Raw genomic sequence first — 57,077 nt, forward strand, 5'->3', positions numbered from 1 at the left:
CAATCTCATGCATCGACGCCGTATCGACAAACTCATCACAGGTCCGCCGCCACCGCCTCCTCCGTCACCTCAGATGGCGCTGCAATGGAACTGAAACTTAACCGGACAGCCGTGGGTCAAGCCCGGCTATGACAATGGTCGCGTGAGTTCAAGCCCGCTTGCGCCGGCCGAAGCCTCAATTGCACTTCACGTCATAGTCCGACACCGAGGGGTAGTCGTTGTCACCCGCCGTGGTGACCGACAGGGTGCCCGCCTCGCCGCGATAATTGTAGCTGCAATAGCCGAGGCCGGTGCCCGAGCAGGCTTCCGCCTCGATCACGCCGAGCTTGACGAGTTCGGCGACGCGGCTGTCGGTGCGATCCTGCTCGCTCGAAGGCACCGGCTCCCAGCCATTCGCCTTCAGCGCGGCGCGCGCCTTGTCGATCGGCATGTTGTTGATGTTGGGCACCTTGGCACGGCCGCCGCAAACGCCGTCACTGGCCGCCACGGGGTTGAACTCGAACTTGTAGTCGTCGATCGAGCGGATATCGCCGATCGGTGTGGCGAGATAATCGCCGTCGATGACACGCACCCCGCCCCCTTCGAGAGCCTGAACGCGGCCCAGCGACTGCTTGGAGCCTTTTTCGGCATAGAGCAGGGCAACCAGCTTGCCGCCGTCGAAGACACCGACATTGCCGTCATTGACCAAGCAGGTACCGCTGGTGCCCGGCTCGAACCCACCGGCGAAGCTGACGGCGCGCAGGGAGGTCCCCAGCTTGGCCTCGCCCGTCACGGCCCAGCCGCGCTCCGCCACGACACGGCCGGCTTCAGAGGCAGGCTTGACAACCAGCTGGCTGCACTCGTCTGCTCCTTCCACCGCCCGGGGGGCACGCGGCAGGGTGGTCAGAAGGCGGAATGCCACGCCCTTGACCTCGCTGCTGGTGGAGGGCGGCTCGTCCCCCATGCCCATCGCCGCAGCCATGGCCGCCGGGGCGCCCAGCATCAACGCGCTCGCCAAAGATGCCGCAAGGAAAGTCCGGCCTTTCCCGGTATTCGCCACAGCCCGCCGTCCATCCGTCATTGTCGTCTCCACTGCTGCCGATTCATGGGATCGGCGCAGGCGCCAAGATATCGGCGCGCGGCGACAAGACAATCGCCATGGAGCGAAGTTTCAAGCTCGGCTGGGGATAGAGGTTTCCGGGGGAACAAGGCGATGTTCATTCGGGCACGGTAAGGCGAGCATCTGCCTGTCCCCTACCCAATCGTCATCAGGCTGGCATTGCCGCCGGCGGCCGTGGTGTTGATCGAGGTGGAAACTTCCTCCAGGAGCCAGTTGAGGCAATAGGCGTCCGCCTTCGCCGCAAGTTCCTGCGAGGAGGCCGCTTGCACCAGGACGAGCGGCCCCGGCAAGGCGGCGATGGCCTTGCTCGCTTCCTGGATCTGCTCCGCGCTGCCCTCGACCAGGGCACCGGCGAACGGTCCCGATTTCTTCCAGTCCTTGCTCCAGCTCACCCGCGCCGCCACGCTGGCCGGCAGGGTCTTGAGCACGGGCTGCAGGCCGGAGGTGGCGTCGATGACCACGCTGTTGCCGGTGGCGAGCGCCGCGGTGAGCTGCCGGTGCAGGCCGATCTCGGTTTGCGGCACCAGCAGGATCTGGCCCCGGGGATGCAGGGCATAGAGGTTGCGCTCGCCGACGGGGCCGGTCAGCTCGATCTCCAGGCCGAGGGCGGAGTCGCCGCCGATTTCGCGCGCATCTTGGGCCAGATTGTTCATGCCGCGCTGTCCCAGCCATTTGGCGAAGTCGGTCAGCACCGGATCGGTATGGACCGAGCTGTGCCGCGGGGGGATTGGCGGGGTGTCGACCAGACGCCCGAGATAGAGGGGCCCGCCCGCCTTGGGACCGGTGCCCGACAGGCCGCGCCCGCCGAAGGGCTGCACGCCGACGACCGCGCCGATGGTGTTGCGGTTGATGTAGACATTGCCTGTTTTCACCAGGCTGGTGACATGGGCAATGGTCTCGTCGAGGCGGGTGTGCAGGCCGAAGGTCAGGCCGTAGCCGGTCGCGTTGATCGCATCGATCAGGCGTTCCAGATCGTCGCGCTTGTAGCGCACCACATGCAGTACCGGCCCGAAGACCTCGCGCGAGAGATCGGCCAGCTCGTTGATCTCGATGATGGTGGGCGCCACGAAGGTGCCGGCCTGCGTCGCTTCGCCCAGCGCCACCTGCTCCACCTTGCGGCCGCGGCCGCGCATGGCCTCGACATGGCCCTCGATGGTGGCCTTGGCCTCGGCGGTGATGACGGGGCCGATATCGACCTTCAGGCTGTCGGTTGAACCGATGCTGAGCTCCTTCAGCGCGCCCTTGAGCATGGTGAGGGTGCGGTCGGCGACATCCTCCTGCAGGCAGAGCACGCGCAGGGCCGAACAGCGCTGCCCGGCGCTGTCGAAGGCAGAGGCGATCACATCCGCGACCACCTGCTCGGCCAGGGCCGATGAATCGACGATCATGGCGTTCTGGCCGCCGGTCTCGGCGATCAGCGGGATCGGCTTGCCATGGGAGCCGAGGCGCGTGGCGAGCTGGGCCTGGATCAGGCGCGCCACCTCGGTCGAGCCGGTGAACATCACGCCAGAGGTCTCCGGCGCGGCGACGAGTGCCGCGCCGACCCGGCCGTCGCCCGGCAGGAGCTGCAGGGCATCGGCCGGGACACCGGCCTCGTGCAGGATGCGCACGGCCTGGGCGGCGATCAATGGCGTTTCCTCCGCCGGCTTGGCGAGCACGGCATTGCCCGCCACCAAAGCGGCGGCAACCTGGCCGGAGAAGATCGCCAGCGGGAAATTCCACGGGCTGATGCAGACGACCGGCCCGAGCGGCTTATGGGCGACGCCCAGCGTAAGGCGGGCCTGGTCGGCGTAATAGCGCAGGAAGTCGATGGCCTCGCGCACCTCGGCGATGGCGTTCGGCATCGACTTGCCCGCCTCGCGCATGATCAGGCCGAGCAGCACCGGCATCTCGCTCTGCATGATGTCGGCGGCGCGCTCCAATGCGGTCGCGCGCTCGCCCGGTGTCCAGCGGGACCAGCCCTGCATCGCCTTTTGCGCGTTCGCCATCGCCGTGGCGACATCGGCCTCGGTGGCCTCGGTCACCTCACCGACGACATCCTCATGGTCGCCGGGATTGAGCACGGGCCGGCTTTCTCCGGCACTGCGAGCGCCAGCAACCTGCGGCACGGACGTCCAGGCCCGGCCGGCGCTCTCCTTGAGGATTGCGCCGATCTCGGCAAGCGTCGTCTCGTTGGAAAGGTCGAGCCCGGCGGAATTGGCACGCTCGTCATAGAGCTGGGCGGGCAGGGAAATCTGGTCGTGGCGCGCCCCAACCACCGCCATCGCGCTGATCACCTCGGCCGGATCGGCGATCAGTTCGTCGACCGAAACATTGGGGTCGCCGATGCGATTGACGAAAGAGGAATTCGCCCCGTTCTCCAGGAGACGGCGCACGAGATAGGCAAGCAGCGTCTCATGCGTGCCGACAGGCGCATAAATGCGGGCCGGCCGGCGCAGCTTGTGCGCCCCGACCACCTCGTCATAGAGCGGCTCGCCCATGCCGTGCAGGCACTGGAACTCGTATTGGCCGGTTTTGAAGTCGGAACCGGCCAGATGATAGATGGTGGCGAGCGACTGGGCATTGTGCGTGGCAAATTGCGGGAAGACGGCGTCGGTGGCCTCCAGCAGCTTGCGCGCGCAGGCGATATAGGAAACGTCGGTGTGCACCTTGCGGGTGAAGACCGGAAAGTCGGGCAGGCCGTCGACCTGCGCCCGCTTGATCTCGGCATCCCAATAGGCGCCCTTGACCAGGCGCACCATGATGCGGTGCCCGGTGCGGCGCGCCAGGTCGATGATGAAATCGAGCACGAACGGGCAACGCTTGCCATAGGCCTGGACCACGAAGCCGATGCCGTCCCAGCCCTTGAGATCGGGGTCCTCGCACAGGCTCTCCAGGAGGTCGAGCGAGAGTTCGAGCCGGTCGGCCTCCTCGGCGTCGATGTTGAGGCCGATGTCGTATTGCTTAGCGATGGCGGCCAGCGCCTTCACCTTGGGCAGCAATTCCGCCATCACCCGCTCGGCCTGGGCGCGCACATAGCGCGGATGCAGCGCCGAGAGCTTGATGGAGATGCCGGGCCCGTCATAGATGCCGCGGCCGGCCGAAGCGCGGCCGATGGCGTGGATGGCGGTCTCGTAGTCCTTGTAGTAGCGCGTCGCATCGGCAGCGGTGGTCGCCGCCTCGCCCAGCATGTCGTAAGAATAGCGAAAGCCTCTCTCCTCCAGCGGCCGGGCGCGTTTCAGCGCTTCCGCGATGGTCTCGCCGGTGACGAACTGCTCGCCCATCATGCGCATCGCCATGTCGACGCCGCGGCGGATCACCGGCTCGCCGCAACGGGCGATCAGCCGGGTCAGCGCCGCCGACAGGCCGCGGTCATTGACGGTGTTCGAGAGTTTGCCTGTAACCACCAGGCCCCAGGTCGCGGCGTTGACGAAGAGCGAGCGCCCGCCGCCGACATGGGAGCGCCAATCGCCATCGGCGATCTTGTCACGGATCAGGGCGTCTCGCGTGGCCATGTCGGGGATGCGCAGCAGGGCCTCGGCGAGGCACATCAGCGCCACGCCTTCCTGGCTGGAGAGCGAATATTCATGCACCAGCGCCTCGACACCGCCGCCCCGGCGCTTGGAACGCAGCGCCTCGATCAGCTTGCGGCCGGTGGCGCTGATCGCCTCCCTGACACCCGCCGGCAGGCTGGCCTGCTCCAGGAGCGCCGCCACGCATTCCTCCTCGGAACGGCGATAGGCCGCCGTGATGGCCTGGCGCAGCGGCGTCTGCGGCCGGATCGGCGGCGCAAAATCGGCGAAGGGCCTGGCGGCAGGCTGGGGATTTTGGCTGAGTGCGGCAGATGTCGTCATGGCGGTCTCGCTCTTGAAAACGTCAGGTGCCATTGGCCCGGATTGGCGATGATACCTCAGGCAAAACGCTTTGACGTTTCGACGATCAGATAGCACGGCGCGATGTTGCTTTTTTACCAACGATATGTGCATTTATAGGTATTAAATCTTTTGTTTTTGATTTTCGTAGGATTTTCGGATGGCAAAAAATACAGAAACAGGAAATCTGGATGGGTACGACCGCAAGATCATCGATGCGCTGGTCGAAAACGGCCGCATCTCCATCACCGAACTGTCTGAAAAGATTGGGCTTTCCAAGACACCGTGCCATCAGCGGCTGAAGCGCCTTGTCGACGAGGGTTACATCCGCGGCTTCCGCGCCATTCTCGACTCCAGCAAGATGGGCCTCGACCATATCGCCTATACGGAAGTGAAGCTTTCGGACACGCGCGAGGCCGCGCTGAAGGCCTTCAACGCGGCGGTGTTCAAGATCCCGGAAGTCGAGGAATGCCATATGATCGCAAGCTCCTACGACTATCTCCTCAAGGTGCGCACCGCCAATATCCGCCGCTATCGCCAAGTGCTGGGCGAACGCATCTCGAGCCTGCCCCATGTCGCCAACACCTCGACCTTCGTGGTGATGGAATCGGTCAAGGACACTGACCTGGTGCCATGAGCGAGGAGATTAATTCAGGGACAGTTTACTAATTTCAACGGTGAGTCCACGTACGGATCAAGCGAAGCTACGTCATTAGTAAACTGTCCCCGATTTTCCGTTCATTTCACCGCGATGTCGACCGGTCCCCTTCGTCCAGCTTGCTCTTCCTGCCCCGCTTCTGCGGCCTGAGGACACGGCCGGTCACGGCCTCCAGCTGTTCGATCCAGGCGCCGCCGCCGAGCGGCCGGCCCGACGTCTCCGCCAGACGCAGGACGTTCGCCGCCCTCTCGTCCTCCCTGGCCTGCAGGAGGCCGGCGATATCGGGGAAACGTTCGCGCACGGGGCCGAGATCGGTCAGCCCGTCGTCGCGGCCGTCGAGATGGACCCGCGCGCTCGACCACGGCCAGTCCCGCGCCCGCTCGACCAGGCGCGCGCGGACGGGGTTGAGGCAGACATAGCGGACCGCATGGGCCAGATGCGTCTCGTCCATGACCACGGAACCGAAGCGTCCCTGCCACAGATGCCCGGTCCATTGCTGGCGCGTGTTGATGCGCGCGGTGTAGCGCCGATGCGTCTCGCCCAGCATGGCCCTGAGCCCGTCCGGTTCGGTGGGAATGGCGAGCAGATGAACGTGATTGGGCATCAGGCACCAGGCGATCAGCCGCGTGCCCGATTTCGGGGCATAGATCTTCAGGAGATCGAGATAGGCCCGGTAATCCTCGTTGCAGAAGAACACGCGCTCGCGGCGATTGCCCCGCTGCGTGACATGATGGGCGAAACCGGGAACGACCAGGCGGGCGATACGAGCCATGCGCCGATCATGACCGGTCGCGTTAAATTAGTAAACTGTCCCCGAATTAATTTGCCATTCCTGGCGGAATTCGCTCGGCGTCGTCGTGAAGCGCTGACGGAACCGCCGGCTGAAATGGGCGGAATCCGAGAAGCCGCACTCCATGGCGATCTTGGCGAAGGATTTGTTGGAGGTCTCGACCATATGCCGGGCGAGCGACAGCCGCATCTCCATGAAGGCCGCGCGCGGCGAGGTGGCGAGCGCGCTCTCGAAATGGCGCTCGAGCCGGCGCTTGGTGATGCCCAGATGCCGGGCGATCTGGCCGACGGAGAGCGGCGCATCCAGGCTTTGCTGCACCAGGAGCAGCGCCTTCCTGACGAAGGGATCGGAGGTGTTGAAATCGAGCGTCGGGCTCGGCTGCGGCGCCTCGCCGACCTCCGCCCCGTTGATCATCATGATGTGCAGGCTCTTGGTCGCGGCAGCCTTGCCCAGATGCCGCTCGACCAGAAAGGCCGCCAGATGGGCCGCGCTGGCACCACCCGGACAGGTGAGGCGGTCGCGATCGACGATGAAGATCTGGTCGGACACCGGCTGGAGACCGTCGAACTGCTCCAGGAAATCGGTGTGGTGGAACCAGCTCACGCAGCAGCGATAGCCCTCCATCAGCCCGGCATGGTGCAGGATGAAGGCGCCGGTGCACACGCCGACGAGCGGCACCCTGGCCGCCGCCGCCCGCTGGAGATAGCGCGAATAGGCGGGGCTGAGTTTCGGGACCTCGTCGATCAACCCGCCCACCACCACGATATAGTCGAACTTGCCGGGGTCCCCCAGCCGCTCGGTGGGGGCGACCACCACGCCGCTGCTGGAGGCGATCGGGCTCATGGTGTCGGACAGCACGCTCCATTCGAAGCGGATCGGCCGGCTGCGGTCGCCTTCGTCAGCCGCCAGGCGCAGCACGTCGACGAAATTGGCAAAGGCGTTCAGGGTGAAGTGACGCGCCAGGATGAAGCCGACGGACAACCGCGGCGCCTGCTTTTCGGATCGGGCCGGCTTCCTTGTCCCCGCTTCGCTCACGCCGCGCCTCCCTGTGCCGGGACGTCGCACATGTAACATCCGATCGACGCATCCATCCTATTCATGTCGACGACACCCGGCAAGATGCCGGGACCGGGCAGTCGTCCCGCCTCCGGCATCAATTTGTTGCATCGGTCGTACAAATCATGGCGAGGACAGCGTTCATGCTCTAAGAAGTGAGCGGGGATATCCGATTGGGATGGAGGGGACAGTCCATCGACAGCAGGTATTTCCATGAATACGGCAGAAATATACCAACGATTCTTGCATCATAGGCGGCGGCCCGCGCATCTTTTTCCGATTGCATTCCTTTGTCTGGCTGCGACGCCGGCCCTGGCACAGTATCAGCCTCGGGAAACCTTTGCGCCGCGCCCGCCGGCGCAGGCCGTCAACGCCTATCGCTCGGCCGATGGCCTGCCCGGTCCTCAATATTGGCAGAACAAGGCCGATTATCAGATCCATGCCACGCTCCAGCCTGATCAGCCTGCCATCAGCGGCGATGAGGTCATCACCTATACCAACAACAGCCCCGACCGGCTGACCGAGCTCTGGCTGCAACTCGACCAGAACATCTACAAGACCGACAGCCGCAGCGGTTACGCCAACGGCAAGGCGCGCGAGGGCACCACGGACGGCTTCGTGCTCGACAGCGTCGCGATCGGCGGCGGCAAGGCAGCACCCGTTTCCTATACCGTCAGCGACACACGCCTGCGCATCGCCCTGCCGATGCCGCTGGCCGCCAAGGGCGGGCAGGTCAAGCTCCACATCCGCTATCACTTCGCCATTCCCGGCGAATGGGGCGGGCGCATGGGCTGGGGCAAGGCCAAGGCCGGGCCCGTCTACGAGATCGCGCAATGGTATCCGCGCATGGCCGTCTATGACGACATCCGCGGCTGGGACACGCTGCCCTACCTAGCCCAGGAGTTTTATCTCGACTATGGCAATTTCGACTATTGGGTAACGGCACCGAGCACCATGCTGGTGGCGGGCTCGGGTGAATTGGCAAACCCGCAGGAGGTGCTGACATCCGAGCAGCAAAGTCGGCTCAAGAAGGCCCGCGCCAGCGACAAGACCGTGACCATCCGCAGCGTCCCGGAAATCGATGATCCCAAGTCACGCCCGAAGAAGGACGGCACGCTGACCTGGCACTATCGCATGCAGAACAGCCGCGACGTGGTTTTCGCAGCCTCGGTCGCCTTTGCCTGGGACGCGGCGCGCATCAACCTACCGGGCGGCAAGTCGGCGCTCGCCATGTCCTTCTACCCGGCTGAAAGCCAGGGCAGCGAGCGCTGGGGCCGTTCGACCGAATATCTCAAGGACGCGGTCGAACGCTTTTCGGCCCGCTGGTATCCCTATCCCTGGCCGGTCGCTGTCAATATCGCCGGCCCCGACGATCTCGCCGGCATGGAATATCCCGGCCTGCTTTTCGACGGCATTGGCGACAAGACCAAGGACCTGTTCTGGGTTACCGCCCATGAGATCGGCCACACCTGGTTTCCGATGGTCGTCGGTTTCGACGAGCGGCGCGACGCCTGGATGGACGAAGGCTTCAACACCTTCATCGACGTCTATGAGTCGGACGATTTCAACCATGGCGAATATGCGCCCAAACGCGATGTCGAATATGCGCCGAGCGGTGGCAATCCCGTCGACGAGATCATCGAGGTATTGAAGGACCGCGACGCGCCGCCGATCCTCTCGCGGGCCGACACCGTGATCGAGAAATACCGCCACCCGGTGACCTATTTCAAATCCGCGCTCGGCCTCGTGCTGCTGCGCGAGCAGATCCTCGGGCCGGAGCGCTTCGACGCGGCCTTCCGCCAGTTCACCGCGGCCTGGGCCTTCAAGCATCCCAAGCCGGACGATTTCTTCCGGGCGATGGAAAGCAGCACCGGCGAGGACCTCTCCTGGTGGTGGCGCGGCTGGTACGACCACAATTGGACGCTCGACCTCGCCATCGACAAGATCGGGCCGGCGACCGACGACAAGGACAAGGACAACAAGGACAAGGCGCCCAAGGGCACGGCCATCACCGTCGGCAGCCACGACAAGCTGGTCATGCCGGTGACCTTGCGGGTCGACTTCGCCGACGGCAGCCATCGCGACTATCGTCTGCCCGCCGAAAGCTGGATCAGGCAAGCCTCGACCACCGTCATCGTGGAGCCCGGCAAGAAGGTGGTGCAGGCCACCCTCGATCCCGACCACAAGATCCCCGACGGGAACCGCGGCAACGACAAGCTGCGCGCCGACGCAAAATAGCCGACCAGTAACGCCGTGCCCGTGAAAGGGCACGGCAAACCAGAACGAACGAGCATCCGGTCCGAGTACTCGTTGATCTGACCAGAATTGGAAAACAAGTGCTCCCGTCATCCCCGGCGCGGCCGAAGGCCGTGGGAAGGGGATCCAGGGGCTATGAGTTTCGTCCTGTAACTCCTGGATCCCCTTCCCGGGGTCTTCGACCCCGCCCGGGATGACATGTCTTTTAGGCAACAGTGGATGCTGCCCATCAGCATCGATAACGTGCCGGCATCACTCCGCCAGCTGGAAGGCCTCGAACCGTCCCAGCGCTTCCTCGATCGCGGGCTTGTGGGCGGCGGCATCGCCCTCGCCCACCCAGTTCCATTGCTGGATCAGCACCTTGCCGGCGGCGCGGTCCGTCTTGAGATCGATGGCCGCTACCACCTCTTCGCCCACCAGCACCGGCAGAGCGAAATAGCCGAAAACCCGTTTTTCCTTCGGCACATAGGCCTCGAAGCGGTGATCATAGTCGAAGAAGAGTTTCAACCGCTTGCGCTGGATCACCAGGGGGTCGAAGGGCGAGAGGATATGCACGAGCTCGGCCGGCGGCGCCGCGGCGACGGCGTCGAGCGTTTCGGGGCTGGCCCAATGCTCGGTCTTGCCGGCCCCCTCGACCTCCACGGCCACCAGGTCTTTGCGCCGCACCCGGCTTTCGAGGCGCTCGCGCACCGCACCCTTGCGGCCGGCATCGAGATGGCAGATGGAATCGAGGCTGATCAGCCCCTGCGCGCGCAGCGCCCGGTCGATGATGTAGTCGAGCCGCTGGCGCTCGGTGGCCGGCTTGGGCTTGAGGTCCCGCTGCTCAGCCCAGCCGAAATGGCGCTCCATCAGCTCATAGGTCTTGAGCATGCCCACGCGGGCGCTGATGGTCAGCACGCCGGTATAGAAGGCCAGCTGCAGCGCCTTCTTCGAAGGCTTGCGGCTGGCCCAGGGATGGGTCTTCTCCACCAGCACGTCGTCGTCGATGTCGCGGATGGAGAGAGCCCCACCCTTGCGGATCAGGCTGAGGACCTTGCGCAGATCGGCCTTCGACACGCTCTCGAACCAGCCATTGGGCCGGTCGAGATAGGCCTTCATGTCGGGCAGGAAGTAGCGCAGGTCCTGGGTGGGAATATAGGACAGCGCATGCGTCCAATATTCGAACACCGACTTGTCGGCGCTTTGCGCCTGGACGAGATGGTCGCGGCGATAGTCGGGAATGCGCGTCCACAAGATGTGATGGTGGCTGCGCTCGATCACGTTGATGGTGTCGATCTGCACATAGCCCAGATGCGCGGTCGCCGCAGGAGTCGCCTGCGGCCCGTCGCCGAAGGGAGCCAGGCTGTCGAGGCGCTGGGCCCTCAGCCAGATGCGCCGGGCCTGCGTCTTGTCGAGGGAAGGCGGTTTACGGGGCATGCAATCTCGCCAGAATACGGGGCGGCTGGGAGCACGCTCCCAGCCTTCATGCCCTGCAAGATAGGTCTTCCCGGCCGAGTCGCCAGCCCCGCGCCAGCTTTTTGTTCACGAAACGTTTACGGTCCGGCGGCTTGTCAGGGCACGAAGAGGATCTTGACCTCGCCCGGCCCGGCCGGCCTGGCAATGATGGCGGGCACCTCCTCCAGCCTGACCTCGCGCGAGATCAGCTCGTCGAGCTTGAGGGCTCCGCTGGCCACCAGCTCGGCCGCCCGCCGATGGGTGAAGGGGTTGATGAAGGAGCCGAACACCTTCAGCTCCCGGAACAGGATATCGAAGGGCTCGACCGCCACCTTCTCGCCCTGCGCCATCACGCCGAGGATCACCACGGTGCCGCCGGGACGGGCGAGCCGGAAGGATTGCTCCACCGTTTCGGCCACGCCGGCGCATTCGATCACCACGTCGGCTCCGCCGGGTAGCAGGCCGTCGGGGCCGGTCACGTTGGCGATGAAATCGCCCCGGGTGGGATCGATGCTGGCGGTGGCGCCCACGCGCTCGGCCAGCTCGCGCTTCACCGCCTGGCGCGTGGACAGCACCACGCGTGACGCGCCGGCAAGCCTGGCCAGTTGCACCGTGATCAGCCCGATCACCCCGCCGCCGAGCACGATCACCGAGGAGCCCGGCTGGATGTCGGCGATGTCGATGCCGTGCAGGCAGCAGGCAATCGGCTCGCAGAAGGCGCCATGGCTGGCCTTCAGGGACAGCGGCAGTTCATAGGCCTGCTGCTGCGGCACGATCACATAGTCGGCCAGGCCGCCGTCGCGGTGAATGCCGATGGCGGTGAGATTGCGGCACAGATTGATCCGCCCGTTCTGGCAGTGCACGCAGCGCCCGCACACGATGTTGGGATCGCCGGTCACCCGCTTGCCGGTGCGAAAACCCTGCACGCCGGGGCCGACTTCCTCGATGATGCCGCAGAATTCGTGGCCCAGGGTCACCGGCGGCTTGGAGGGAAACTCGCCCTTGAGCAGATGGCGGTCCGTGCCGCAAATGCCGGAGGCCTCGACCCGCACCAGCAGGTCGCCCGGCCCAGGCTTCGGCCTTTCCACCTCCTTCAGAAAAAGCTCTCCCACCGCATCGAGCCGCACCGCCTTCATCGTTGCCTCCGCCTGTTGTTTTGATTGTTCATACAATTCTAGGCCGGATTCGGGGCCGCGGGATAGTACCCGCCGGCATTTCCTTGGAGCGCGGACATCCCAGCGACATGCTTATGTCGCGATGTCCGCTCTTGAACCGCCAGCGTTCAGAGTGAAGAGCGGACAAGATGTCCGCACTCCATGTAAGATGGCCGCCATGCCCGACAATTCTCCTGATTCTCAGCCCTCCAACGCCCCTCAATGGTCCGTCTCCGAGCTCTCCGGCGCCCTCAAGCGCACCGTGGAGGATGCCTTCGGCTATGTGCGCGTGCGGGGCGAGATCTCCGGCTATCGCGGCCCGGTGGCGTCGGGACACGCCTATTTCGCCCTCAAGGACGAAGGCGCCAAGATCGATGCGGTGATCTGGAAGGGCAATCTCGCCCGGCTGCGCCAGCGCCCCGAGGAGGGCATGGAGGTGATCGCCCATGGCCGGCTGACCACCTTCCCCGGCAAGTCCTCCTACCAGATCATCATCGACCGGCTCGAACCGGCCGGCCTCGGTGCGCTGATGGCGCTCCTGGAGGAGCGCCGCCGCAAGCTCGCGGCCGAAGGCCTGTTCGACGAGGGCCGCAAGCGTCCCCTGCCCTTCCTGCCGCGGGTAATCGGCGTGGTCACCTCGCCGACCGGCGCCGTGATCCGCGACATCCTGCATCGCATCATCGACCGCTTTCCGCGCCGGGTCATCGTCTGGCCGGTGCGGGTGCAGGGCGAGACATCGGCCGCCGAGATCGCCAATGCCATCGCCGGTTTCGATGCCCTGCCGGCCGGCGGCCCGATCCCGCGCCCGGACGTGCTGATCGTGGCGCGCGGCGGCGGCAGCCTGGAGGATCTGTGGTCGTTCAACGAGGAAGTCGTGGTGCGCGCCGCCGCGGCGTGCTCGATCCCGCTGATCTCGGCGGTCGGCCATGAGACCGACTGGACGCTGATCGACCATGTCGCCGACCGCCGGGCCCCGACGCCGACCGGTGCCGCCGAAATGGCCGTCCCGGTCAGGGCCGACCTCTTCGCCAATCTGCACGATCTCGGCGCCCGCCTCACCGGCCATGCGCTACGCATGATCGAGCGCCGGCGCCAGGACCTGCGCAATCTCGGCCGGGCCCTGCCCAGTGGCGAGGCCCTGCTCGCGACTCCGCGCCAGAAACTCGACCTTGCCGCCGGCCGCCTGGTGCACGCGCTCACGCTCAACACCCGCCGCCACCACCAGCGCTACGATGCCCTCACCCGCCGGCTGCTGACGCAGAGCCCCGCCAACCGGCTCGACCGCAGCCGCGACCGCTTCCACGCCATCGCCGAACGCCTGGAGGCTTCGGCGCGCATCGCCCTCGCCCGCAAGCGCGAGGCCTTTGCCGGCCGAGCCGGCCAGCTCACCCCGCTCTTGCTGTCCCGCCGCAGCGAGGCCGGGCGCGAGCGCCTGTCGAGCCTCGCCGGCCGCCTGCTGCAGGCCGCGGCCGCGCGCACATCGGCCCAGCGCGAAAGGCTCGACCGCTTCGCCGTGCTCTTGGAAGCCTATTCCTACCAGGGCGTGCTGCAGCGCGGCTTTGCCCTGGTGCGCGACGAGCAAGGCAGCCCCATACGCAATGTCGCGGCAGCCCAGGCCGCAGCGAGCCTCGACCTGCAATTCGTCGATGGCCATTTCATCGTGGGCAAGGGTGCGCCCCCGCCGGCCCCAGGCGTGGCGAAAGCCAAGCCGAAGAGCGGACAGGCCGGTCCGCAACCGAGCCTGTTCGACGATTAGAATTGGCTCTGTTATAGTTTCGACAAGATCAGCAACACATAGGCCAGCGCCTCCATGAACCGTCACGAAAGCCGCATGACTTTGCCCGGCGAAGCACAGGTCCAGTACCTCGATTCCGATTTCCGCATCCTCAAGCCGGGCAATTACGTGCGCTGCGCCGTGACCGGCACGCATATCCCGATCGATGAGTTGCGCTATTGGAACGTCGACCGCCAGGAAGCCTATGCCAGCCGCGAGGCCGTGCTGGAGCGGCTGAAAGGGCTCGGCGAGATCTGACAATCCGGGTGCGCGGACGTCTCGTCCGCTCTTGGAAACAGCGCGCTTGCAGTCAAGCAAGAGCGGACAGGATGTCCGTGCTCCAAGGCGTCTTCACCCCGCCAGGCGGAAGCGCTTCACTAGGAAATCGTGCATCGCTTCCTCGTCGTCGAAGGAAAGCTGGATCGGCACGGTCTGGCTGATCGAGGCGAGGCCGATGCGCGCAGGGCCTCCTGTGAGGCGGGTCATATCCTTGGTCGTCGTCACCGGAACGAGCTTGGCGGCCTGTGCCCGCGCCGCGATCCTGGCCGCCTCCTCCTCACTGAAGGCATGGTGGTCGGCGAAGACCTCCGTCGCGGCGATGATGGCCCCCATATCGGCCAGGGTCTTGAAGAACTTCTCGGGACGACCGATGCCGGCAAAGGCCAGCACCCGCTTGCCGCGCAGAGACGGGGCTTGCGGATCGAGGCCGATGCGGGCCCGGAAGACGGCGACACTCGAGCCGCGGGCGAAATCATAGACGGCCGTTCCCGCATCGCCGGGCCCGATCACCACTACCGCCGAAGCAAAGCCGATCTGGTCATGGATATCGGCCCGCAAGGGGCCGGCCGGAAAGGCCAGGCCGTTGCCGATGCCCGTCTCGCCATCGACGGCGATGATCGAGCAATCCTTGGTGAGAGAGGGGTTCTGGAAGCCATCATCCATGATGATGATGCTGGCCCCCTGCTCGATGGCCAGCGCCGCACCGGCCGGCCGGTCGATCGACTTCACCGTCAGGGCCTTGCGCGCCAGCAGCAGAGCCTCGTCGCCAACCTTGTCGGCGGCAGCGTCGGGCTTGACCACCAGCGGCCCCTTCTCGCTGCCGCCATAGCCACGGGTGAGGAAGGCCGGGCGCTGGCCCGCCGCGATCAGGATATCGGCAACCGCCAGCGCCAGCGGCGTCTTGCCGGCGCCGCCAAGCGTGAAATTGCCGATGCAGACCACGGGAACGCCGGCCCGGCTGCCTGGCTGGCGCATGCGCGCCGCGACCTTTCCGCCATAGAAACGGGACAGCGGCATGAGCAGGCGGGCCAGCCAGCCCCGCGGCCGGTACCAGAAGGCCGGCGCCTTCAGGCTCATGCGCATGCTCATGGCCGCCCCGCCCCGAGCGGTAGCAGGGCAATGAGCGTCCGCTCCAGCGCCCCGGTCAGCGTCGCGATTGCCTTGGCGCCGCCGGCTGCGACGCGCTCGACCTCAGCCGGCTCGGCCAGCAGCCGCGCAACGGCACCGGACAGCTCAGCCGAGCCGTGCACGACCACGGCCCCCCCCATGCCATCGAGCGCGCCATAAGCCTCGACGAAGTTCTGGACATGGGGCCCATGCAGCACGGCTGCGCCGAGCTTGACCGGTTCGATCGGATTCTGCCCGCCCTTGCCGAGCAGCGACTTGCCCATGAAGACGATGCGGGCTAGGCGATAGAACACGCCCATTTCCCCGACCGTGTCTGCGACATAGACATCGTGCCGCACTTCCAGGGCAGGGCCCCGCGAGCGAAGGGCGACGTTCAATCCCTTTTCCCGCAAGGCTGCGGCGATCGCCTCGCCACGTTCGGGATGGCGCGGCACGATCAACGTCAACAGGCCGGGGAAACGGCCCTTCTGTGCGGCATGCACCTCGCCCGCCAGAGCCTCCTCCCCCTCATGCGTCACCGCCGCGAGCCAGAGCGGGCGACCCGCCACCGCCTGCCGCAAACCTTCGAGCACGCCGGGATCGGCGGGCGGCAGCGGTGCGTCGAATTTCAGATTGCCTGTGACGACGACGCGCGGCGCCCCCAGCGAGGCAAAGCGCCGTCCGTCATCCTCGCTCTGTGCGGCAATGAGGTCGAAGCGCCCCAGCAGCGCGGCGCTGGTGCGCGGCACGCGGCACCAGCGCGCGAAGGAACGCGGCGACATCCGCCCATTGACCAGCGCCAGGGGAATGCCCGCCGCCTTGATCTCGGCGATCATCCCCGGCCAGAGTTCCGATTCCAGGAAACAGACGAGATCAGGCCGCCAGTGCTCGAGGAAACGCCTGACATAGGCGGGAATATCGAGCGGCACGAACTGATGGATCGCCCCGGGCGGCAGGCGCTCCGCCATCAGGGCCGCCGAGGTGACGGTGCCGGTCGTCATCAGGATACGATAGCCCTCCGCCGCCAGGCGCGCAGCCAGCGGCAACAGGGTAATGGCTTCCCCGACACTGGCACCATGCAGCCAGGCCAGCCGCCCCTCGGGCCGAGGCCGGCCGGCAATGCCAAGGCGTTCGGACCGGCGCGAGGCATCTTCCTTGCCGCGGCGCTGGCGCTTGTCCAGCAACAGGCCGGCGAAAGGACGAAAGCAGCTGGTCGCCAGCCGGTAGGCCCTGAGGCTGAGGGGAAGCGCTGTGCTCACGTACCTGCCTTCACGAAGGTTCGCCCGACCATGGCATAGGCGGTGCGATGCGCCGCATCGAGGGCGTTCTCGACCTCCAGGCGCTTCGCCTCCATCAGCGCCTTGTCGGCATCCTCGGGCACATGCACGAGATCACCGACCACGAAGGCGCCGCGCGAAAACGGCATGTTGATCACGGCCTTGTCCCAGGTCGAGAGCTGGATCATGTTCGAGGTCGCCACGGCGACCGGCACGATCGGCCGTCCCGACAGGCGCGCAAGCGTGACGATGCCGAGCCCGGCCACGCCGCCGGTGCGCGGCACGTCCGCCGTCACGCCCACCGACTGGCCGTCCTTCAGGGTGGCCACCAGCTCGCGCAGGGCCGCGGGACCGCCCTTGTGGTGCTGGCGCTGGGGCCTGCCACCCGAGCCGCGCACCAGGCCGAGCCCCAGACGCGTCACCGCAACCGCGTTGATCTCGCCGTCGCCATGGCGCGAGATCAGGATGCGGAACTCATGCCCCTCGCGGCGCATGAAGGGCACCAGGAAATGCTGCCCGTGCCACATCGCCACGATATAGGGATATTGGTCGCGAATGGGCCCGTAGAGATCGGCCGGACTGTCGGCAAAGCGGCTGGTGCCGTGCACGAGCTTCAGCCATGCGGCGAGGCCCTCGCCGATGGCCTTCTGCACGAAGCGGGATCGGCCGATATTCTTGATCATTCCAGGGGCCTATCATCGACCATGGTTATCAGCGCTTGGTCGTGTCGGTCGTCGGATCGAGCAGGCGATGCAGATGCACGATGAAATAGCGCATCTGGGCATTGTCGACGCTCGCCTGGGCCTTGGCCTTCCAGGCCGCCTGGGCGCTGGCATAGTTGGGGTAGATGCCGACGATGTCGAGGCCCTGAAGGTCCTTGAACTCCACGCCTTCGATCGAGCTCAGCTCGCCGCCGAAGACCAGATGCAGCAATTGTTTCTGAGGTTCGCTCATCCCATGCTCCTATAGCGTTTTCCGGAAAATCTGACAGACTCTTAGATCAAGAAAACGCGTTAAAACAAATAGTTAGATCAAAATGACAATTCAGGGAAAAGTCATTTTTCTCTAAAACTCAGTTCATCCCCTCGAACAGGGCAACCAGGGCGCCCTGACGCTCCCGCCCAGCCATCACGAGCGGCCGGTGCACGGGGTCGGGGCGGTTATAGACGATGTCCCTGCCGGCCACGGTAGTGAGAAGCCCGCCGGCCTCGCTGAGAATGATATCGGCTGCGGCAATGTCCCAATCATGCGAGGATCCCGAAGCGAAAGCGCCGTCGACGCTACCCTCCGCCACCATGGCGATGCGCAGAGCCAAGGACGACATCGACGAGGCCCGCTCGACCCGCGGCAAGGCGCGCTGGGCCAGATCGAACATCGGCTTGGGGCCCGCCAGTGTGCGAATGGCAGCGAGAGCCCCTTGGCTGGCGTTGAGCGCAACGCCGTTCTTGAAGGCGCCCAGGCCGCGACCGCCCGTATAGAGATCGCCATTGCTGGGACGCAAGAGCACGCCCGCCAGCGGACGCCCGGCCTCGACCAGGGCGGCGGAGATCACCCATTCACCATTGCCGGCAATGAAGCCGCGCGTGCCGTCGATGGGATCGACCACCCAGACCTGTTGCCTGTCCAGGCGCTCGGCGGTGTCGGCAGTTTCCTCCGACAGCCAGCCGACCGCGCTGGAGACGTGGCGCAGCTGCTTGGCCAGATGGGCATCGATGGCAAGATCTGCCTCGGTGACCGGCGATTTGTCGGCCTTGTCGAAGACACGGGCCCCTTCGCGAGCAAAGCCGAGCCCGATCTCACCCGCTTCCCTCACAGCCTCGATCAGCAGAGGCAACGCCTCGCCCGCACTCAACCCCCGGGCCATACGCCCTGCCCCATCCTTCTCGATCATGGCTCGGATTTAGGCGAGCCGGCCAGTACGTGCAAGCGAGAACCATGGGTTCTGAGCGGTTGGCCACGCAAGGCGTGTCAGCTGCGTCGCCGCGGCACGTGATAAATCACGGCGGTATATTTCCTGTCACGCCGCTCGGCCGCCGGGATTCCACCCAGGCCCTCGGCAATCCGGCGGCTTGCCAGATTCGCCTCTGCGACGGGATATTCGAAATATCGCACGGCCGGGTCCTCGGACGCCCAGTCGGCAATCGCAGCGACAGCCTCACGGCCATAGCCGCGCCCATGTTCGTCTTCCCGGATCCAGATACCGAGTTCCGGCGTCTTGCTCGCGGCCCGATGCAGCCCTGCCAGGCCGAGAAACAGTCCATCCCGCCGGCGGACGACGAAAATGTGATCACTGCCCACCTCGGCCAAGGTCTCCCAATTGCGCCAGATAGAGGCAAAGGCCTCGCGTGACGGCAAAGGCTCCCATGCCATGAAACGCGTCAGGCTCGGCGTGATGCAGGCAAAGATCTCGTCGGCGTCATCGGGTGTGAAGGACCTGAGCAGAAGACGTTCGCTGACAAGGCCGGCGGGCGGTGGATCGAGGGACACAGTGTTCTCCGCTCACGAAATTGCGGCCTGCAGACCGAAACATCCCTGTCGCCGCTTGCGGTTTTCATGAAAGCGGATTTGGAGTGTCAGCCTCCGGCTGACATCTTGAAGAAAGGAAGCAAGATGTCAGCCGGAGGCTGACACTCCGTGTTTCCTGTAACCTTGTAAACAGGCGCGACCGGAAGGCCAGGACATGTCGACAACGACGATAATGTGCCTTCGGAAAGATTCGTCCAGGAAGACCGCCTTGATTACCTGGCGCGTAATTGAGACGCCCCCTTCTCCCGGCCATGCTGAGCGGGCCTGAAGCAATCAGGCCTGCCAATAGGAACATGTCGATGACCGATCCCGCCACCATTGCCCGTATCTATATCGCCACCTGGAACGAGACCGATCCCGCTCGGCGGCGCGCCCTGCTGGATGCCTCCTGGACGCATGACGCCCTCTATGTCGACCCGCTGATGCGCGGCCAGGGTCATGACGAGATCGATGGCCTGATCGCAGCCGTGCAGCAGCGCTTCCCCGATTTTCGCTTCTCCCTGATCGGCGAGGCGGACGGCCATGGCGATCAGATCCGCTTCTCCTGGCAGCTCGGTCCGGAAGGCGCCGATGGGCCGATCAAAGGCACCGACTTCGCCCGGCTCGACCAGGGGCGGCTGCGCGAAGTGAATGGCTTCCTCGACCAGGTCCCGGCAGCGGCATGAGCTCCCGTGGCAGCATCCAGGCCGCCCGCCGACCGGGCGGCTCGCCGCAGGCGAGGGCCCCCCGGGGAGTCGGCGACCATCTGCGCGCCTGGCGCCAGCATCGCCGCATGAGCCAGCTCGATTTCGCGCTGGAAGCGGAAATCTCCCAGCGCCACCTCAGCTTCATGGAAAGCGGCCGTTCCAAGCCAAGCCGCGAGATGGTGCTGCATCTGGCCGAGAGGCTGGAAGTGCCGCTGCGCGAGCGCAATGCCCTGCTGCTCGCGGCCGGTTACGCACCGGTCTATCAAGAGCGCGGGCTGGATGATCCGGCCCTCGCCCCGGCCCGCGAGGCGATCGACCTGGTGATCGGCGGGCATGAGCCCTACCCCGCCCTTGCGGTCGACCGCCATTGGACGCTGGTCGCCGCCAACAAGGCGATCGCACCCCTGTTGGTCGGAGTTGCCGACAAGAGCCTGCTGGAGCCGCCGGTCAATGTGCTGCGCCTCGGCCTGCATCCCGGCGGTCTCGCGCCCCACACCGCCAATCTGCCCGAATGGCGCGATCATCTGCTCGAGCGCCTGCGCCAGCAGATCGCCGTCAGCGGCGACGAGATCCTCGCTCGTCTCCTCGAGGAACTTTCCGCCTATCCGGTTCCGGCTTCGCGCAGCAAGCCCCGCGCCGATCTCGGCGGCATCGTCGTGCCCTTCGAGCTCAGGACACCGCAGGGCCTGATGTGCTTCTTCTCCACCACCACCGTGTTCGGCACGCCCGTCGACATCACCCTGTCGGAGCTGGCGCTGGAATGTTTCTACCCCGCCAACGCCGAGACGGCGGAGATCCTCAAGCGGACGGTGCTGTGAGAGGAATCGCGTGGGATTGGAGGGTCGATCTCCCGATCGACCATCTTGGAAACGTCGTGCGTGAGAGAGGGCGAAGATGGTCGATCGGGAGATCGACCCTCCAATCCCCGGTCCGCCCCGAGAGGTGAGCATCTATTCGCAAGGACGCCAGCCCCAACGTCTCTATCTTTGCATAGAAAACGGGCGGGTCCCTGCCATGGTCCACCCGGAAGCTGGAGGTCGCCTTCTCCCGGGAGGACGAGGCCGAAACCCGCCCGTCATTCCCCTCACGACGAGGGGAAATGCTGAATGTTTAGGCTGCCTTGCTCTCGGTCGGCGCATCCAGCGTCTGCAGGACTTCGAAGCCCTCGAAGACGGGGTGGCCGAGCGTCAGCGCCGGGCCCTTGCCGGCATTGCGATGCGACAGGCGGAAAGCCTCCGACTGGGTCCAGGCCTCGAAATCGGCCTTGGACCGCCAGACCACATGCGAGGAATACAGGACATGGTCCTCCCGCTCTGGACCGCGCAGCAGGTGGAAGGAGACGAAGCCGGGCAGCTTGTCGATATGCACTTCACGATCGCGCCAGACGGTCTCGAAATCCGCGGTGGATTCCTTCTTCACCTGGAAGCGGTTCATGGCGATGAACATGGGTGGTTCCTTTCGTTGTTAGGATCTTGGACATTGAACGGGGACGATGCGCGAAACGGCGCCTCCCGGTGGAGGCGGCGGCGATATTCCGCGGACGGCCGCCAGCGCGGCTCTGTCCAGTGCAGAGTCCCCCGACGGGCTGCTGAGACGTACGCTGCCAACGCTACCCGATGCGGAGACATTGAAGCCAACATTGGCACGCCTGCCACCTTGGCACGCGATTCCGCCCATGGCCCTCACGCGACTATTCACGGCCGCGACAAGAATGGCATTGTATTTTTTCACCGCAGCACCACTGGTTCGGGCACTGTCGGCGACACCGATGTCCGACATCGCCCCCTCTCCGCCTTTCTGCGCATGACGAGTCTGCGTGGTCGTATCGAGCTTGGCCAATCGCTTGACCTCCGGCTTATCCTTGACCGGCGTTTCGACCGCCTTCGTCTTCAAGGGTTGCTCTTTAGGCTTCTCAACCTTTTTCTTGGGCTTTTCCGGAATGGGCTTCTCGATCATCGGCTTTTTCGGCTCCGTCACCGTCTCGCTCCGCACAGTGTCGGGAACAGTTGCAACGGTCGCGCTGGGCTGCGTCGACGTTGTGGTGACGACGTCAGGCACCAGCGCTGCCATCCTGTCAGGCTCGACAGGCGTCGGGAGAGCCTCTTCGGCCACCTGTACGGGCGGGGATTCCGCGCTTTGCTCGTGAGGCGCCGCGGGCTCGGCGGCGACCGCATCGGGCGATATCTCGGTGACGGTATCCTCGGTCAGCGCCTCGCTCTCGGCTACCGGCGAGACGACCTCCTGCGACAGCGGCGAACTTACCTCGTTTACGGCATCATTCGAAGGCGCTGGCATCAGCGATGCCTCGATCGGGCGATTCAAGCGCGTTTCCACGCCGTCATGCGGCACCATCACCCAGGCACCGGCGAACGCCGTCAGATGCAGGAGCGCCGCTCCCGCGATCATGCCGACCCGCCAATCCCTGAAGATGTCGGCCGACGTCATGGCTGGGCAGCCGCCTTGTCGGCCTTGCCGATGAAGGCAAGTTGGCTCACGCCGTTGCGGCTGAGATCGGCCATCAGATCCAGCACCTTTTCATAAGGCACGCTGGCGTCGGCGCGGATATGGGCCATCACCTTGGGATCGGCGGCGAGACGGGCGCGGATATCGGCGTCGAAAGCCTCGCCGCTGCGGGCGTCCTGGCCGATATAGAGCGAGCCATCCGCCTTGATGGAAACCACCAGCGGCTCCTTGGTGGGCGACATCGCCGCCACGCCGCTCGCCTTGGGCAGATCGACCTTGACGCCGGCCGCCAGCATGGGCGCCGTCACCATGAAGACGATGAGCAGCACCAGCATCACGTCGACGAAGGGCGTCACATTGATGTCTGAAACGGCCTTGGGCGCCCAAGACCCATAGCCAGACGCTTCGCCGCCTTCGGGCTCGTGGAGGGAGAAGCTCATTCTGCCGCCTCCCTGAAGCCAATGGCCTTGGCGGACGTTCCGCGGCGGGCCGCCATGGTTTCCGCTTCGCGGCGCAGGACCTGCTCGAACAAGCGGCCGAGGCCGGCCATGCCCTGCGACAATCGATTATAGGCGATCAGAGCGGGAATGGCCGCAACCAGGCCGAGCGCCGTGGTGAACAGCGCTTCGGCAATGCCCGGAGCAACGGTGGCCAGCGAGGTGTCGTTGGCGCCGGCAATGGCGGAGAAGGAGTTCATCACGCCCCACACCGTGCCGAACAGCCCGATGAAGGGCGTCACGGCGGCAATGGTGGCGAGGATCGACAGACCGGCATCGCTGGCGCCGACCAGCCCGCCGGCAGCCTCGCGCATGGCCCGCTCGATCCGGGCCCGATATTCGCCGCCGGTTTCGCCGGGCACGGCGAGCCCGGCCGATTGCTCGCCCTGCGCATGCAAGGCCTGCCCCACGGCCGGCGCCGCGCCGAGGCCCTTGACCGTTGCGGCTTTCAGCAGCCGACGCAGCTTCGCCTGCCGCCTCACCGTCTCGAAGCTCAGGCCCCAGGACAAGACCGAGGAGATCACAAGGATCAGCATGACGGCCTTCACCACCGGATCGGCGTTGAGCAGCATATTCACGAAGGAAAAATGCGTGGCGGTTTCGGTCATGGCACTCTCGCTCTCACTCTTTGTTTCGACGCCTGTTTGAACCAAGCCTCAATTGAAGAATTCGGCCTCACTTGAAAAATTTGGGTCCGGCCTTCGAACTGACACTGACCGCCTCGAGGCAGGAAGGAGCCCCTGCCTTGCCATTGGCGAACTGGCAGCTCGGCACGTCGTTGAGCAGGATGCTGCCGATGCCCTCGCAGGCGAGCCCGGCGACGTCGAAAGCCTTGACGATGGTCTTGTTGGCCGGGATTGGGGCGAGATCGACGGCCAGCCGCTTGGCGACCACGCCGTCCGCTCCAAACATCACCAGATCGGCACGCAGGCTCTGCGCCGCTTCCGCGCGTCCGTTCACCAGCACCATGGTCAGCCGGCAATTACCGTTCTGGGTCTCGAGCTTGTTGAGGTCGATCGACACATCGGCAGCCAGGGCCGGCAGGGGTGCCAGGAAAAGCATCGTCGCGGGTGCCAGTACGGCAGCGAAGCGGGACAATTTCGTCATGCGGCTTGGTCCTGTGGAACGGCGTGCATGATGCTGGGGCCGCCATCCTGGATGGCGGTACCCACACGCACCTTGAAGACACGCTCGATGAGGGAAGGGGTAAGGGTTTCAGCCATGGCGCCCTGCGCCGCAATGCTGCCGCGATCGAGCACCAGCGCATCGTCGCCATAGATCGAGGCCAGCGTCAGGTCGTGCAGGGTGACCACCACGGTCGCGCCCTGCTTGGCCAGTTGCCGGGCCTGGCCGAGCAGGCGGTGCTGGTGTTCGGGATCGAGGCTGGACACCGGCTCGTCCAGGATGACGAGATGCGGCTCGCCTGCCTGGCTGCGGTCGAAGATCTGCGCCGCGGCCTTGGCGAAGGCCACGCGCTGGCGTTCGCCGCCCGAGAGCATGGTAACGGGTCGGCGGGCCAGGGCTGCGAGATCGGCGCTGGCAAGTGCTGCCGCAATCGCTGCCTTGTCCCGCGCGGCGCGCGGCGTACCGGCATGGCAAAGCCGGCCCAGGGCCACGATGTCCTCGACGCTGTAGGCAAAGGGACAATCGAAATGCTGCGCCATATAGGCACGCTGGGCCGCCATCGCAGCCGGGCGCAGGCCCGTGAGCGGGACCCCGCCGAAGTCGACCCCGCCGCTGGCCGGTTTGATGGCTCCGCCGATCGCGGCGAGCAAGGTCGTCTTGCCGGCACCGTTCGGCCCCATCACGATGAGAACGCGGCCTGATACGGCTGCGAACGAGATGTCGTGCAGCACCGGTCGGCCATTGCGCTCGACCTTGAGATCGCGGACTTGGAGATCGCGGACTTGAAGATTGCCGAATTGAAGGCTCATGCGCGCTGGGCCTTCTTCAGAATGGCGATGAAGACCGGCCCGCCGATCAGGCTGGTGACGAGACCGATCGGCAGCTCAGCCGGCGTGATCGCGACCCGGGCCACCGTATCGGCCGCTACCACCAGTGCAGCTCCCAGCAGGGCCGAGGCCGGCAGTACGAAGCGGTAGCGTTGCCCGCCCAGCAGGCGCACGCAATGGGGTGCGATCAGGCCGACGAAACCGATCAGGCCGGTAAAGGCAACGGCCGCGCCGATCGCCAGGGCTGTCGCCGCGATCACCATGCGCTTGAGATGGACGGTGTCGACGCCCGAAAGAAAGGCCTCGCTTTCGCCGAGCGTGAAGGCGTCGAGCCCACGCGCCTGTTGTGCGAGCAGCACGGCCGCAATTGCGAGCGCCACGCCCGCCGCCAGCACGGCGATCCAGTTGGCACCCGAAAGCGAACCCATCATCCAGAACTGGATCGAGCGGAGCTGGGCGTCGTCGGCGATGGTGATGAACAGGCCGATCAGGGCCATGGCCAAAGCGTTGATGCCGATGCCCGCCAGCAGGAGATTGGCGATGCTGACATGGCCGTCACGATCGCGCGCGATGCGATAGGTGATCACCGTGGACAGGCCACAGGCCGCCGCTGCCGCGGCGGGCAGCGCATAGCTGCCGAGGCCGCCGGTGCCACCGACATGCTCCAGCAAGACGATACCGGCGACCACGGCGAGGATGCCGCCGGACGCCGCCCCCGTCAGCCCGGGATCGGCCAGGGGGTTGCGGAACAGGGCCTGCATACCGGCCCCGGACATGGCAAGGCCGGCTCCGACCAGCATGCCCAGCAACACGCGCGGCAGGCGAATGTTGACCAGGATACCCGAATAGAGATCCCAGCTACCCGTCGCCGTCGAGAACCAGGTCGAGACCGGAATGCGCACGCCGCCGAAGCTGAGGCCCATGGCCAGGACCGCCGCCAGCAGCAGCGCGAGGCCAGCCTGCACCAAAGCCTCCCGCCGGTGCGGCGAGAGGCCTTGGGCAAGGCTTCGCGGTGTGACTTGCACCAGACTCATCATCCTACCCCGAGAACCGATCCGGATGCAGGCGCCGCGCCAGCGACTGGATCTGCGTGGCCGCCGACGGTCCGAAACTGAACAGCGTGGAAAGGTCGGTCTCGACCAGCCGGTCGGGCTTGCCGGCAAAGGCCGATGTCAGTCCCAATTGCTCGAGAAAGGCCGTCGCCCCGCCCGTATTGGCAACGACCGCGCTGTCGGCCAAGACGAAATCCGGCGGCGTGGCAGCGAGCACCTCGCGCGACACCGGCTTGAACAAGGGGAAATCGCCGAAGGCATTGGCGCCGCCGGCCAGGGCGTAAGTGGCATCGACCAGCCCCATCTTGCCGCCCGCCATCGGCGTGCCGCCGTCGATGGAGCGGATGAAGCCGATCTTGGGATGACTGGTGATGCCGTCAAGGCGCTTGGCGACATCAACCATGGTGGCACTTACCGTCGCAGCCAGCGCCTCGGCATCCTTCTCGCGGCCGAGCAAGGCGCCGACATGCTTGATCTTGGCCGCCATACCCTCCCCGTTCAGGGGGAAGGAAACGATCTCGATGCGCAGTCCCGTGCTGCGCAACTGCTCCACCGCCGTCGGCGGTCCCAGATCGCGATTGGCGATCAGGAGGTCCGGTTTGAGGGAGAGGATGCCTTCCACCGAGATCTGCCTGAGATAGCCGATGGATGGCAGCTTGGTCACCTCGGCCGGGGCCTTGGACGTGGAATCGACGCCCTGGATGACCGAGACGCCGGCCAGCCTGGCCACGATCTCGGTAACATCCGCGCCGGCACAGACCACGCGCTGGATGCCTTCGGCGCGCGCGACGGACGGAAGGGCCAGCAAGGCGAACGCACCGGCCAGGGCTCCACCTAGGACACCACGACGATTGAGTTCGGAATTTCCCATCACCGCCCCCTCACTTGCCTGCGAGCTTGACGGTGAGCGCGAACTTCGCCGCCAGGCCGGTGGAGTAATCGGAATTGAGGAACGCCTTGTAACGGCGGTCGAAGATGTTATCGACCGCCAGGCTGGCGCTGACATTGTCGCTGTATCTGTAGCTGGCAAAGACGTCGACCAGGCCATAGCCGCCGGTTGGCTCGGTCACCTTGCGGGACGTCGCTCCGACCAGGGTGACGCGCGAACCGATTGTCAGGCGGTCATCCAGAAAGCGCAGACCCAATGTGCCGCTGACCTTGTTGGGCGCTACCGAATTCAATGGTTGGTCGGTTACACGGTTCTTGCCGTTGGTATGCGATCCTGCGACCGACACGAAGCCGCCGCCCCAGTCATAGGCCGCTTCGAGCTCGACGCCCATCAGGCGTGCCTTAGCGATATTCTGATATTGCTGGGTGGGAAAGCAGATCTGCGGATTTGGATTGGGAACGTTGCAGACAAAGGCAGGAATGCCCGGGAAGCCCGGCACATAGGGAGCCCCGGCAACGATATCGATGTAGTCGTCGACATTGTTGACGAAGCCGTTCAGCTTGGCTCGGAACGTATCGCCATCCCGGAAGACATTGTCATATTTCGTGTTCACGCCGATCTCGAAGGTGTGGCCGACTTCCGGTCGCAGGTTCGGGTTGGGCTTGATGGGGAAGGACGGGATGGGATGGATACCGTCCATGAGCGTTTCGCTGATCGACGGCGAGCGATAGCCTTCCGCGTAGGTACCGTAGAGTTCGATGCCCTTGATCGGCGTCACGCCGATGGTGATCTTGGGCGACAGATGGCTGCCGTCGGACTCGTATTTGCCGCCTTCGAGCTGGTAGTGATCGTAGCGCAGGCCCCCGACCACACGGAGCCAGTCGCCGTAGCGGACCTCGTCCTGGACATACGCGCCGAGAAGACGCCTCGTGCCCGACGGAGTGAAGGCTGTAACAAAGCCACCGGCACCGTCCCGCGTCTCGACCCGATCGAAGGCTGCGTCGACACCGTAGGTCAGGGCATGGTCGAAGGCTCCCGTCGAGAAGCGCGACGTATTGTAGACGTCGAAGCCGAACGTCCCGACCTTGTCGGAGAGCTTATCGCCTGCCTGCACGCCCAGGCTAGCATAGGTCCCGGGAACGATGATCGTCTTCTCGTTCTCGGTTTCCGAATAATAGACCTTGGCGTTGAAATTGATCAGCGGGTTGTCGGGGCTTTCGAACTTGTAGCCGGCCGTGAAGGTCGAGGTGACCACGTCATTGCGCCAGCGTGAATTGCCGCGGCTGGTATTGTTGTTGTCGAAGTCGAACTTCTGACTCATCGCGCTCAGGCTGACGGTCTGGCCGTCGCCCGGATGATAGTTGAACTTCAGCAGGCCGCCGAAATTGTTCTTGCCGGTATAGGTGACGCGATCGTTGTTGCCGTCACGATAATCGCCGGCGCCGCGATAGATGAACTGGCCATAGATGTCGGCGACCGTGCCGAAGCGCATGCCTGCCGAGGTCGAGGTGAAGGCGCCAAGACCATTGGAGGACACGCCGACCTTCTGCTCCACGCCCCAATTCTGGTCGGGGGTGAGGATGGAATCGATGCCGCGGGTGGTGAAGGAGGCCACGCCGCCGATGGCGCCTGAGCCATAGAGATTGGAGATCGGGCCGCGCACGATGTCGATATTGTTGATGAACTCAGGCTCGAGATAGAAGCTGCCCTGCGCATTGTGGCCGGTGATCTGATAGTCCTGCCGCGCCCCATCGACCAAGACATTGACGCGGCCGAAGTCCTGCATGCCGCGAATGTTGATCGACTGCATGGGATCGTTCGAGCTCACCTGCGTGGCGACACCCGGCACCGTCTTCAACAGATCCGAAACCGAAGCGGGCTGGGCCCGGTCGATCTCCGCCTGGGTGATCTGGCTGACACCACCCAGCGTGTCGATCAGCTTCTCCGAAGTCTTGGTCGCCGTTACCGTTACGGTATCGAGCACCACCGGCTCTTCGGCCGCGGCAGCCTGGCCGGCAGGAGCCTGCTGAGCGCGCGCCAGCGTCACGCTTCCCGCCAGCAAGGCAAGAGCAGCTACTGTCGCAAGGCTGCGACTGCGCATGTAATTCGACCTGACCATCTCGGCTCCGCAACGTATAATTATTCAAAACTGCGCTGCAGATAATTTATCTTGTAGAAGCAGACGCCGTTTCATACAATTTTGAGCGATTTGCGGCAGCAAACAGGACGTGTCAAGGAATTAATGCTTGATTTTATTAGCATAATTTGCGCAGTTTTTCTTTATTCTAAACTGCATAATTCCTTCTGACATCCAGTTTTGAATTTTTCTATTTTGCGCCGATCAGAACCGAAGGAAAGAAGGGAAATGAGCGAGTTAAAACAACGGTGGCAGTCTCTCCGGGAAAGTCAGTCCGGATTGCGCATTCGCGATGCCGCGGCGCAATTGGGGGTTTCGGAAGCCGCCCTGCTGGAGACCCGGATCGACGAAGGTGTGAAACGCCTGGCCGTCCGGATCGACGCGCTCTGCGCTGCCTTGCCGCACCTGGGTACCGTCATGTCACTCATCCGCAACGAGTCGGCCGTGCACGAAAAGGATGTGACCTTTCCTGCTGGCGTCGAATCCGATGGCGAGATTCGTTTCACCGGCGCAGGATTTGACCTTACCTTAATACCATCAACGGTTGCGCATGCCTTCTATGTGGAGGATGCCAACCCCAAGGGGCCGTTGCGCAGCATCCAGTTGTTCGATGCGGCAGGCGGCGCGCTCTGGAAGATCTACGCCCGTGACAGGGCCGATCATGCCGCTTTCGAGCGTCTCCTGGCCGACCTTGCCTGGCCTGAAGACGTGCAGCCCATCTCCTTCTCCCGGCCTGCCGCGGCAGCAGCCGATGCCGCCCCGGCCGGCAAGCCCGTCGACCTGCAGACCGTGCTGGAGGCCGTAGCCGCCGAAGCTGTTCCGGTCAGGCTGGAAGTCGCCAATCACGGCGTTAAGCAGAGCCATCGCGGGCCGCTGGTGAGGATCGTCAGGATGGGACCCTGGCTGAACGTGCTCGACCCCGGCTTCGACTGGCACCTCAACGAGAAGCCCTTGTCGGGCGGCAGCGTCGAGCCCGGCGACAGGCCGAGCCTGGTGCTGCACCTTGCCTCGGGCGGCGAGGCCGCGCGGCTGCACGCCGACGATGGTGCCACTGCCGTTCAACAGGCAGCCTGGCGTGGCATCCTGGAAAAGGTGGCGACCTCATGAACCAGGCCGTGACCGCACGCCTCACCGGCGCCATCCCAACCCTTGCCTCGCTCAGCTTCGAGGAGACCACGCAGTTCTACCAGAAGCTCGGCTTCGAGGTGCTGCACAGCGACATTTCCTTCCTGCTCCTGCATCGAGACGGCGTGCGCCTCAGCTTCTGGCTGACAGGCAACCGCCGGGTACCGCAGGCGACCAGTTGCTGGCTGGAAGTTACCGGCATCGCGACACTCTACGAGCATTTCAACGCGCTCAACATCGTGCACCGCAAGGGTCATCTCGAGGCCAAACCCTGGGGGACGCGCGAATTCTCGATCACGGATTGCCACGGCAATCTGATCCGCTTCGCCGAACAGCTGCAGGAGCACTGAACACTTCGGAAATCAGCATCCCGGTTCCGGACAGAACCACGTTCCGACCGGAACCGGGGCAAATCGCTCACAATGTCACCACGACCTTGCCGAGCTGCAGGTTGCTCTCCAGGAAGCGATGAGCCTCGACGATCTCGTCGAAGGCGAAGGTCCTGGCGATCACGGGGCGAAGCGCACCTTTCTGCACCCCATCGAGGATGAAGCCCTTGGCAGCTTCCAGGCGCGCGGGATCGCCCGTGATCTCGTGGACGAGATAGCCACGCAGCGTCAGGCTCTTGCTCAACACCGTGAACAGCGGAAAAGGCGTCGGTTCGTTGCTCAGGCCGCCATATTCGATCAGCATGCCGCCGCGCGCCATGGCGGCCGTGAGCGGTACGAAGAGCGGACCGCCGATCGCATCGAACATCACCCTCACCCCTTGCGGCCCGGCGATCGCCTTCAGGCGCGCTTCGAGATCTTCCTCCTCGGCCGCAAGGACGTCGCCGGCCCCCTGAGCCAGCAAGGCTTGCCGTTTGGCGGAAGTCCGCGTGATCGCAATCGGCCGGGCGCCGACATGGTTGGCGATCTGGATCGCCGCCAGCCCCACGCTGCTCGAGGCAGCCGTGATCGCCACGAACTCCCCCGGCCGGAGCCCGGCAATGTCGATCAAGGCCCCATAGGCGGTGAGATATGGCATCCAGAGCGCTGCGGCATCGACCCAGCCGAGTGACGACGGATGCTTGACGAGGAGGTCGGCAGGAAAGGTTGCCAACTCGCCATAGGCCGGCCAGCGTACCATCGATTGCGGCGGTATGATGCTGACGGCATCGCCGAGCGAGAAACCGTCGACACCGGCACCCATGCTTTCGACCACGCCCGCTGCCTCCAGGCCAAGTCCCGACGGCAGGCCCGGCGTCTCGATATAGCTGCCCTTGCGCAGCAAGGCTTCCGCCCGGTTGAGCCCCAGTGCCTTGACCTGGATACGGATCTCGCCCCGACCCGGCAAAGGAAGCTCTGCCTCCTCGATGAGCAGGACCTCCGGGCCGCCATGCCGATGGAAGCGAATGACGCGAGACATCGACGCAACTCCTAATCAATTGAACTGAATAAGCTATGCGTCAGCGAGTTTCCGCGATAAATGATGGTTCTGGCAGAGCAGAAGAAACCACTGGTTTTGAATAATGGATCGCCTCGAAAGCATGGCCGTCTTCGTCAGGGCCGTCGATCTCGGCTCCTTCGCCGCGGCGGCGGCCGCCCTCGATCTGTCGGGGCCGATGGTGGGCAAGCATGTCCGCTTCCTGGAAGAGCGCCTCGGCGTCCGCCTGCTCAACCGAACCACCCGCCGTCAGAGCCTGACGGAGTTCGGCCGGGCCTATTACGAGCGTTGCCGCATCGTGCTCGCGGAGGCCGAGGCCGCGGACGCTCTCGCGGCGGACCAGTTGTCCGAACCGCGGGGCAGATTGCGGGTGGCCATGCCAGCCCTGTTCGGCCGCCACTGCGTCATGCCGGTCCTGCTGGAACTCGCGCAACGGCATCCTGCCCTCGAATTCGATCTGTCGCTGGGCGATCCCATCATCGACCTTGCCGAGAACGGTTGCGATCTGGCGATCCGCACCGGCATGCTCGACGACAGGGCCGGTATCATCGCGCGCCGTGTCGCGCGCCAGCGCATGATCCTGTGTGCCGCCCCCTCCTACCTCACCGATCATGGCACGCCCCTACAGGTCGAGGACCTCGCCGGTCATGCCTGCGTGATCTATCGCCGCTCAGGCCGGATCCGTCCCTGGCTTTTCCCGGCGGCGCAGGGACAGCCGCGGGAATTCACGCCGAACGGCCGGTTGCGGCTGGACGATCTCGCCGCCATCGCCGACATGGCGGCGGCCGGCATGGGGTTGGCCTGGCTGCCCTCCTGGCTGGTCCGCGAGCGCCTCGAGGCCGGGATACTGGTCAAGCTCCTGCCGGATCAGCCGGACTATCTCTACGATGCCTATGCGCTATGGCTGGAAACGCCGCATCTGCCGCGGAAGGTGCGCGTGACGGTCGATGCCCTGGCTGCGGCCCTGCCGGCGATGATGGCTTGACGGCCGCTTCAGAGCCAGTTCCAGAGGCAATCCGCCATCAGGCCGGCAAACAGGATGGCACCGGCATCGCGGTTGGAGCGAAACAGGTTCAGGCACAGCGCACCGTCGCGATGATCGAAGCGCACGACCTGCTGGGCGAGATGAAACGCAAAACCGATGAGGCCGAGATAGGACAGCAGGCCGGCGCCGTTGGCTGCCAGGGCCAGCCCGATCAGCACCACGGCGCCGGCGTAGAAGACACCGACCGCACCGCGGGCCTTGTCGCCGAACAGCAGCGCCGTCGAGCGTACGCCGACGATCGCATCGTCCTCCTTGTCCTGGCAGGCATAGATGGTGTCATAGGCGATCACCCACAGCACCGATCCGGCGAACAGCAACAGCGCCGGCAGAGCCAGCCCTGCCGCAGCGCCCGCCCAGCCCATCAGCGCACCCCAGGAAAAGGCAAGACCGAGAACGGCCTGCGGCCAGGAGGTGATCCGCTTCATGAAGGGATAGACAGCCACCACCGCCAGTGAGGAAATGCCCAGCAGCACGGCGAAAAGGTTGAACTGCAGCAAGATGCCAAGGCCGGCCAGGGCCTGGGCTGCCAGCCAGGCCGCGGCAGCAAGGGCGGTGACCTGCCCGGACGGGATCGGCCGCGAACGCGTACGCTCGACCTTGTCATCGATGTCGCGATCCACGAGGTCGTTGAGCGTGCAGCCGGCACCGCGCATGATGAAGGCGCCGATCAGGAACAGGGCAAGATGCCAGAGCGTCTGGGCAACGGTGCCGTGGTGGAGGGCTGCAAGTGCCGCCGACCACCAGCAGGGCCACATCAGGAGCCAGCCGCCAATCGGACGATCGGCGCGCGACAGGCGCAGAAAAGGCCGCCAAGCAGCCGGCGCATAGCGGTCGACCCAGTTGCCGGTAGGGGCGTCGGCCACCTTGTTCGCCAGCCCGGTTGGACCAGCCTCGGCGGGAAGCGGCCCCATGCCGGCGCTCTCCCCTTACTGCAGGCGCAGATTGACGGGCGGCTTGGGCGCAGCGGGCCCCCCCCCGCCGCCACGACCGGGCTGCGGAGCGGCCTGCTGGCGCGGCGGATGGGAGCAGATCTTGGCCTTGGTCTTCTGAGTCTGGGTCAGGTCGGCCGTGATCTGCTTGATGTTCTCGTCCGTGATCGAGCAGAATTCCTTGTTGGACTGCATGTAGTCCAACATCTTCTTGTCATTCTCGATATAGGAGGAGAGGCTGCCGCAGAACTCGTTGAATGTCTTCTTGGCCTGCTCGAAGGTCTTGGGCCGCCCGCGCTTGTTGATCGCCTGCAAAGCGGTCGCGATCTTCGTCCGGCGATCGATCATCGGCTGCAGGTCCTTGTTGCAGAACTGATTGCCGATCGGAGCCGACTCCTGCGCTGCGACGGGCGCTGCAGCCAGCAAGGTGCCGGCGACGAGGGAAATCGAAACGAGACGCAACATGAGGACATCCGCAAGATTGGTGGTGACACTCTCGATACAGAGGAACTATTGATCTCGCAAGTTCGGGGCAGCTTGATGGCACGTCCGCCCCCTGTTTTTGTGGTGTGTTTTGTAATTCGAACGTGATGGCAGTAACCGCAAAGACGCTTCGAAACAAAGAATTGCAGCAAACGAGCGTTCATGCGCGGACGCGCTTTGCTCTAGAGAAAAAAGACCCGGTACATGGCCGCCTATGATTTTCTTTCCGTCCGGCTTTTCGTCGATGCGCCGCTCGGCGAAGGACAGCCCGTCGCGCTCGACAAGACGCAGCAGAACTATCTGGGCAATGTCCTGCGCCTGAAGGCGGGCGCCCGCATCCTGGTCTTCAACGGCGCGGACGGCGAATTCGCTGCCGCGGTCGCCCATGAAGGCAAGCGCATCGGCCTGGAAGTCGAGGAACAGACCCGGCCCCAGACCCCGATGCCGACGCTGCGCTGGCTGTTCGCGCCGCTCAAGCATGCAAGGCTCGACTACATGGTGCAGAAGGCGGTGGAGATGGGCGTCGGCACCATCGAGCCGGTGATCACGCGTCGCACCCAGGTCTCCCGGGTCAATCTCGAGCGCATGCGGGCGAACGCCATCGAGGCGGCCGAGCAATGCGGCGTGATTTCCGTGCCCGAGATCAGGCCTGAACAGAACCTCATGCGCCTTGCCGAGGTCTGGGATCCCGGCGTGCACCTGATCTTCTGCGACGAGAGCGCCGCGATCGCCAGCCCGCTCGAGGCGCTCGCCAGCGTTCCCAGGGGGCCGCTGGCCGTGCTGATCGGCCCGGAAGGCGGCTTCGACGATATCGAGCGCAGTGCGATCGGCCGGATATCGTCCCATACCCGCCTCTCGCTCGGCCCCCGCATCCTGCGCGCCGACACGGCGGCGGTGGCGGCCCTTGCTCTGGTGCAGGCCGCTCGTGGAGACTGGCGCTGAGACATGGCACCGGCCGCGGCAGGAGGGGCGGGACTTGCCTTCTCCTTTTCCCCTCACACTTTTGACGCGATCTTGTGTCGGCGCCTGATTGTTTTCCCGGATGGCACTGTCTATGGTCCGGGCCGTTTTGTAAGGTTCTGCCCGCATGGCCCGCGACGTAATCGATTCAACTCCCATTGGCTCGCGCGACGAACTCGTCGCCTGGATCGAAAAGGGCGTTAAACCTCCGTCCCAGTTCCGCATCGGTACGGAACACGAGAAGTTTCCCTTCCGGGCCGGCACGCACCAGCCGGTTCCCTATGAAGGCCCCAAAGGTATCCGTGCGCTGCTCGAGGGCCTGCAGGCCATGCTCGGCTGGGAACCGATCATGGAAGGCGAGCATATCATCGGCATGCTCGACATCACCGGCGGCGGTGCCATTTCACTGGAACCCGGCGGCCAGTTCGAACTCTCCGGCGCGCCCCTGAACTCGATCCATCAGACCTGTTCGGAAATCCACGCCCATCTCGCCCAGGTGCGCGAGATCGGCGGCCCGCTCGGCATCCGCTTCCTGGGCCTCGGCATGTCGCCGGTATGGACGCGGGAAGAGACACCGCGCATGCCCAAGCGCCGCTACGAGATCATGACGAACTACATGCCCAAGGTCGGCGTGATGGGTCTCGACATGATGTACCGGACCTCGACGGTGCAGGTGAATCTCGACTTCTCCTCCGAAGCCGACATGGTCAAGAAGCTGCGCGTCTCGCTCGCCTTGCAGCCGATCGCCACCGCCATCTTTGCCAATTCACCCTTCCTGCAGGGCAGGCCCAACGGCTTCCTGTCGCTGCGCTCGGAAGTGTGGCGCCACACCGATCTCGACCGCACCGGCATGCTGCCCTTCGCCTTCGAGGACGGCATGGGCTTCGAGCGCTATGTCGACTATGCCCTCGACGTGCCGCTTTATTTCGTCAAGCGCGGCGACGTCTATCATGACGTGGCCGGCGCCTCGTTCCGCGACCTCCTGGCCGGCACCCTGCCACAACTGCCGGGCGTCCGCGCCACCATGTCGGACTGGGCCAACCATCTCGGCACGCTGTTCCCGGAAGTGCGGCTGAAGCGCTATCTGGAAATGCGCGGCGCCGATGCCGGGCCAACCGGCAAGCTTGCCGCACTCTCGGCCTTCTGGGTCGGCCTGCTCTACAACGACGACACGCTCGACGCGGCCTGGGACCTGGTCAAGGACTGGAGCGAGGCCGAGCGCCAGGCCCTGCGCGACAGCGTCAGCCGGCAGGCCCTGAAAACGCCGTTCCGCAATGAAAGCGTGCGCGACATCGCCCTGCGCGCCCTCGCCATTGCGCGCCAGGGCCTCAAGGCCCGCAATATCGAGGATTGGGAAGGCCGCAACGAAGAGCACTTCCTCGACGGCCTTGACGACGTCGTCGAAAGCGGGGTGACCGCCGCCGACGAGATGCTGGCCCGCTATCACGGCGAATGGGGCGGCAAGATCGATCCGATCTTCGACGAGAAGGCTTACTGAACCAGCCGGGCAAAACACCGCCCTTCGCCAGGACCGTGATTCGCAGCGCCGCGAATTGCCACCAGGTTACGCAATTTGACCTCTATGCAAACGGAAGTGCCGTCATTCCAGGCACCGCCAAAGGCGATGGGAAGGGAATGACAGGTCAGGCTGTTCGCGATCTGATACAGCGAGTGCCGCCGCGGAGCGGCACCCGTCGCCTGTCGGCTATTGCGGCCCCGCCTTCGGCAATGGCCGGCCTTCCGGTGGCTTCGGTCCGCCGGCATAGAATTTCGATGCCGGGTTGGCCTGCATGAAATCATAGACCACCATGCCGATCGGGCGTTTCGGACGATCCTGTGCGGATTGCTGCCACGGCACGACCTGACGCAGCGCCGCGAGCGCTTCGGAAGATGCCTTGCCGAAATTGCGGGATGGATTCTGGATCTTGCGGATCTCCATCCAGTAACTCGCTGTCAGCAGGTCATGCGCGAGCAGTTCGAAGGAGAGGTCGACGGCCTTGCGGGCACGTTCGGTCTTGATCCTGGTCTGCGCCTGGAGGTCTTCGACCGTCGAGACGATGGCCTGGCCGGCCGGCGTGACGGGCGTGGCCATCTCGGCAAGCTCCTGCCACAGGTCGGTCGGCAGGTAACCACCGAATGTCGGCGCGTTCTTCCGCGTTTCGGCGTTCAGGACATCGGCCGGCTTGACCACGGTGAAGAACGGGTTCTTGAACCGTTCGATCCGCTGGGCGATCACCACGCCCATATTCGTCAGGGCGAGGGTGAACGCTTCGACCTGATTGGCGAGCGGGTAGGGATCCCAGTTCGCGTTGGAGAAGATGTAGCCCGACTTGCCGCCGCTGAGTTTGCCGCCCTTGACGTGGTACTTCATGAATTGCGGCGTGCTCAGTTCCCAGGAACTTTCCGGGGTGAGCGCCGGTATGGTCGCCGGGTTGTGATCCGATGAATTGATGGAAAGGCTGACGGAATCCCTGAGATCCGCCCAGGCCTGCCAGGCCGAGCCCTGCCGCTGGCTCGAGGCCCGCATGCTCTCCGGATCCTGGATGATACGGGTGGCGTCCTCGTCGAACAGATAGCTGCCCCTGATCATGTCCATGATGCGGGCGGCGTTCCAGGTGAGCCAGCCATAAGGGCGCATCGACTGGACCGGAGCGGCAATCGGCGTGACGCTGGAATTCATGCCAAGCAGGTCCATCGCATAGACGAGATCGGTCCATTCCAGCAGCCTGCGGGAGTCCTCGAGCAGCAGAACCGCCTGTGCCTGCGCATAGGCATTCGTGCTGATCAATGCTGCTTCATCCGCGGCAAAAGGTTCGAGGGGCTTGATGCCGGCCTGGGCGAGAGCCTGGGAGGCGGGCATCCGGACGCCGCGGTAATAGGCATCCCCCTCCCCGACCATCGCGGCGCCGATATTGCCCAGGGTGTTCAGATCGCCCTCGCCGAGCGTGCCGCGCGACTGCACGACGGGCGTGACGCGCTTGTTCAGCATGTCGACGAGGATCTGCGTCAGGGGCGGACTGGCGGCCTCGTATGACATCGTATTGGCGCGAATGGCCATGATGGCACGCACCAGGGCCTCTTCCCGGATCTCCGGCCCATAACCGTCCCTGACACCGTCCTTGAACCGCGCGAGCTGCTGGTCCTTCAAAAGCTTGGTGTTCTCCGGGGTGGTCGGATCACCGGAGAAGATCACCGTCTCCCGCTGATCCCCGGCGCCGCGATTGAACCAATAGATCGTGACGTTCTCGGCGGCGCCCTGCAGCAGAAGGCCATAGGCATCGGCCGAGCGCTGTCGCGCTTCGGGGCTGAGCTCGACCCTGGCGCCGTTGCGGGCGATCTCGACAACCTGCTGGTAGGTGAGGTCGCGCCCCGTCAGCGTGATCGTCCTTTCGGCCTCGGTTTCGCTGATCGGCTGGTATTTGCCGGTGTCTTCAAACGCTCTCGCTGGTGGCGCCGAAGAAAACAGGAAAGTAACGGCCACGACAGTCAGAAATATGCGGATTGGATACGTATCACGCCTCGACATACACATTTCTCCTATCAGTTAACGGAAATCCTATTCGATACTTCACCTATTAGAAAAAAATATTCATATAAGTAAAAAATTCTTACTGAGTTTTGTCAATCGAGCGAAACGAAGAATCCATGCCGCGCAGCTCCCATCGCCAGGGAGGGGGCTTGTTCGGAGCGCGATGATCACGGACGGATTGAAGCATCCATCCCGCGCAACCATCAACCGGCGCGATGATTTCCATTCGCGAGCTTGATTGGACCGGCCCGGCAAATCCCCCGATAATCCAAGGCATGACCAGCACGACTTTGAAGGCAGGACCGAGCGAGGCAGCGCCTCTCGGAGCTACCGATCTCGGCCTCTATGCCGGGGTCGTTTTCGTTTGGGGCACGTCCTGGATCGCGCTGCACATGCAGCTCGGCGTGGTCGCGCCGGAAGTGTCGCTGCTGTGGCGCTTCCTGCTCGCCGCGGTGATGATGCTGGGCTGGGTCGTGCTGTCGGGCGCTCCGCTATCCTTTGCCTGGAAGGACCATCTCAGCTTCGCCGGGCTCGGCCTGCTGCTCTTTTCCACCAATTTCCTGTGCTTCTACTATGGCGGCCTGTCGACGCCCTCCGGCCTGCTCGCCGTGGTCTTTTCATTGGCTTCGGTGTTCAACATCGTGCTGAGCGCCCTGATTTTCGGCCAGAAACCCAGCCTGCGCTCGGTTGCCGCCGCCTTGATGGGTTTTGCCGGAGTCGGCCTGATGTTCGTGCCGCAGCTTGCCGGCGACCATCTTTCGAGCGCCGCCCTTACCGGCCTCATCCTGTGCGTGGTCGGCACCCTCAGCTTCTGCTTCGGCAACATGCTGACTCTCAGCCTGAAGAACCGCGCCATTTCCCTTACCTCCGCCACCACCTGGGGCATGGTCTACGGCTCGCTTTTCCTGTTCGCCTTCAGCCTCGCGCGCGGGCAGGCCTTCATCATCGAGCCCAACCTGCCCTATCTCGGCGCGCTGCTCTGGTCGGCCCTGCTCTCTTCGGTCCTGGCCTTTGCGGCCTACCTCACCCTGCTGTCGCGCATCGGCGCCAGCCGGGCCGGCTATTCCACCGTGCTGTTCCCGGTGGTCGCCCTGGCCATTTCGACGATCTTCGAGGGCTATGTCTGGAGCGCGCTCGCCATAACAGGCCTGGCGGTCGTGCTGGCCGGCAATCTCCTGATGCTGACCGGTCGCCGCTGACCAGGCGCTTTGACTTGAACGGAGATTGGAGCGCCAGCTTCATAGCTCCATCGCTTGATGGAGCGGGGCTGACATCCAGACATCACCGTATCCGTCGACAGATATGTCAGCAGGAGGCTGACACTCCAAATCCCACGCCTTCCTTTTCAGCTTGGCGCTCCAGCTCTGGCTTATGACTGATTCTAGTCATAAGCTTGCCGGCCGCAGGAAACAGGGCCGGCAGCGAGGAGTGGCGGTGAAAGACAGTATCAGGTCGGGGCAGGAAGCGGGCTCGGCGGCCGGAGCCGGCGCAATCCTCTGGCTGATCGCCGCCGGAAAAGCGCGTTCGCGGTCCGCCCTGATCGAGGCCTCGGGCCTGTCGCGATCCACCGTGACCGAACGCCTCGCCGCCCTGTTCGCCGCCGGGCTGATCGAGGAGGCACCGGATGCAATGCCGAGCGGCGGGCGGCCGGCGCGCCTCATCCGGCTGAACACCGCCTTCGGTGTGACGCTGTGCGCCGATATCGGCGAGAGCCATGTGCGCCTAGCCGTCACCGATCTCGAACCGCGCATCCTGGCCGAAGCGGTGGGAAGCGTCGACATTCGCCGCGGCCCGGTACCGGTCCTGGGCTGGATCGTCGAGCAATTCCAGGTACTGCTGGCGCAGATCGGACGCGACAGCGACGAGGTTCTCGGGATCGGTCTCGGCCTGCCGGCGCCGGTCGACCATGAGGGCGGCCGCGTGGTGGGTCCTTCCGTCATGACGGGCTGGGACGATTTCGACATCCGGGGCTGGATGCACCGGCATTTCGACGCGCCGGTCGTGGTGGAGAACGACGTCAACCTGATGACCCTGGCCGAATATCGCCGTTTCTGGCCCGATGTCGGCCAGTTCCTCTACATCAAGGCAGGAACCGGCATTGGCAGCGGCATCATCACCGACGGCCGGCTCTATCGCGGCGCCCAGGGTGCGGCCGGCGATATCGGCCATATTCAGCTCACCCACGCTCCCGCCCCGCTCTGCCGCTGCGGCAAGCTCGGCTGTGTCGAGGCACGGGCCGCCGGCTGGGCCATCGCGCGCGATCTGAGGGGCCATGGCATCGAGGCCTCGGCCGCCCGCGACATCATCGCGCTGACCCAGGCAGGCGAGCCGGAAGCCGTGCGGCTGGTACGCGAAGCCGGCCGCGTGCTCGGCGAAGTGACCTCGGACGTCGTCAGCGTGCTCAATCCCAGCGTGATCGTGATCGGCGGTACGCTCGCCCTGGCCGGTGAGGATTTGATGTCGGGCATCCGCGAGCTGGTCTATCAGCGCTCGCTGCCACTGGCCACGCGCAACCTCTCCATCGCGTCGGCCCAGTCCGATCTGCGCACCGGACTGCTGCTCGGGGCGGCCCTGCTCGTCATCGAAATGCAGACGCGCCCCGAAACGATCGAGCGCACAATCCTTCGGCATCAGCGCCCGCGCGCCGCCTGAAACCGCGACGGCCTCTCGAACAGCGCAAGCGATAGCCCCCTACCTCAACGTCAATGTAAATTCACAAAAAATCAGACAAAACAAATGCGCTTTCCCGAAGGCCCCCGCCTTCGAGGTATAATAACCCACCATACTCTCGATTCTGAAGAATTCATTGCATCAAATACCGTGACAATACCGTGATTCCGGTTCTGTCGATCAGGATTTCGAAGTCGACAAGCCAACGCTTCCTACTCATCATTGCGACCGCAGGGGAGGCAGCGATGAGCGCAATCGTCGATAACACGCTGATATTGCTGGCACGTGTGACCAGCCGCCTGAAGATATGGTATCTCTGGCCCTTCCCTTTGAGCGATGCCATCCTTCTCGGGCTTCGTGGCATCCTGCGGCGGAACAACCTGTTCGATACGGAAACCGCACCGGCGCAACCCGCCCTCGCCAACGGTTTCGACATCCAGCATTTCCGCACGCCCGACGGCAGCTACAACGATCTCGCCCAGCCCTGGATGGGGCGGGCCGGTACGCGTTTTGGCCGCAACGTCCCGCTGGACAAGACCTATGGCGAGGTGGCACCAACCCTGTATGAGCCCAATCCACGCCTGGTCAGCTCCAGATTGCTTGCGCGGGAGGCTTTTGCGCCGGTCCCGCATCTGAACGTGCTGGCGGCGGCCTGGATCCAGTTCATGGTGCATGACTGGCTGAGCCATGGGCCCAATCTCCAGGAAAATCCCCATCATTTTCCCGTACCGGAGGGCGATGGCTGGCCAACGCCTTCGATGAAAGTAAGGCGCACCAGGTCGGATGTCCCATCGGCCGACCAGCCGGGACGGCCGCCCACCTACACCAATGTCGAAAGCCATTGGTGGGACGCCTCGCAGATCTATGGCTCCTGCCTCGAGCGCCAGCTTCAGATCCGCACCGACCCGGCAACGAATGCCGTTCGCCCCGACGGCAAGATCCATCTCGACGAAGAGGGTCACCTGCCTGTCGATACCAAGGCCAAACAGCAGGGATTGGAGCTTGCAGGGGTCAACGGCAATTGGTGGGTCGGCCTTTCCGCCCTGCATACCCTGTTCGCACGCGAGCACAACGCCATCGTCGACCGTCTGCGCATCGACCATCCCGGAGAAACCGGCGAATGGCTGTTCCAGAAAGCACGGCTGGTCAACGCGGCTTTGCTCGCCAAGATCCATACCGTCGAATGGACGCCGGCGCTGATGAATTCGCCAGCGGGCCGTTTTGCCATGCGCGGCAATTATTTCGGGCTGCTCGGCGAGACCTTCAAGAACAGCCATGGCCGCATCGGTGACGGTGAGATCCTCTCGGGCATTCCGGGTTCGCCCAAGGACCATGGCGGCGTGCCCTATGCCATGACCGAGGAGTTCGCCGCCTCCTACCGGCTGCATTCGCTGCTGCCGGACGATTTTTCCTTTCGCCGGCACGAAGACGACGACGCCCTGTTCGAATGCGGGCTCGCCGATGTCTTCGCCGACAAGACACGCGCCGTCTACCAAAAGGCCGGCTTCCTCAATGTGTTCTATTCCCTCGCCACCGCCCATCCCGGCGCGCTGGTGCTCCATAACTACCCCAATGCACTCCGCCGGCTCGACAAGCGTGTGGACGATCATCTGTTCATCGACCTGGCGGCCGTCGACATCTTGCGCGACCGTGAACGAGGTGTGCCGCGCTATTGCGAATTCCGCCGCCTGATCGGCGCGCCGGCACCGCGCAGCTTCGAGGAACTCACCAACGACCCTCGCTGGCGCCAGGAACTCAGCGATGTCTACGGCTCGGTCGAGCAGGTCGATCTCCTGGTCGGTACCTTGGCGGAAAGCAACGCTTCGAACGGCTCCCCACCGGGATTCGGCTTTTCCGACACCGTTTTCCGCATCTTCATCCTGATGGCCTCGCGTCGCTTCAAGAGCGATCGCTTCTTCACCGAGGATTTTCGCCCGGAGATCTATACGCCGGCCGGTTTCCGCTGGGTCCAGGACAATTCGCTGCGTAGCGTGCTGGAGCGCCATCTCCCCGAACTCGCGCCGGCTTTCGCCGTCACCCGCAATGTCTTCTTCCCCTGGACCGAGGCGAGCAGGTGAGATGGCCCGGCGCATCCGCATCCCCTTGCTGATCGATCTCCTCGAAGTCGAGGACGCCGCCACCATCGCTGCGATCGACCGCGATCCCCGTCTCGACCGCGCCTTCGGCAAGGCCGGACCCTTGTTCAACCGGATGCTGGCCGGCCGGCTGGCACGGATATTTGCCATCGACGGCATCCCGTTTCCGACCATGCGGGCGCGCCATGACGGAGAGCGCCGCGCGGCCCAGGCCGCCCTCGCCGCCCGATTGCACGACGCGGCCCTGCCCGAACTGTCCGGCAAGCACCCGCTGGTCGCCTATGTCAGGGGCACCGGCCCGCGCGAACAGGTCGGGCCGGCGCTGCAGGCCGTGATCGCCCGCCAATTCGACCCGGCCTTCACGCCGCAGGAAGCGGAAGCCCAACGCCTGTGGGACGCGGCCGTGCGCTTCGATGCCGCCGCCCGCACCGCCAATCCCTTGCTCTGGCTGCAGCAGGCGCTGTTCGGCACCCTGCAGGCCGACAGGAACATCCTGGCCGGCGCGGTCGGGCGCGATCCGGTTGCCATCCATGCCGTCGGCATCGCCGTGCACAATCTGGTCGCGAGCCTCGACCGGCTGCGCGGCCATCACGACGATCCCGGCCGCCGCTTCGCCCTCGACGGCAGGGCGGCGGCGATCGCCTCGCTCGCCGCACCCAACTCGGTGTTGCGCCAGGCCAAGGGCGTGGCCGATATCCCCGGTGGCTCGCTGGAACCCGGCGCCCTGGTGAGGTTCAAGCTCGCCCATGCCGCCGGGCGCACGCTCGATCCCGCCACCGCCTTCCAATCCGCCTCCTGGAGCGCCTGCCCGGCCTCCGGCTTCGTGTTCCGGCTGCTCGCCGGGATCTGGACGGCAGCCCGCATGCAGGACGACGAGCCATGAGACCATCCGAGTCAATCGGCGAGGATCCAATCTTCACGCCGCTCCGTTTCCGCAATCTCACGGTCAAGAACCGCATCTTACGCTCCAGTATTTCCGGACGCTGGGACAATGAAGACGGCTCGCCTACCCAGACCCGCCTCAACTGGGAGAGCAAGTTCGCTCGGGGCGGTGTCGGCGCCATCATCACCTCCTTCGTGCCGATGGCGATCGAGGGGCGGATCGCGGCCAATTACGCCACCAACCATCGCGACGCCTTCATTCCGCTGTGGGCCCGGATTGCCGAGGCGGTCCACGCCCATGACTGCCGCTTCATCATGCAGCTCAGCCATTCGGGCCGGCAGATGGACGTGCCTGGCGTCACCAACCAGCATCGCCCGGTGGCCAGCCCCACCAATGCGCGCGAGACCCTGCACGGCTTTCCGACCCAGGCGATGACGCCGGGCGAGATCGGCATCCTGGTCGAGAAATTCGGACGTGCGGCTTGGCGAGCCCGCGAGGCGGGCTGCGACGGCGTCGAACTGCACGCAGCCAACGGCTATCTCTTCACCCAGTTCCTCTCCTCCGGCATCAATGACCGCACCGACCACTATGGCGGCTCCCTGCCCAACCGGGCGCGCTTCCTCCTGGAGGTCATCCGCTCGATCCGCTGCCATGTCGGCCCGGATTTCCACCTGCAGGTCAAGCTCTCCGCGGTCGATCGCAACAACGTCATTCCCTGGGAAAAGAAGGGCAACACCATCGACGAGACCATCGAGGTGGCGCGCTACTGCCAGGCAGCAGGGGTCGACGCCATTCACGTCTCCACCGGCTCGCTCTTCCCCCATCCCCTCAATCCGCCGGGCGACCTTTCGCTGGAGACCCTGGCCGTGGTCTACGACGCCATGATCGCCTCCGGTCTCTACGGCCTGCGCAATTTTCTGCTGTTCCGCTACCCGGCCCTGCGGCCGATCTTCCGCTGGCTCTGGTTCCGCATGAAGAAGGGCCATGGCATCGAGGGCATCAGCCTGGAGGAAGCCCGCCAGTTCAAGCAGGCCCTCACCATCCCGGTGCTGGTCACCGGCGGTTTCCAGACAGCATCGGTGGTCCGTCAGGCGCTGGCCTCGGGCCAGTGCGACGGCGTAGCGATTGCCCGCTCCCTCATCGCCAACAACGATCTGCCCCGGCAATGGCAGGCTGGGCACGATCTCCCGGCCAATCCCTGCACCTATTGCAACAAATGCCTGGTCAACGCGGCCAAGAACCCGTTGGGTTGCTACGAGGAGCAGCGCTTTCCCGACCGCGACGCCATGCTGGCCGCCCTCTACTCGATCTATGCGACGAAGCCCGACCTGGTCATTCCCGGCGCGGATCCATCCGGTTCGAGCCCTGCTCGCGCGGTGGCCAATCCCCCCAGAGCCACACGAAAACGCACACCCCCTCACCCCGTTTCATGAGCCGATCGGAGGCTGCCGCTCGACCACATTCAAGGAAAAGCACGATGCCGGAACCCTATTTCGTCACCGAAGTCGAGCGCCAACTGGCGCAACGCCGCCATAGATGGCGGCCGGTGCGGCTCGTGCTCATCGCCGCCCTGGTGGCGGCTGTCTATCTCGCCCTGACGGCGGCCATCCTCTTCACGCGCAACGACACACCGCGCTATGGCGACGTGATCGAGCATTTCAAATATGGCTCGATCGGCTCGGAGACGGAAAGCGGCATTCCCTACCGGGTCTGGCAGGCCCTGCCCAGGCTGTTCCCGGATGCCTTCGAACAACGCGACGACTACAGCGCCTTCGGCTTCCTCTATGAAAAGGACAGCCTGGGACGACAGCGCGACCTGCCCATCGGGGTCTCGCGCCGGACGGTGCGCGGCGTCGACATGGTCTGGCTCAACTGTGCCGTCTGCCACACCGGCACCTATCGCCTGAGCGCGAACGGGCCCCGCACCACCGTACCGGCAATGCCCTCCAACAATCTGCAGTTCGAACGTTTCGTACGCTTCGTCCTGTCGACGGCCGCCGACGAGCGTATGGCGCCGGACACGCTGATTCCCGCGGCCGAAGCCGCCGGCCATCGCTTCGGCGTGGTCGAGAAAGTCGCCTGGCGCTACCTCGTGCTGCCCCCCCTGCGCGAAGGCCTGATCGCGCGGCATGCCCGGCTCGAATCGCTGCTCGCGCGCCAGCCCGACTGGGGTCCGGGCCGGGTCGACACCTTCAATCCCTACAAGGCGGTGCAGATGAAGATTCCCGCCGCGACGCTGACGCCGGCCGAGGTGATCGGCGCCGCCGACTTCCCCGCGGTCTTCGAGCAGGGGCCGCGCGAGGGCATGCATCTGCATTGGGACGGCAACAACACCTCGCTGGCCGAACGCAATCTTTCGGCTGCGCTCGGTGCCGGCGTCACCCCCGAGACGGTCGATCATGCCGCCATCAAGCGCGTTGCCGACTGGCTGCTCACGCTCAAGCCGCCGGCCTCTCCCAACCGGCCCGATGCCGGAGCCGTCGAGCGGGGCCGCACCGTCTACAGGAGCGCCTGCAGCTCCTGCCATGGCGAGCAGGATCCGGCGGGCTATCAGTTCCAGGGCGACGCGATCGGCAAGGTCGATCCCATCGCGCGGCTCGGCACCGACAGAGCGCGCCTCGACAGCTACACGCCGGCCTTCCGGCAAAGGCAGCTCACGGAACTGTTCGCCGGTACACCCTATGCCTTCAGATCCTTCGAAAAGACCGACGGCTACGCCAATCTCCCGCTCGATGGCCTGTGGCTGCGCGGCCCCTATCTGCACAATGGTGCCGTTCCCACGCTGAAGGATCTGCTCGCCCCGCCTGCCCAGCGGCCAGCAGCCTATCTGCGCGGCAGCGACGTGATCGATGGCGTCAATGGCGGCTTCCTCTCGCCGCCCTGCGATCCCAAGGGCCCGCCGCCGGCAACCGGCTTTTGCTTCGACACCACCCAGACCGGCAACGGCAAGGATGGCCATCTCTACGGCACGGATCTGCCGGCATCCGCCAAATCGGATCTACTTTCCTATCTGCTCACCTTCTGACCGGGAGAACCCCGCCATGACCGATCAGACCCTCACCCTCGGATGGACCATGGCGCAGGCCGCCAGGGCCCTGCGCAGCTACCGGCTCGTGCTCGGCTTCAACATGGCCGTGCATGTGCTGATCGGGCTCGCCTGCATTTTCTGCCCCGGCTGGGTTTCGCAGATGGCCGGCCTGCCGGACGCCATTCCGGTGGGTTGGGAGCGTGGCTGGGGCGCTACGCTCCTGCTCGTCACCGTGCTCTATATCCCCGGCTGGTACCAACCCTTGATTGCTCGGATGCCCAATGTGATCGGCATCGGCGGCCGCCTGTGGATGGCCTTGATCTGGCTCTTCTGCGGCGGCGGCTTCCTGTGGTTCGCCCTGTTCGACGGCTTTTTCGCCGTGGTGCTCGCTTTGCTCTACCGGCGCCTGCTCACCAACCAGCTGATGACGCATCCCTGAGCCCAGCCGGGTTCCGGGCGCTGCCGGCACTCCTCTTTAACTGCGCGGCGGCGATGGCCATATGCAGGTTGGGACTGCGGCCCCGGCCCGCCATGCTCGGGATTGCTCCGCCGTAGTGCTTTGCTCCCGACGGGATCACCAGGACCCGCAGGATGCGGCGGAACCAGGAACTGGCGCCAGGAGGCGATGACGCCTCCACGCCCGCTCCGGGAGTATCGCCATGAACCCCATCACCCTGTTCGCCACGAGCATTCTCGCCCTCGCCGGCGCAGGCTCGGCCTATCTCGGTCAGTACTGGCTTGCCGGTGTCCTGTTCCTGCTCGCCCTCGTCGTTGCGGCTTCGCTCAAGATGGCCAACACCTGGCAGAAATTCGTGGTGCTGCGCGCCGGCAATCTGCAGGGCGTCTACGGACCCGGCCTGTTCGCGATCATTCCGGTCATCGACAATGTCGTCGCCGTGATCGACGAACGCATCCAGACCACCGCCTTCAACGCCGAGCAGGCCCTGACCCGCGACACCGTGCCCGTCAATGTCGATGCCATCATCTTCTGGCATGTGCATGATGCCGAGAAAGCGGCGCTGGCGATCACCCATTACCGAGAGGCGATCGATCGCGTCGCCCAGACCTCGCTACGCGAAATGATCGGCGCCTCGATGCTGTCCTCCCTGTTGTCCGATCGCAAGGCGGCCGACGAGCGCCTGCGCGACGTCATCGGCTGCAAGACCGCCGAATGGGGAATCACCGTGATGTCGGTGGAGATCCGCGACGTCGCCATCCCCGTGGCCCTGCAGGATGCGATGTCACGCCAGGCCCAGGCCGAGCGGGAAAGAGAGGCACGCGTCATCCTCGGCTCGGCGGAAGCCGAAGTCGCCAGCAAATTCGTGGAGGCGGCCGAGACCTATGCCAGCCATCCGGCCGCCTTGCAGCTCAGGGCCATGAACATCATCTACGAAACGACCAAGGAGCGGGGCGCCACCATCCTGATCCCAACCACGATGGTGGACAGCCTCAATCCCGCCTCGGCCCTGGTCCTGGCGAACCAGGGCTCGCCGAGCCCGCTGAAAAGCGCGGCTTGAGCACACCGGGGATCTGGGAAAGCGGCTGTCGGATCGACGGCTCCTCGCCTCATCCAAACCGGCAGCTTTATTCCGCCGCTTCGTTCTGCGCCAGATTGTCGAGGCTCTGGATGATCAGGCTGGCGAGCGCATCGGTCAGCGAAGTCTGCTCGCGCCAATTGCGCACCAGCCCGATCTTGCAGGAGGGCAGCGGCGGGAAGCCGTCGGTGGGACCAAGGACACGCATGCCCGGCTTCAACGCGCTCTCGGGCAGCACCGAGACCGCCAGGCCGGCAAGGACCATGGCGCCGACCGCGGTCGAATTCCAGCTCGAATAAAGTACGCGATAGCTGCGATTGATGGTTTCGAGCTTCTCCTGTGCCGCCTGCCGCCAGCCGCAGCTCGGACGGCCGAGCGCAAGCGGCAGCGGTGTCTCGGTATGGACCTGATGCCGGCTCGAGGTCACCCAGAGCAGGCGCTCGTGCCGCACGAATTCGGCTGCTCCCTTGTGCTCGACATGGGTGATGATGGCGAGGTCGAGATCATTGGTATTGATACGTTCGATCAGCATGGGCGTCGGTTCGCAGACGATGGTCACCTCGACCCTGGGGTTGGCCTGCGAGAAGCGCGCCATGATCTCGGGCAGGTAGCGGTCGGCGTAATCGTCGGGAATGCCGATGCGCACGCGCCCGGTCAGCTCGTTCTGGGAGAAGGCGCAGACCGCGTCCATGTTGAGCTTGACGATGCGCCTAGCATAGTCGAGCAGCTTGTCCCCGTCTTCCGTCAGCCTGGAGGCGCGACCGTCCCGCTCGAAGATCGGTTTGCCGATGCGCTCCTCCAGCCTCTTCATCTGCATGGAGACGGCGGATTGGGTCTTGAAGACGATGTCCGCGGCGCGGGTGAAGCTGCCCGTTTCGGCGATGGCAATGAAGGTCCTGAGCTGATCGATATCCAACAGCACTGCCATGGCTACCCTCGCCTCGCTATTGCCTGAGGTGCGTGCCTCCACGCGCCATCAAAGAGCACGATAACAATCGCTTATGCTGAACATTAGAAACATTCGTTGGATTGATCAATGCCGATGTTTCATAGTGTTACCGTTCAGTATTGGTGATGAGTGGAGCGTTCCATCCGGGAGTGCTGCATCACCGGCCGCCCGATGGAGAATCCGATGAACAGCGTCGTCGTCAACAGCCAGTCTTCCTCTCTCGTCTCGACCCTCACCGAGATGGTGCGCGCTGTATTCGGCAAGATCGCCAGTCTCGCCGTCGCGCTTCACAACCGCCGGGAAATCAACCAGTTGGCCGCTGCGGATGCAGCGATGCTGCGCGATCTCGGCCTGACGCCGACCGACGTCGAAGGCGCCCTGTCGCAGCCGCTCTGGCGCGATCCGTCGGCCCAGCTCGTCGCGGCGCAAATGGACTGGCGCTGCTCGGCCAAGGCCGCCAAGCATGACAATTTCGTCGGTCTGCACGCCTGATGCCCGACCGGCACGACTTCTGGCCGCTTCCCCTGCGGCAGAACGCCCCGGAAGCGTGACTTCCGCACCTCAGCCCGCTTCGCCTGAAGCGGGCTTTTTCGTGGGCTACTTCTTGCCGAACCAGCTCTCCAGGAGCGACTGCATCGCATCAGCCTGCGCTTTCTGGATCCGGCTTCCCGCTTCGAGCATCTGATCCATTACCGCCGCCGCGTCATTTCTGGGAACCGGGGCCGGGCTCGGCATCAGGAACGGCGCCCATAACGCTGCCAATGCGCTGTTGTCGAACCAGGGAGCCGGCTTGGGCTGAGACGGCTGGAAAGCCCGCATCATGGCTTCGACCATGTCGCCCCACGGATTGCTGGGCGCCGGCGCCCCTGCCCGCGCCAGGCCGCTGACCAGGATGGACGCCACCGACGGCAGCATCGCGGCGATCACCGGGGCGGCGACGCCGCTCTGCAAGGCTGCGAGCTGGGACAGAGCCTTCGTCATCTCGGACGTGCCGAACAGGGCTGCCATCACGCGCTGGCCCTGCTGGGTCGCCTGCTGTGTGAAGGCCAGGGCCGCATCCTGGAAGCTGTCGACCTGCGGCACTCCCGACAAGCCGAAGAAATCCGGCGGTTCGGAAGCCGTCTTCGCCTTCTCCACCTCTCGCTTCAGGCCGAGCGAAAAGGCCGGCATCAGCGCCTCGGCCGCCGCCAAAGCCTGCTTCTGGCTGAGCTCGAAATGGCGGGCCAGATTGTCGATCGCCTGCCCGTTCTGCGCGGTGTTCAATAGATCGAAAAGTGTGTTCATGCCGCTTCCCATGCCACCGCCGCCGCGGCCCTAAAGCGTTTTGCGATTTGGCGGTTACGCCCAGAATCGCAAAGACGCGTCGAACCAAAGAGTTAGAGCAAATGAGCGTTTCGGTCCAAACGCGCTTTGCTCTAGGTCTGTCCAGGGACCTTAAGCCACCGCAGCGAGCGGTAAGCCCACCATACACCAAACACGCCGAAGATCACGGCGCCAAGCCCCTGTCCGGCCAATGCCCCCTCCGCTCCCCAATATTTTGCGCCAACCATGGCAAAGGGAATGGTACCGAGCGTGGCCTTGCCCCAATTGGACAGGGTTGCGGCAATCGGAAAGCCGAGATTGTTGAAGGAAGCGTTGGCAACGAAGAGCAGCCCGTGGAAGACCCACGATCCCGCCGCGAACAGGCAGAAAAAGGTGATGAGCTGGGCAGCCTGCGGATCGACGATGTTGAACAGGCGGATCACCAGCTGGTGCGCGGCCGCCAGCACCGCCCACACGACCAGCGCATAGATCGTGGTGAAGGTGAAGGCATCGGTCAGGGCACGGCGCACGCGGTCGAGTCGACCGGCACCGTAGTTCTGCCCGAGAATCGGTCCTACGACGCCTGAGAGCGAGAAGATGCCCCCGAAGCAGAAGGCGATCAGGCGCCCCATCACGGCATTGCCCGCCACGGCGCCGTCGCCGAAGGGGGCCAGCACCGCCGTCATGTAGCCATTGGCCACGGGGGTCGCGAGATTGGCGAGCATGGCCGGCCCCGCGATCGCCATGATCGGCCCGGTATCGGCGAGCGCCTCGCGCAGCGACAGCCGGCCCACCAGATCATGCACGCGGGAAGCGCCATACCAGCCAACTCCAACGGTAACCAGCCGCGAGATCACGATGACGATCGCCGCCCCCTCGACACCGAGGCCGAACCACAGGATGAAGATCGGATCGAGGATCGCAGCGGCGATCGCCCCCGACAGCGTGACATACATCGAGCGCCTGGCATCCCCGACGGCACGAAGCACGCCGGAAAGCGCCATGCCGCTGCCCATGAGCACGCCGCTCGGCACACTGATCTGCAGGAAGATGGTCGCCAGCTCCAGCGTGCGGCCGGTCGCGCCCAGCTGCGTAAGCAGCCAGGGAATCAGCGGAAAGGCAACTGCCGCCACCAGCGCGTTGATCAGGATCATCCACACCAGGATGGAAGCCCCGTAGCGTCGCGCCAGCTCGCGATTGCGGGCCCCCAATGCGCGTGAGCACAGAGCACCCGCCGAGATCATCACGCCGATGCAGATCGAGGTCGCCAGGAAGAGCACCGCCGCGCCGTAGCCAACCGCGGCCGTCGCCGCGGTGTCGCCGAGATGGGCGATGTACCACAGGTTGATGAGGTCGACGGCGAAGACGGACATCAGCCCGATCGAACCCGTCGTGGTCATCACCACGACATGGCGCATGATCGAGCCGGTCACGAATTTCGCCGTCGTCGACAGGGCGGCCGGCTGCACCGACACCTCGGCGGGCGCGGCATCGTCGTCGGCTTGGGGATGGCGCATTTTCAGTCCAATTCCTGGGAATGCGGACCTCGTTGCGGCATTCGGAAGAAGGCCGGACGATCCGCACGCCCCGTTGCCCATGGTGGGCGAAGGGCATCGATATAGGCCGATATCCTGCGGCGGAAAACCCCTGCCCTCCCTTCCCCCCTCGCCAGAGGTGCTCCCACGCGATAGTTTGGCCCGCAGTCAGGAAGCCACGCCATGATTGCGCAAGAGCCGATCGCCGACCTGCCGACCCATCAGGTGACCAACCAGGTCCCGCCTTTGCTGGACTACAACCTGTTCGACAGCGACCCCGGGCTGCAGGCTGCCCTGGAGCGCGAAGGCGCCAGCTGGGCACGGGACGCCGCGAGCGCCTTCGGGGCCTCGATCGGCAGCGCCGAAGCGATCGCGCTCGGCGAGGCCGCCGGCCGCCACACGCCCGAACTGCATAGTTTCGACCGCTTCGGCCAGCGCATCGATCATGTCGAGTTCCACCCCGCCTATCATGCCCTGATGGCACGCGGCCTGGAGGCCGGCATCCATTCCCTGCCGGCCTCGGGGCGTTCCGGCGGCTTCGTCGCCCATGCCGTCCTGGAATATATGCTGACCCAGATCGAACCCGGCGTGTGCTGCCCGATCACCATGACCGGCGCCAGCCTGGCCTTATTGCGCCAGGCGCCGACTCTCTTTGCACAATGGGGCCCACTCATCCGAGCCAATGCCTATGACGGCTCGGCCCGGCCGGTAGCCGACAAGGGAGCGGCGACCATCGGCATGGCGATGACGGAAAAGCAGGGTGGCTCCGATGTCCGGGCCAACACCACCCGCGCAGCCCCCCTCGGTGAAGACTTTTACGAACTCACCGGGCACAAATGGTTCTGTTCGGCCCCGATGTCGGATGGCTTCCTCACCCTGGCGCAGGCCCCCGGCGGGCTCAGTTGCTTTTTCGTGCCGCGCTGGCGGCCGGACGGCACCCGCAATCCCATCTTCATCCAGCGCCTCAAGGACAAGCTCGGCAATCGCTCCAACGCTTCGGCCGAGATCGACTATGCCGGTGCCCTGGCCTGGCGCGTCGGCGAGGAAGGACGCGGCGTCGCCACCATCATGGCCATGGTCAACCAGACCCGGCTCGACGCGGCCCTGGTCTGTGCCGGCATGATGCGCCAATGCGCGGTACAGGCCGTACACCACGCCGCCCACCGCCGGGCTTTCGGCAAGCTCCTGATCGAGCAGCCCCTGATGCAGCCCGTCCTCGCCGACCTGGTGGTCGAGGCGGAAGCGGCCACCATGCTGGTCATGCGAGTCGCCCGGGCCTTCGATGCCGATACGCCTGAGGAAGCTGCCTTTGCGCGGATCGGGGCAGCCATCGCCAAATTCTGGGTGACCAAGCGCCTGCCCAATCTCAGCTACGAGGCACTGGAATGTCTCGGCGGCAACGGCTTCGTCGAGGAGGGACCGCTCGCCCGTTTCTATCGCGAGGCGCCTGTCAACGCGATCTGGGAGGGCTCCGGCAATGTCAACGCGCTCGACGTGCTGCGGGCGCTCGCCAAGGAGCCCGCGACCGTCGAGGCATTGCGCAGCGAATTGGAGGCAGCACGGGGTTTGGATCCGCGCTACGATGCCTTCGTCGCAGCCATCCAGAAATCCATGCGTGCCGGCGGCTTGCAGGAAGGCCTGGCCCGCCGTCTGGTGGAAGATCTCGCTTTGGCGCTGGAAGCCTCGCTCCTGCTCCGCCACGGCCCTGCACCGATGGCCGAGGCCTTCATCGCCGGCCGCCTCGCTGGCGGCATGCGTGGCTGCTACGGCGCCCTCCCTGCCGGCCTGAACCTGCGGCCGATTCTGGATCGGGCGACAGTGTAAGGCCCCTTGGAGGGTCAATCTCCGGATCGACCCGGCACCGTCGAGATCCACGAAAGGTCGATTCGGAGATCGACCCTCCAATGCCTCATTTCAGCTTGTCGAAACCTTCGCCAAAGCCCTTCAGGGTCAGCGGAATGCCGATGCCCTCTTCCGGTGTCTGGAAGATGATGAAGGTGGCTTCCTTACCGGTACGCAGCATGCCGATCTGGGAATCGTCGAGCACCACGTCGGCCAGGCACCCCGTCGGCAGGCAGCGCACGAAGGCGGCGCGGCCGACATCCTTGCCGTCGATCTTGAGGCCAAGGCCGGACGGCAGGAGCACGCCGAGCGGCGCGATCACCCGCAGCAGGCGGCTCTTCTGGTCCGCGGTGCGCAGCACCAGCACCGAGAGGGCCACATTGGGGCGATCGGATGCGGTGACGGCCTGCACCAGCGCGCATTGTTCCTGCTGGGCTCCCGGCGGGGTATCGCAGCGCACCTGCCAATTGTCGTGGGTCGAGCGCAGCACGCCGAGCTGATCGGTCTGCTGCGCCGCGGCAGGACCGCCAAGCACGGCACCGGCCAGCAGGCCCGCGAAGGAAAGGCCGGCTACCCGCCGCAGCGTGGTCGCAAGAGCATGTTTCAGCATGTGTGCCAACAAGTTACATCCTCGCCGAATCAGGGCCCGCAGGCCCGGTTTGGATTTCAGTCGCGACGGGTAGCAGACAGGCCCTGACTGTCAAGCACGGCGCCGCAACGGTGTTCCACCCAGGTTGACGGCACATCATGGCGCTTTCGCGCCCAATTGCCGCACAAACCGTGGACGTCGAACCATTGCGATGCGCTGTGGATTGTGGTTTTTGAGTGACCGTGTGCTTTACATGAGTTCCAATCCGTGAAATCTGCGCGCCAGAGAGTTTTGCGCGATTGGCGCTCCCGACCGGTAACGAGCCAAGAGGCGTACCACGTGCCGTATCGGCTGCGTCGTGTCGGCGGGGAATTGGAGAGAAGGCGGATGGCTTTCCAGGCTAGGAAGAAAATGGGCGGGGTGGCACTGTCATCGCTGCTGTGGGGCCTCATGATCGGCACGGCCGGTGCCGAAGAGGCCGCCAAGGGCGGCCTCGGCGAGCCGCAGCCCTGGCAGATGGGCCTGCAGGAACCCGCCACGCCGGTCATGGAATATATCAACTGGTTCCATACCTATGTGATGTGGTTCATCGTACCGATCACCCTCTTCGTGATGGTCCTGCTGCTCTACGTGATCGTCCGCTTCAACAAGAAGGCCAATCCGGTCCCCTCCAAGGTCACGCACAACACCATCCTGGAAGTGGCATGGACGGTGCTGCCGATTCTGGTGCTGGTGTGCATCGCCCTGCCCTCGTTCAAGCTCCTCTACATGGAGGAAGTGATTCCGAAGGCCGACCTGACCATCAAGGCGACCGGCAGCCAGTGGTACTGGGATTACGAATATCCCGACAATGGCGACATTTCCTTCTCCTCCACCATGGTGCGCGACCTGCCCATGAGCGATCCGCTGCGCCTGCTCAAGGTCGACAACGAGGTCGTCGTGCCCGTGAACAAGACGGTGGTGGTGCAGGTCACCTCCAACGACGTGATTCACTCCTTCTCGGTGAACTCCTTCGGCATCAAGATCGACGCCATTCCCGGCCGCCTGAACCAGACCTGGTTCAAGGCCACCCGCGAAGGCATGTATTACGGCCAGTGCTCGCGCCTGTGCGGCCGCGACCATGCCTTCATGCCAATCGCCTTCCGCGTGGTGAGCGAGGAAGAGTTCCAGAAGTGGGTGGCCAGCAAGAAGACTGCAATGAACGGCGCCGCCCTGGACAAGGTCGCAGCCGCGACCTCCGTCGTAGTAAAGTAATGGCCTGACGGCTCGACTAAAGGATTGAATGTGATGGCCACTGCCCACAACGCATCGGCGCATGGGGATCATGCCCAAGATCCGCATGCCCATGACGCGCATGATCATCCGACCGGCTGGCGCCGTTATGTCTATTCGACCAACCACAAGGACATCGGCACGCTCTACCTGATCTTCGCGCTCGTCGCGGGTATCATCGGCGGCCTGCTGTCGGTGGCGATGCGCGCGGAACTGATGTTCCCGGGCCAGCAATTCTTCACCAACCCCTACACGTTCAATGCGTTCGTGACCGCGCACGGCCTGATCATGATCTTCTTCATGGTCATGCCCGCGATGATCGGCGGCTTCGGCAACTGGTTCGTGCCGCTGATGATCGGCGCACCGGACATGGCCTTCCCGCGCATGAACAACATCTCGTTCTGGCTGCTGATCCCGGCCTTCGGCCTTCTGATCATCTCGATGTTCGTGCCCGGCGGCCCCGGCGCCGACGACCTCGGTGTCGGCACGGGCTGGACGGCCTATCCGCCGATGTCCTCGATCAAGGGCACGCCCGGACCGGCGATGGATTTCGCCATCCTGTCGCTGCATCTGGCCGGCGCTTCCTCGATCCTGGGCGCCATCAACTTCATCACCACCATCTTCAACATGCGCGCACCCGGCATGACGCTGCACAAGATGCCGCTGTTCGCCTGGGGCGTGCTGGTTACCGCCTTCCTGCTGCTGCTGTCGCTGCCCGTCCTCGCCGGCGCCATCACCATGCTGCTGACGGATCGTAACTTCGGCACCGCCTTCTTCGATCCGGCCAATGGCGGCGACCCGATCCTGTGGATGCATCTGTTCTGGTTCTTCGGTCACCCCGAAGTCTACATCATGATCCTGCCGGGCTTCGGCATCGTCAGCCACATCATCTCGACCTTCTCGCGCAAGCCCATCTTCGGCTATCTCGGCATGGCCTATGCCA

Annotated in this window: 52 protein-coding genes (1 of these 52 running past the window's edge); 23 read left to right on the forward strand and 29 right to left on the reverse strand. The window is 64.8% G+C overall.

Annotation, left to right across the window (positions count from 1 at the left end; genetic code table 11):
* Positions 1-175: 175 nt before the first annotated feature.
* Together ABXS05_RS28845 and putA are read right to left on the reverse strand one after the other, a co-directional pair.
* On the reverse strand, positions 176-982 hold the full coding sequence (locus tag ABXS05_RS28845; RefSeq protein WP_311943218.1) for a hypothetical protein: 807 nt from the start codon (positions 980-982) through the stop codon (positions 176-178).
* Between the two features lie 251 nt (positions 983-1,233).
* Entirely contained in the window at positions 1,234-4,932 is a 3,699-nt protein-coding gene (gene putA / locus ABXS05_RS28850) for a trifunctional transcriptional regulator/proline dehydrogenase/L-glutamate gamma-semialdehyde dehydrogenase (protein WP_367626249.1), read from the reverse strand.
* A gap of 178 nt (positions 4,933-5,110) precedes the next feature.
* Between putA and ABXS05_RS28855 the strand changes: the two genes are divergently transcribed.
* Positions 5,111-5,587 (forward strand): Lrp/AsnC family transcriptional regulator, encoded by a 477-nt coding sequence (locus tag ABXS05_RS28855; protein WP_367626250.1) that lies wholly within the window; start codon positions 5,111-5,113, stop codon positions 5,585-5,587.
* Between the two features lie 106 nt (positions 5,588-5,693).
* Here ABXS05_RS28855 and ABXS05_RS28860 read toward each other — a convergent pair whose 3' ends face one another.
* On the reverse strand, positions 5,694-6,380 hold the full coding sequence (locus ABXS05_RS28860; protein WP_367626251.1) for an REP-associated tyrosine transposase: 687 nt from the start codon (positions 6,378-6,380) through the stop codon (positions 5,694-5,696).
* A gap of 27 nt (positions 6,381-6,407) precedes the next feature.
* Positions 6,408-7,433, reverse strand: a complete 1,026-nt coding sequence (locus ABXS05_RS28865; protein ID WP_367626252.1) for a GlxA family transcriptional regulator — start codon at positions 7,431-7,433, stop codon at positions 6,408-6,410.
* A 264-nt stretch (positions 7,434-7,697) separates the two neighbouring features.
* On the opposite strand from ABXS05_RS28865, the gene ABXS05_RS28870 reads away from it, so the two are divergent.
* Positions 7,698-9,692, forward strand: a complete 1,995-nt coding sequence (locus tag ABXS05_RS28870) for a M1 family metallopeptidase (protein ID WP_367626253.1) — start codon at positions 7,698-7,700, stop codon at positions 9,690-9,692.
* Between the two features lie 270 nt (positions 9,693-9,962).
* Here ABXS05_RS28870 and ABXS05_RS28875 read toward each other — a convergent pair whose 3' ends face one another.
* Positions 9,963-11,126: a winged helix-turn-helix domain-containing protein gene (locus ABXS05_RS28875; protein ID WP_367626254.1), complete on the reverse strand. Its 1,164-nt coding sequence runs from the start codon at positions 11,124-11,126 to the stop codon at positions 9,963-9,965.
* 134 nt (positions 11,127-11,260) lie between these two features.
* Entirely contained in the window at positions 11,261-12,280 is a 1,020-nt protein-coding gene (locus ABXS05_RS28880) for a zinc-dependent alcohol dehydrogenase family protein (protein ID WP_367626255.1), read from the reverse strand.
* 196 nt (positions 12,281-12,476) lie between these two features.
* On the opposite strand from ABXS05_RS28880, the gene xseA reads away from it, so the two are divergent.
* Complete coding sequence (xseA, locus tag ABXS05_RS28885) at positions 12,477-14,054, forward strand: exodeoxyribonuclease VII large subunit (protein WP_367626256.1); 1,578 nt, start codon at positions 12,477-12,479, stop codon at positions 14,052-14,054.
* 54 nt (positions 14,055-14,108) lie between these two features.
* Positions 14,109-14,330, forward strand: a complete 222-nt coding sequence (locus tag ABXS05_RS28890) for a DUF2093 domain-containing protein (protein ID WP_105862435.1) — start codon at positions 14,109-14,111, stop codon at positions 14,328-14,330.
* A gap of 93 nt (positions 14,331-14,423) precedes the next feature.
* On the opposite strand, the gene lpxK is transcribed toward ABXS05_RS28890, so the two are convergent.
* The 6 genes from lpxK to ABXS05_RS28920 all read right to left on the reverse strand — a co-directional run bounded on the left by lpxK (position 14,424) and on the right by ABXS05_RS28920 (position 19,222).
* Complete coding sequence (gene lpxK, locus ABXS05_RS28895; RefSeq protein ID WP_367626257.1) at positions 14,424-15,440, reverse strand: tetraacyldisaccharide 4'-kinase; 1,017 nt, start codon at positions 15,438-15,440, stop codon at positions 14,424-14,426.
* Complete coding sequence (locus ABXS05_RS28900) at positions 15,437-16,717, reverse strand: 3-deoxy-D-manno-octulosonic acid transferase (protein ID WP_367626258.1); 1,281 nt, start codon at positions 16,715-16,717, stop codon at positions 15,437-15,439. Before ABXS05_RS28900 ends, lpxK begins: the two co-directional genes overlap by 4 nt.
* Positions 16,714-17,418, reverse strand: coding sequence for a lysophospholipid acyltransferase family protein (locus tag ABXS05_RS28905; RefSeq protein WP_311943238.1), 705 nt, complete (start codon positions 17,416-17,418; stop codon positions 16,714-16,716). The genes ABXS05_RS28900 and ABXS05_RS28905 overlap by 4 nt, the downstream gene beginning before the upstream one ends.
* 28 nt (positions 17,419-17,446) lie before the next feature.
* Entirely contained in the window at positions 17,447-17,689 is a 243-nt protein-coding gene (locus ABXS05_RS28910) for a DUF4170 domain-containing protein (protein ID WP_367626259.1), read from the reverse strand.
* Positions 17,690-17,807: 118 nt separating this feature from the next.
* Positions 17,808-18,599, reverse strand: a complete 792-nt coding sequence (locus ABXS05_RS28915) for a 3'(2'),5'-bisphosphate nucleotidase CysQ (protein WP_367626260.1) — start codon at positions 18,597-18,599, stop codon at positions 17,808-17,810.
* Positions 18,600-18,703: 104 nt separating this feature from the next.
* Positions 18,704-19,222, reverse strand: coding sequence for a GNAT family N-acetyltransferase (locus ABXS05_RS28920; protein ID WP_367626261.1), 519 nt, complete (start codon positions 19,220-19,222; stop codon positions 18,704-18,706).
* 338 nt (positions 19,223-19,560) lie between these two features.
* On the opposite strand from ABXS05_RS28920, the gene ABXS05_RS28925 reads away from it, so the two are divergent.
* Positions 19,561-19,926, forward strand: coding sequence for a nuclear transport factor 2 family protein (locus tag ABXS05_RS28925; protein ID WP_367626262.1), 366 nt, complete (start codon positions 19,561-19,563; stop codon positions 19,924-19,926).
* On the forward strand, positions 19,923-20,765 hold the full coding sequence (locus tag ABXS05_RS28930) for a helix-turn-helix domain-containing protein (protein ID WP_367626263.1): 843 nt from the start codon (positions 19,923-19,925) through the stop codon (positions 20,763-20,765). The genes ABXS05_RS28925 and ABXS05_RS28930 overlap by 4 nt, the downstream gene beginning before the upstream one ends.
* A gap of 292 nt (positions 20,766-21,057) precedes the next feature.
* On the opposite strand, the gene hmuQ is transcribed toward ABXS05_RS28930, so the two are convergent.
* The 9 genes from hmuQ to ABXS05_RS28975 form a co-directional block, all read right to left on the reverse strand.
* Entirely contained in the window at positions 21,058-21,393 is a 336-nt protein-coding gene (hmuQ, locus tag ABXS05_RS28935) for a heme-degrading protein HmuQ (protein ID WP_149251786.1), read from the reverse strand.
* 18 nt (positions 21,394-21,411) lie between these two features.
* Positions 21,412-22,392, reverse strand: a complete 981-nt coding sequence (locus ABXS05_RS28940; RefSeq protein WP_367626264.1) for an energy transducer TonB family protein — start codon at positions 22,390-22,392, stop codon at positions 21,412-21,414.
* Positions 22,389-22,850 carry an ExbD/TolR family protein gene (locus ABXS05_RS28945; RefSeq protein ID WP_367626265.1) on the reverse strand — a complete coding sequence of 154 codons (462 nt, stop codon included), beginning with the start codon at positions 22,848-22,850 and terminating at the stop codon, positions 22,389-22,391. Before ABXS05_RS28945 ends, ABXS05_RS28940 begins: the two co-directional genes overlap by 4 nt.
* Positions 22,847-23,515, reverse strand: a complete 669-nt coding sequence (locus tag ABXS05_RS28950) for a MotA/TolQ/ExbB proton channel family protein (protein WP_311943255.1) — start codon at positions 23,513-23,515, stop codon at positions 22,847-22,849. The genes ABXS05_RS28945 and ABXS05_RS28950 overlap by 4 nt, the downstream gene beginning before the upstream one ends.
* Before the next feature lie 67 nt (positions 23,516-23,582).
* Positions 23,583-24,014: a hypothetical protein gene (locus ABXS05_RS28955; protein WP_311943257.1), complete on the reverse strand. Its 432-nt coding sequence runs from the start codon at positions 24,012-24,014 to the stop codon at positions 23,583-23,585.
* Positions 24,011-24,841: an ATP-binding cassette domain-containing protein gene (locus ABXS05_RS28960; protein WP_367626266.1), complete on the reverse strand. Its 831-nt coding sequence runs from the start codon at positions 24,839-24,841 to the stop codon at positions 24,011-24,013. The genes ABXS05_RS28955 and ABXS05_RS28960 overlap by 4 nt, the downstream gene beginning before the upstream one ends.
* Positions 24,838-25,824, reverse strand: a complete 987-nt coding sequence (locus tag ABXS05_RS28965; protein ID WP_311943261.1) for a FecCD family ABC transporter permease — start codon at positions 25,822-25,824, stop codon at positions 24,838-24,840. Before ABXS05_RS28965 ends, ABXS05_RS28960 begins: the two co-directional genes overlap by 4 nt.
* 73 nt (positions 25,825-25,897) lie before the next feature.
* The gene (locus ABXS05_RS28970) at positions 25,898-26,782 is read right to left on the reverse strand and encodes a heme/hemin ABC transporter substrate-binding protein (RefSeq protein WP_367626267.1); all 885 of its coding nucleotides are present in this window, start codon (positions 26,780-26,782) and stop codon (positions 25,898-25,900) included.
* Positions 26,783-26,792: 10 nt separating this feature from the next.
* Positions 26,793-28,919 (reverse strand): TonB-dependent hemoglobin/transferrin/lactoferrin family receptor, encoded by a 2,127-nt coding sequence (locus tag ABXS05_RS28975; RefSeq protein WP_367626268.1) that lies wholly within the window; start codon positions 28,917-28,919, stop codon positions 26,793-26,795.
* Positions 28,920-29,216: 297 nt separating this feature from the next.
* On the opposite strand from ABXS05_RS28975, the gene ABXS05_RS28980 reads away from it, so the two are divergent.
* Both ABXS05_RS28980 and ABXS05_RS28985 read left to right on the forward strand, forming a co-directional pair.
* Entirely contained in the window at positions 29,217-30,044 is an 828-nt protein-coding gene (locus ABXS05_RS28980; protein WP_367626269.1) for a ChuX/HutX family heme-like substrate-binding protein, read from the forward strand.
* Complete coding sequence (locus ABXS05_RS28985; protein ID WP_311943268.1) at positions 30,041-30,412, forward strand: bleomycin resistance protein; 372 nt, start codon at positions 30,041-30,043, stop codon at positions 30,410-30,412. The genes ABXS05_RS28980 and ABXS05_RS28985 overlap by 4 nt, the downstream gene beginning before the upstream one ends.
* 67 nt (positions 30,413-30,479) lie before the next feature.
* On the opposite strand, the gene ABXS05_RS28990 is transcribed toward ABXS05_RS28985, so the two are convergent.
* The gene (locus tag ABXS05_RS28990; protein WP_367626270.1) at positions 30,480-31,469 is read right to left on the reverse strand and encodes a zinc-dependent alcohol dehydrogenase family protein; all 990 of its coding nucleotides are present in this window, start codon (positions 31,467-31,469) and stop codon (positions 30,480-30,482) included.
* A gap of 103 nt (positions 31,470-31,572) precedes the next feature.
* On the opposite strand from ABXS05_RS28990, the gene ABXS05_RS28995 reads away from it, so the two are divergent.
* Positions 31,573-32,472 (forward strand): LysR family transcriptional regulator, encoded by a 900-nt coding sequence (locus ABXS05_RS28995; protein WP_367626271.1) that lies wholly within the window; start codon positions 31,573-31,575, stop codon positions 32,470-32,472.
* Positions 32,473-32,480: 8 nt separating this feature from the next.
* Here the strand turns inward: ABXS05_RS28995 and ubiA are convergent, their stop codons facing one another.
* Together ubiA and ABXS05_RS29005 are read right to left on the reverse strand one after the other, a co-directional pair.
* Entirely contained in the window at positions 32,481-33,443 is a 963-nt protein-coding gene (gene ubiA / locus ABXS05_RS29000; protein WP_367626272.1) for a 4-hydroxybenzoate octaprenyltransferase, read from the reverse strand.
* A gap of 15 nt (positions 33,444-33,458) precedes the next feature.
* Positions 33,459-33,926: a hypothetical protein gene (locus ABXS05_RS29005; protein WP_311943275.1), complete on the reverse strand. Its 468-nt coding sequence runs from the start codon at positions 33,924-33,926 to the stop codon at positions 33,459-33,461.
* Positions 33,927-34,148: 222 nt separating this feature from the next.
* Here ABXS05_RS29005 and ABXS05_RS29010 point away from each other — a divergent pair, with 222 nt between their 5' ends.
* Together ABXS05_RS29010 and ABXS05_RS29015 are read left to right on the forward strand one after the other, a co-directional pair.
* Positions 34,149-34,886 (forward strand): 16S rRNA (uracil(1498)-N(3))-methyltransferase, encoded by a 738-nt coding sequence (locus tag ABXS05_RS29010; RefSeq protein WP_311943278.1) that lies wholly within the window; start codon positions 34,149-34,151, stop codon positions 34,884-34,886.
* Between the two features lie 145 nt (positions 34,887-35,031).
* Complete coding sequence (locus tag ABXS05_RS29015; protein ID WP_367626273.1) at positions 35,032-36,402, forward strand: glutamate--cysteine ligase; 1,371 nt, start codon at positions 35,032-35,034, stop codon at positions 36,400-36,402.
* A 207-nt stretch (positions 36,403-36,609) separates the two neighbouring features.
* Here the strand turns inward: ABXS05_RS29015 and ABXS05_RS29020 are convergent, their stop codons facing one another.
* The gene (locus ABXS05_RS29020; protein WP_367626274.1) at positions 36,610-38,430 is read right to left on the reverse strand and encodes an aromatic amino acid ammonia-lyase; all 1,821 of its coding nucleotides are present in this window, start codon (positions 38,428-38,430) and stop codon (positions 36,610-36,612) included.
* 278 nt (positions 38,431-38,708) lie between these two features.
* On the opposite strand from ABXS05_RS29020, the gene ABXS05_RS29025 reads away from it, so the two are divergent.
* From ABXS05_RS29025 to ABXS05_RS29060, 8 genes are all read left to right on the forward strand, one after another.
* Positions 38,709-39,632, forward strand: coding sequence for a DMT family transporter (locus tag ABXS05_RS29025; RefSeq protein WP_367626275.1), 924 nt, complete (start codon positions 38,709-38,711; stop codon positions 39,630-39,632).
* 235 nt (positions 39,633-39,867) lie between these two features.
* The gene (locus ABXS05_RS29030) at positions 39,868-41,085 is read left to right on the forward strand and encodes an ROK family transcriptional regulator (protein ID WP_367626276.1); all 1,218 of its coding nucleotides are present in this window, start codon (positions 39,868-39,870) and stop codon (positions 41,083-41,085) included.
* 263 nt (positions 41,086-41,348) lie between these two features.
* Positions 41,349-43,181 (forward strand): peroxidase family protein, encoded by a 1,833-nt coding sequence (locus ABXS05_RS29035; protein ID WP_367626277.1) that lies wholly within the window; start codon positions 41,349-41,351, stop codon positions 43,179-43,181.
* A 1-nt stretch (position 43,182) separates the two neighbouring features.
* The gene (locus ABXS05_RS29040) at positions 43,183-44,082 is read left to right on the forward strand and encodes a hypothetical protein (protein WP_367626278.1); all 900 of its coding nucleotides are present in this window, start codon (positions 43,183-43,185) and stop codon (positions 44,080-44,082) included.
* Entirely contained in the window at positions 44,079-45,515 is a 1,437-nt protein-coding gene (locus ABXS05_RS29045; RefSeq protein WP_367626279.1) for an NADH:flavin oxidoreductase, read from the forward strand. Before ABXS05_RS29040 ends, ABXS05_RS29045 begins: the two co-directional genes overlap by 4 nt.
* Before the next feature lie 44 nt (positions 45,516-45,559).
* Positions 45,560-47,107, forward strand: a complete 1,548-nt coding sequence (locus ABXS05_RS29050; protein ID WP_367626280.1) for a c-type cytochrome — start codon at positions 45,560-45,562, stop codon at positions 47,105-47,107.
* A 16-nt stretch (positions 47,108-47,123) separates the two neighbouring features.
* Positions 47,124-47,549: a hypothetical protein gene (locus tag ABXS05_RS29055; protein WP_367626281.1), complete on the forward strand. Its 426-nt coding sequence runs from the start codon at positions 47,124-47,126 to the stop codon at positions 47,547-47,549.
* 220 nt (positions 47,550-47,769) lie between these two features.
* Positions 47,770-48,627 carry a slipin family protein gene (locus ABXS05_RS29060; protein WP_367626282.1) on the forward strand — a complete coding sequence of 286 codons (858 nt, stop codon included), beginning with the start codon at positions 47,770-47,772 and terminating at the stop codon, positions 48,625-48,627.
* A gap of 67 nt (positions 48,628-48,694) precedes the next feature.
* On the opposite strand, the gene ABXS05_RS29065 is transcribed toward ABXS05_RS29060, so the two are convergent.
* Positions 48,695-49,573 (reverse strand): LysR substrate-binding domain-containing protein, encoded by an 879-nt coding sequence (locus ABXS05_RS29065; protein WP_311943301.1) that lies wholly within the window; start codon positions 49,571-49,573, stop codon positions 48,695-48,697.
* Between the two features lie 204 nt (positions 49,574-49,777).
* Here ABXS05_RS29065 and ABXS05_RS29070 point away from each other — a divergent pair, with 204 nt between their 5' ends.
* Positions 49,778-50,086 (forward strand): DUF1127 domain-containing protein, encoded by a 309-nt coding sequence (locus tag ABXS05_RS29070; RefSeq protein WP_311943303.1) that lies wholly within the window; start codon positions 49,778-49,780, stop codon positions 50,084-50,086.
* A gap of 105 nt (positions 50,087-50,191) precedes the next feature.
* Here ABXS05_RS29070 and ABXS05_RS29075 read toward each other — a convergent pair whose 3' ends face one another.
* Together ABXS05_RS29075 and ABXS05_RS29080 are read right to left on the reverse strand one after the other, a co-directional pair.
* Entirely contained in the window at positions 50,192-50,878 is a 687-nt protein-coding gene (locus tag ABXS05_RS29075) for a DUF937 domain-containing protein (RefSeq protein ID WP_311943305.1), read from the reverse strand.
* A gap of 131 nt (positions 50,879-51,009) precedes the next feature.
* Positions 51,010-52,413, reverse strand: a complete 1,404-nt coding sequence (locus ABXS05_RS29080; protein ID WP_367626283.1) for an MATE family efflux transporter — start codon at positions 52,411-52,413, stop codon at positions 51,010-51,012.
* Between the two features lie 201 nt (positions 52,414-52,614).
* Here ABXS05_RS29080 and ABXS05_RS29085 point away from each other — a divergent pair, with 201 nt between their 5' ends.
* The gene (locus ABXS05_RS29085; RefSeq protein ID WP_367626284.1) at positions 52,615-54,255 is read left to right on the forward strand and encodes an acyl-CoA dehydrogenase family protein; all 1,641 of its coding nucleotides are present in this window, start codon (positions 52,615-52,617) and stop codon (positions 54,253-54,255) included.
* A gap of 85 nt (positions 54,256-54,340) precedes the next feature.
* Here the strand turns inward: ABXS05_RS29085 and ABXS05_RS29090 are convergent, their stop codons facing one another.
* Complete coding sequence (locus ABXS05_RS29090) at positions 54,341-54,883, reverse strand: invasion associated locus B family protein (RefSeq protein WP_311943311.1); 543 nt, start codon at positions 54,881-54,883, stop codon at positions 54,341-54,343.
* 366 nt (positions 54,884-55,249) lie between these two features.
* Here ABXS05_RS29090 and coxB point away from each other — a divergent pair, with 366 nt between their 5' ends.
* Complete coding sequence (gene coxB, locus ABXS05_RS29095) at positions 55,250-56,116, forward strand: cytochrome c oxidase subunit II (protein ID WP_415080532.1); 867 nt, start codon at positions 55,250-55,252, stop codon at positions 56,114-56,116.
* A gap of 33 nt (positions 56,117-56,149) precedes the next feature.
* Positions 56,150-57,077: the 5' portion of a cytochrome c oxidase subunit I gene (ctaD, locus tag ABXS05_RS29100; protein WP_311943313.1), read on the forward strand. The gene runs 719 nt beyond the window's last position; the window shows 928 of its 1,647 coding nt (coding positions 1-928); it begins with the start codon at positions 56,150-56,152; its stop codon lies off the right edge, out of view.

This window comes from Labrys neptuniae (assembly GCF_040797145.1).
Classification (GTDB): domain Bacteria; phylum Pseudomonadota; class Alphaproteobacteria; order Rhizobiales; family Labraceae; genus Labrys; species Labrys neptuniae.

Coding starts and splice junctions, on each gene's coding strand:
- ABXS05_RS28845 (WP_311943218.1), bottom strand. CDS start 982: ATGCTGGGCGCCCCGGCGGCCATGGCTGCGGCGATGGGCATGGGGGAC.
- putA (WP_367626249.1), bottom strand. CDS start 4,932: ATGACGACATCTGCCGCACTCAGCCAAAATCCCCAGCCTGCCGCCAGG.
- ABXS05_RS28855 (WP_367626250.1), top strand. CDS start 5,111: ATGGCAAAAAATACAGAAACAGGAAATCTGGATGGGTACGACCGCAAG.
- ABXS05_RS28860 (WP_367626251.1), bottom strand. CDS start 6,380: ATGGCTCGTATCGCCCGCCTGGTCGTTCCCGGTTTCGCCCATCATGTC.
- ABXS05_RS28875 (WP_367626254.1), bottom strand. CDS start 11,126: ATGCCCCGTAAACCGCCTTCCCTCGACAAGACGCAGGCCCGGCGCATC.
- ABXS05_RS28880 (WP_367626255.1), bottom strand. CDS start 12,280: ATGAAGGCGGTGCGGCTCGATGCGGTGGGAGAGCTTTTTCTGAAGGAG.
- xseA (WP_367626256.1), top strand. CDS start 12,477: ATGCCCGACAATTCTCCTGATTCTCAGCCCTCCAACGCCCCTCAATGG.
- ABXS05_RS28890 (WP_105862435.1), top strand. CDS start 14,109: ATGAACCGTCACGAAAGCCGCATGACTTTGCCCGGCGAAGCACAGGTC.
- lpxK (WP_367626257.1), bottom strand. CDS start 15,440: ATGAGCATGCGCATGAGCCTGAAGGCGCCGGCCTTCTGGTACCGGCCG.
- ABXS05_RS28905 (WP_311943238.1), bottom strand. CDS start 17,418: ATGATCAAGAATATCGGCCGATCCCGCTTCGTGCAGAAGGCCATCGGC.
- ABXS05_RS28910 (WP_367626259.1), bottom strand. CDS start 17,689: ATGAGCGAACCTCAGAAACAATTGCTGCATCTGGTCTTCGGCGGCGAG.
- ABXS05_RS28915 (WP_367626260.1), bottom strand. CDS start 18,599: ATGGCCCGGGGGTTGAGTGCGGGCGAGGCGTTGCCTCTGCTGATCGAG.
- ABXS05_RS28925 (WP_367626262.1), top strand. CDS start 19,561: ATGACCGATCCCGCCACCATTGCCCGTATCTATATCGCCACCTGGAAC.
- ABXS05_RS28930 (WP_367626263.1), top strand. CDS start 19,923: ATGAGCTCCCGTGGCAGCATCCAGGCCGCCCGCCGACCGGGCGGCTCG.
- hmuQ (WP_149251786.1), bottom strand. CDS start 21,393: ATGTTCATCGCCATGAACCGCTTCCAGGTGAAGAAGGAATCCACCGCG.
- ABXS05_RS28940 (WP_367626264.1), bottom strand. CDS start 22,392: ATGACGTCGGCCGACATCTTCAGGGATTGGCGGGTCGGCATGATCGCG.
- ABXS05_RS28945 (WP_367626265.1), bottom strand. CDS start 22,850: ATGAGCTTCTCCCTCCACGAGCCCGAAGGCGGCGAAGCGTCTGGCTAT.
- ABXS05_RS28950 (WP_311943255.1), bottom strand. CDS start 23,515: ATGACCGAAACCGCCACGCATTTTTCCTTCGTGAATATGCTGCTCAAC.
- ABXS05_RS28955 (WP_311943257.1), bottom strand. CDS start 24,014: ATGACGAAATTGTCCCGCTTCGCTGCCGTACTGGCACCCGCGACGATG.
- ABXS05_RS28960 (WP_367626266.1), bottom strand. CDS start 24,841: ATGAGCCTTCAATTCGGCAATCTTCAAGTCCGCGATCTCCAAGTCCGC.
- ABXS05_RS28970 (WP_367626267.1), bottom strand. CDS start 26,782: ATGGGAAATTCCGAACTCAATCGTCGTGGTGTCCTAGGTGGAGCCCTG.
- ABXS05_RS28975 (WP_367626268.1), bottom strand. CDS start 28,919: ATGGTCAGGTCGAATTACATGCGCAGTCGCAGCCTTGCGACAGTAGCT.
- ABXS05_RS28985 (WP_311943268.1), top strand. CDS start 30,041: ATGAACCAGGCCGTGACCGCACGCCTCACCGGCGCCATCCCAACCCTT.
- ABXS05_RS28990 (WP_367626270.1), bottom strand. CDS start 31,469: ATGTCTCGCGTCATTCGCTTCCATCGGCATGGCGGCCCGGAGGTCCTG.
- ABXS05_RS28995 (WP_367626271.1), top strand. CDS start 31,573: ATGGATCGCCTCGAAAGCATGGCCGTCTTCGTCAGGGCCGTCGATCTC.
- ubiA (WP_367626272.1), bottom strand. CDS start 33,443: ATGGGGCCGCTTCCCGCCGAGGCTGGTCCAACCGGGCTGGCGAACAAG.
- ABXS05_RS29005 (WP_311943275.1), bottom strand. CDS start 33,926: ATGTTGCGTCTCGTTTCGATTTCCCTCGTCGCCGGCACCTTGCTGGCT.
- ABXS05_RS29010 (WP_311943278.1), top strand. CDS start 34,149: ATGGCCGCCTATGATTTTCTTTCCGTCCGGCTTTTCGTCGATGCGCCG.
- ABXS05_RS29015 (WP_367626273.1), top strand. CDS start 35,032: ATGGCCCGCGACGTAATCGATTCAACTCCCATTGGCTCGCGCGACGAA.
- ABXS05_RS29020 (WP_367626274.1), bottom strand. CDS start 38,430: ATGTCGAGGCGTGATACGTATCCAATCCGCATATTTCTGACTGTCGTG.
- ABXS05_RS29025 (WP_367626275.1), top strand. CDS start 38,709: ATGACCAGCACGACTTTGAAGGCAGGACCGAGCGAGGCAGCGCCTCTC.
- ABXS05_RS29035 (WP_367626277.1), top strand. CDS start 41,349: ATGAGCGCAATCGTCGATAACACGCTGATATTGCTGGCACGTGTGACC.
- ABXS05_RS29040 (WP_367626278.1), top strand. CDS start 43,183: ATGGCCCGGCGCATCCGCATCCCCTTGCTGATCGATCTCCTCGAAGTC.
- ABXS05_RS29045 (WP_367626279.1), top strand. CDS start 44,079: ATGAGACCATCCGAGTCAATCGGCGAGGATCCAATCTTCACGCCGCTC.
- ABXS05_RS29050 (WP_367626280.1), top strand. CDS start 45,560: ATGCCGGAACCCTATTTCGTCACCGAAGTCGAGCGCCAACTGGCGCAA.
- ABXS05_RS29055 (WP_367626281.1), top strand. CDS start 47,124: ATGACCGATCAGACCCTCACCCTCGGATGGACCATGGCGCAGGCCGCC.
- ABXS05_RS29060 (WP_367626282.1), top strand. CDS start 47,770: ATGAACCCCATCACCCTGTTCGCCACGAGCATTCTCGCCCTCGCCGGC.
- ABXS05_RS29065 (WP_311943301.1), bottom strand. CDS start 49,573: ATGGCAGTGCTGTTGGATATCGATCAGCTCAGGACCTTCATTGCCATC.
- ABXS05_RS29070 (WP_311943303.1), top strand. CDS start 49,778: ATGAACAGCGTCGTCGTCAACAGCCAGTCTTCCTCTCTCGTCTCGACC.
- ABXS05_RS29075 (WP_311943305.1), bottom strand. CDS start 50,878: ATGAACACACTTTTCGATCTATTGAACACCGCGCAGAACGGGCAGGCG.
- ABXS05_RS29080 (WP_367626283.1), bottom strand. CDS start 52,413: ATGCGCCATCCCCAAGCCGACGACGATGCCGCGCCCGCCGAGGTGTCG.
- ABXS05_RS29085 (WP_367626284.1), top strand. CDS start 52,615: ATGATTGCGCAAGAGCCGATCGCCGACCTGCCGACCCATCAGGTGACC.
- ABXS05_RS29090 (WP_311943311.1), bottom strand. CDS start 54,883: ATGCTGAAACATGCTCTTGCGACCACGCTGCGGCGGGTAGCCGGCCTT.
- coxB (WP_415080532.1), top strand. CDS start 55,250: ATGGCTTTCCAGGCTAGGAAGAAAATGGGCGGGGTGGCACTGTCATCG.